This is a genomic window from Streptomyces sp. NPDC048506 (assembly GCF_040651315.1).
Classification (GTDB): domain Bacteria; phylum Actinomycetota; class Actinomycetes; order Streptomycetales; family Streptomycetaceae; genus Streptomyces.
This window is the reverse complement of the sequence record NZ_JBEZIX010000036.1, coordinates 1-57,671: the sequence shown is the minus strand read 5'-3', so window position 1 is coordinate 57,671 and position 57,671 is coordinate 1. Positions and strand designations below refer to the sequence as shown.

General features: G+C 68.1%; 45 protein-coding genes and 1 pseudogene. 28 read left to right on the top strand and 18 right to left on the bottom strand.

Features of this window, described 5'->3' with window-relative positions:
- Positions 1 to 204 precede the first annotated feature (204 nt).
- The 18 genes from AB0C96_RS27250 to AB0C96_RS27165 all read left to right on the top strand — a co-directional run bounded on the left by AB0C96_RS27250 (position 205) and on the right by AB0C96_RS27165 (position 22,094).
- A complete protein-coding gene (locus AB0C96_RS27250; protein ID WP_362920769.1) occupies positions 205 to 654 on the top strand; it encodes an ATP-binding protein in 450 nt (149 codons plus the stop codon).
- A gap of 87 nt (positions 655 to 741) precedes the next feature.
- Positions 742 to 2,160, top strand: a complete 1,419-nt coding sequence (locus AB0C96_RS27245) for an FAD-dependent oxidoreductase (RefSeq protein WP_362920767.1) — start codon at positions 742 to 744, stop codon at positions 2,158 to 2,160.
- A complete protein-coding gene (locus AB0C96_RS27240; RefSeq protein ID WP_362920766.1) occupies positions 2,157 to 3,245 on the top strand; it encodes a hypothetical protein in 1,089 nt (362 codons plus the stop codon). The genes AB0C96_RS27245 and AB0C96_RS27240 overlap by 4 nt, the downstream gene beginning before the upstream one ends.
- Positions 3,242 to 4,732, top strand: a complete 1,491-nt coding sequence (locus AB0C96_RS27235) for a glycosyltransferase (protein ID WP_362920764.1) — start codon at positions 3,242 to 3,244, stop codon at positions 4,730 to 4,732. The genes AB0C96_RS27240 and AB0C96_RS27235 overlap by 4 nt, the downstream gene beginning before the upstream one ends.
- Positions 4,729 to 6,321 carry a hypothetical protein gene (locus tag AB0C96_RS27230; protein ID WP_362920762.1) on the top strand — a complete coding sequence of 531 codons (1,593 nt, stop codon included), beginning with the start codon at positions 4,729 to 4,731 and terminating at the stop codon, positions 6,319 to 6,321. The genes AB0C96_RS27235 and AB0C96_RS27230 overlap by 4 nt, the downstream gene beginning before the upstream one ends.
- A gap of 42 nt (positions 6,322 to 6,363) precedes the next feature.
- Positions 6,364 to 6,846 carry an NUDIX domain-containing protein gene (locus tag AB0C96_RS27225; protein ID WP_362920761.1) on the top strand — a complete coding sequence of 161 codons (483 nt, stop codon included), beginning with the start codon at positions 6,364 to 6,366 and terminating at the stop codon, positions 6,844 to 6,846.
- On the top strand, positions 6,836 to 7,630 hold the full coding sequence (locus AB0C96_RS27220) for an aminoglycoside phosphotransferase family protein (protein ID WP_362920759.1): 795 nt from the start codon (positions 6,836 to 6,838) through the stop codon (positions 7,628 to 7,630). Before AB0C96_RS27225 ends, AB0C96_RS27220 begins: the two co-directional genes overlap by 11 nt.
- Before the next feature lie 239 nt (positions 7,631 to 7,869).
- On the top strand, positions 7,870 to 8,148 hold the full coding sequence (locus AB0C96_RS27215) for a hypothetical protein (RefSeq protein WP_362920758.1): 279 nt from the start codon (positions 7,870 to 7,872) through the stop codon (positions 8,146 to 8,148).
- Positions 8,149 to 8,309: 161 nt separating this feature from the next.
- Positions 8,310 to 9,665 (top strand): type VII secretion integral membrane protein EccD, encoded by a 1,356-nt coding sequence (gene eccD / locus AB0C96_RS27210; RefSeq protein WP_362920756.1) that lies wholly within the window; start codon positions 8,310 to 8,312, stop codon positions 9,663 to 9,665.
- Positions 9,666 to 9,727: 62 nt separating this feature from the next.
- Positions 9,728 to 10,954, top strand: a complete 1,227-nt coding sequence (locus tag AB0C96_RS27205) for a MinD/ParA family protein (protein ID WP_362920754.1) — start codon at positions 9,728 to 9,730, stop codon at positions 10,952 to 10,954.
- Between the two features lie 40 nt (positions 10,955 to 10,994).
- On the top strand, positions 10,995 to 14,966 hold the full coding sequence (gene eccCa, locus AB0C96_RS27200) for a type VII secretion protein EccCa (protein WP_362920753.1): 3,972 nt from the start codon (positions 10,995 to 10,997) through the stop codon (positions 14,964 to 14,966).
- Positions 14,967 to 15,052: 86 nt separating this feature from the next.
- Positions 15,053 to 16,471 carry a DUF6177 family protein gene (locus AB0C96_RS27195; RefSeq protein WP_362920829.1) on the top strand — a complete coding sequence of 473 codons (1,419 nt, stop codon included), beginning with the start codon at positions 15,053 to 15,055 and terminating at the stop codon, positions 16,469 to 16,471.
- A 197-nt stretch (positions 16,472 to 16,668) separates the two neighbouring features.
- Positions 16,669 to 17,001 carry a hypothetical protein gene (locus AB0C96_RS27190; RefSeq protein ID WP_030669632.1) on the top strand — a complete coding sequence of 111 codons (333 nt, stop codon included), beginning with the start codon at positions 16,669 to 16,671 and terminating at the stop codon, positions 16,999 to 17,001.
- A gap of 47 nt (positions 17,002 to 17,048) precedes the next feature.
- A complete protein-coding gene (locus tag AB0C96_RS27185; protein WP_189301330.1) occupies positions 17,049 to 17,360 on the top strand; it encodes a pore-forming ESAT-6 family protein in 312 nt (103 codons plus the stop codon).
- A gap of 125 nt (positions 17,361 to 17,485) precedes the next feature.
- On the top strand, positions 17,486 to 17,920 hold the full coding sequence (locus AB0C96_RS27180; protein WP_362920751.1) for a DUF6507 family protein: 435 nt from the start codon (positions 17,486 to 17,488) through the stop codon (positions 17,918 to 17,920).
- Positions 17,917 to 20,472: a hypothetical protein gene (locus tag AB0C96_RS27175; protein WP_362920749.1), complete on the top strand. Its 2,556-nt coding sequence runs from the start codon at positions 17,917 to 17,919 to the stop codon at positions 20,470 to 20,472. The genes AB0C96_RS27180 and AB0C96_RS27175 overlap by 4 nt, the downstream gene beginning before the upstream one ends.
- 20 nt (positions 20,473 to 20,492) lie before the next feature.
- Positions 20,493 to 21,224, top strand: coding sequence for a hypothetical protein (locus tag AB0C96_RS27170; RefSeq protein WP_362920747.1), 732 nt, complete (start codon positions 20,493 to 20,495; stop codon positions 21,222 to 21,224).
- A gap of 366 nt (positions 21,225 to 21,590) precedes the next feature.
- Positions 21,591 to 22,094, top strand: a complete 504-nt coding sequence (locus tag AB0C96_RS27165; protein WP_362920745.1) for a hypothetical protein — start codon at positions 21,591 to 21,593, stop codon at positions 22,092 to 22,094.
- 132 nt (positions 22,095 to 22,226) lie between these two features.
- On the opposite strand, the gene AB0C96_RS27160 is transcribed toward AB0C96_RS27165, so the two are convergent.
- Positions 22,227 to 22,943, bottom strand: coding sequence for a restriction endonuclease (locus AB0C96_RS27160; RefSeq protein ID WP_362920743.1), 717 nt, complete (start codon positions 22,941 to 22,943; stop codon positions 22,227 to 22,229).
- A 406-nt stretch (positions 22,944 to 23,349) separates the two neighbouring features.
- Between AB0C96_RS27160 and AB0C96_RS27155 the strand changes: the two genes are divergently transcribed.
- From AB0C96_RS27155 to AB0C96_RS27145, 3 genes are all read left to right on the top strand, one after another.
- Entirely contained in the window at positions 23,350 to 27,993 is a 4,644-nt protein-coding gene (locus AB0C96_RS27155; protein ID WP_362920828.1) for an AAA domain-containing protein, read from the top strand.
- On the top strand, positions 27,990 to 28,829 hold the full coding sequence (locus tag AB0C96_RS27150; protein ID WP_362920741.1) for a hypothetical protein: 840 nt from the start codon (positions 27,990 to 27,992) through the stop codon (positions 28,827 to 28,829). The genes AB0C96_RS27155 and AB0C96_RS27150 overlap by 4 nt, the downstream gene beginning before the upstream one ends.
- Positions 28,830 to 28,966: 137 nt before the next feature.
- The gene (locus AB0C96_RS27145) at positions 28,967 to 30,328 is read left to right on the top strand and encodes a hypothetical protein (RefSeq protein WP_362920739.1); all 1,362 of its coding nucleotides are present in this window, start codon (positions 28,967 to 28,969) and stop codon (positions 30,326 to 30,328) included.
- A gap of 311 nt (positions 30,329 to 30,639) precedes the next feature.
- Here the strand turns inward: AB0C96_RS27145 and AB0C96_RS27140 are convergent, their stop codons facing one another.
- Positions 30,640 to 31,311, bottom strand: a complete 672-nt coding sequence (locus tag AB0C96_RS27140; RefSeq protein WP_362920737.1) for a hypothetical protein — start codon at positions 31,309 to 31,311, stop codon at positions 30,640 to 30,642.
- Between the two features lie 159 nt (positions 31,312 to 31,470).
- On the opposite strand from AB0C96_RS27140, the gene AB0C96_RS27135 reads away from it, so the two are divergent.
- Positions 31,471 to 32,235, top strand: a complete 765-nt coding sequence (locus AB0C96_RS27135) for a hypothetical protein (RefSeq protein WP_362920735.1) — start codon at positions 31,471 to 31,473, stop codon at positions 32,233 to 32,235.
- Between the two features lie 9 nt (positions 32,236 to 32,244).
- Here the strand turns inward: AB0C96_RS27135 and AB0C96_RS27130 are convergent.
- The 8 genes and pseudogenes from AB0C96_RS27130 to AB0C96_RS27095 all read right to left on the bottom strand — a co-directional run.
- Positions 32,245 to 32,623: pseudogene (locus tag AB0C96_RS27130) on the bottom strand (hypothetical protein); the annotation flags it as partial.
- 191 nt (positions 32,624 to 32,814) lie between these two features.
- Positions 32,815 to 33,288, bottom strand: a complete 474-nt coding sequence (locus AB0C96_RS27125; RefSeq protein ID WP_362920733.1) for a GNAT family N-acetyltransferase — start codon at positions 33,286 to 33,288, stop codon at positions 32,815 to 32,817.
- 52 nt (positions 33,289 to 33,340) lie between these two features.
- Positions 33,341 to 34,215 (bottom strand): IS5 family transposase gene (locus AB0C96_RS27120; RefSeq protein WP_362920731.1). Its coding sequence is split into 2 segments (ribosomal slippage): positions 33,341 to 33,822 and positions 33,822 to 34,215, totalling 876 coding nucleotides; the frame shifts between segments, so codons are not numbered across the junction.
- 56 nt (positions 34,216 to 34,271) lie between these two features.
- Positions 34,272 to 35,405 carry a hypothetical protein gene (locus tag AB0C96_RS27115; RefSeq protein WP_362920729.1) on the bottom strand — a complete coding sequence of 378 codons (1,134 nt, stop codon included), beginning with the start codon at positions 35,403 to 35,405 and terminating at the stop codon, positions 34,272 to 34,274.
- Between the two features lie 156 nt (positions 35,406 to 35,561).
- Positions 35,562 to 37,598, bottom strand: a complete 2,037-nt coding sequence (locus tag AB0C96_RS27110; RefSeq protein WP_362920727.1) for a hypothetical protein — start codon at positions 37,596 to 37,598, stop codon at positions 35,562 to 35,564.
- A gap of 752 nt (positions 37,599 to 38,350) precedes the next feature.
- Positions 38,351 to 39,340 (bottom strand): C1 family peptidase, encoded by a 990-nt coding sequence (locus AB0C96_RS27105; protein WP_362920725.1) that lies wholly within the window; start codon positions 39,338 to 39,340, stop codon positions 38,351 to 38,353.
- 246 nt (positions 39,341 to 39,586) lie between these two features.
- Positions 39,587 to 41,257, bottom strand: coding sequence for a sigma-70 family RNA polymerase sigma factor (locus AB0C96_RS27100; RefSeq protein WP_362920723.1), 1,671 nt, complete (start codon positions 41,255 to 41,257; stop codon positions 39,587 to 39,589).
- A 143-nt stretch (positions 41,258 to 41,400) separates the two neighbouring features.
- Entirely contained in the window at positions 41,401 to 42,363 is a 963-nt protein-coding gene (locus AB0C96_RS27095) for an ABC transporter substrate-binding protein (RefSeq protein WP_362920721.1), read from the bottom strand.
- Positions 42,364 to 42,385: 22 nt separating this feature from the next.
- On the opposite strand from AB0C96_RS27095, the gene AB0C96_RS27090 reads away from it, so the two are divergent.
- Together AB0C96_RS27090 and AB0C96_RS27085 are read left to right on the top strand one after the other, a co-directional pair.
- The gene (locus tag AB0C96_RS27090; RefSeq protein WP_362920719.1) at positions 42,386 to 43,438 is read left to right on the top strand and encodes an iron chelate uptake ABC transporter family permease subunit; all 1,053 of its coding nucleotides are present in this window, start codon (positions 42,386 to 42,388) and stop codon (positions 43,436 to 43,438) included.
- A gap of 35 nt (positions 43,439 to 43,473) precedes the next feature.
- Positions 43,474 to 44,316 (top strand): ABC transporter ATP-binding protein, encoded by an 843-nt coding sequence (locus tag AB0C96_RS27085; RefSeq protein WP_362920716.1) that lies wholly within the window; start codon positions 43,474 to 43,476, stop codon positions 44,314 to 44,316.
- Here AB0C96_RS27085 and AB0C96_RS27080 read toward each other — a convergent pair.
- The 6 genes from AB0C96_RS27080 to AB0C96_RS27055 form a co-directional block, all read right to left on the bottom strand.
- Positions 44,303 to 45,337: a UDP-N-acetylmuramate dehydrogenase gene (locus AB0C96_RS27080; protein WP_362920714.1), complete on the bottom strand. Its 1,035-nt coding sequence runs from the start codon at positions 45,335 to 45,337 to the stop codon at positions 44,303 to 44,305. The genes AB0C96_RS27085 and AB0C96_RS27080 overlap by 14 nt on opposite strands.
- Positions 45,338 to 45,566: 229 nt before the next feature.
- Positions 45,567 to 46,931, bottom strand: a complete 1,365-nt coding sequence (locus AB0C96_RS27075; RefSeq protein WP_362920712.1) for a hypothetical protein — start codon at positions 46,929 to 46,931, stop codon at positions 45,567 to 45,569.
- Positions 46,932 to 47,128: 197 nt separating this feature from the next.
- On the bottom strand, positions 47,129 to 48,394 hold the full coding sequence (locus AB0C96_RS27070) for an MFS transporter (protein WP_362920710.1): 1,266 nt from the start codon (positions 48,392 to 48,394) through the stop codon (positions 47,129 to 47,131).
- Between the two features lie 106 nt (positions 48,395 to 48,500).
- Positions 48,501 to 49,094, bottom strand: coding sequence for a serine O-acetyltransferase EpsC (epsC, locus tag AB0C96_RS27065; protein WP_362920708.1), 594 nt, complete (start codon positions 49,092 to 49,094; stop codon positions 48,501 to 48,503).
- 90 nt (positions 49,095 to 49,184) lie between these two features.
- Positions 49,185 to 49,754 carry a pyridoxal-phosphate dependent enzyme gene (locus tag AB0C96_RS27060; protein WP_362920706.1) on the bottom strand — a complete coding sequence of 190 codons (570 nt, stop codon included), beginning with the start codon at positions 49,752 to 49,754 and terminating at the stop codon, positions 49,185 to 49,187.
- Positions 49,755 to 49,890: 136 nt separating this feature from the next.
- Positions 49,891 to 50,493, bottom strand: coding sequence for a TetR/AcrR family transcriptional regulator (locus tag AB0C96_RS27055; RefSeq protein WP_362920704.1), 603 nt, complete (start codon positions 50,491 to 50,493; stop codon positions 49,891 to 49,893).
- Positions 50,494 to 50,614: 121 nt separating this feature from the next.
- Here AB0C96_RS27055 and AB0C96_RS27050 point away from each other — a divergent pair, with 121 nt between their 5' ends.
- Positions 50,615 to 50,800 carry a DUF6243 family protein gene (locus tag AB0C96_RS27050; RefSeq protein ID WP_362920702.1) on the top strand — a complete coding sequence of 62 codons (186 nt, stop codon included), beginning with the start codon at positions 50,615 to 50,617 and terminating at the stop codon, positions 50,798 to 50,800.
- A gap of 138 nt (positions 50,801 to 50,938) precedes the next feature.
- Here the strand turns inward: AB0C96_RS27050 and erm are convergent, their stop codons facing one another.
- Positions 50,939 to 51,772 (bottom strand): 23S ribosomal RNA methyltransferase Erm, encoded by an 834-nt coding sequence (gene erm, locus AB0C96_RS27045; RefSeq protein ID WP_362920700.1) that lies wholly within the window; start codon positions 51,770 to 51,772, stop codon positions 50,939 to 50,941.
- Between the two features lie 482 nt (positions 51,773 to 52,254).
- Between erm and AB0C96_RS27040 the strand changes: the two genes are divergently transcribed.
- Positions 52,255 to 53,916, top strand: a complete 1,662-nt coding sequence (locus tag AB0C96_RS27040) for a TlrC/CarA/OleB/SrmB family ABC-F type ribosomal protection protein (protein ID WP_362920698.1) — start codon at positions 52,255 to 52,257, stop codon at positions 53,914 to 53,916.
- A 77-nt stretch (positions 53,917 to 53,993) separates the two neighbouring features.
- Here AB0C96_RS27040 and AB0C96_RS27035 read toward each other — a convergent pair whose 3' ends face one another.
- Complete coding sequence (locus AB0C96_RS27035) at positions 53,994 to 55,292, bottom strand: cytochrome P450 (RefSeq protein ID WP_362920696.1); 1,299 nt, start codon at positions 55,290 to 55,292, stop codon at positions 53,994 to 53,996.
- 280 nt (positions 55,293 to 55,572) lie between these two features.
- Here AB0C96_RS27035 and AB0C96_RS27030 point away from each other — a divergent pair, with 280 nt between their 5' ends.
- Both AB0C96_RS27030 and AB0C96_RS27025 read left to right on the top strand, forming a co-directional pair.
- Positions 55,573 to 56,739: an acyltransferase gene (locus tag AB0C96_RS27030; RefSeq protein ID WP_362920694.1), complete on the top strand. Its 1,167-nt coding sequence runs from the start codon at positions 55,573 to 55,575 to the stop codon at positions 56,737 to 56,739.
- A 49-nt stretch (positions 56,740 to 56,788) separates the two neighbouring features.
- Positions 56,789 to 57,454 carry a class I SAM-dependent methyltransferase gene (locus AB0C96_RS27025; protein ID WP_362920692.1) on the top strand — a complete coding sequence of 222 codons (666 nt, stop codon included), beginning with the start codon at positions 56,789 to 56,791 and terminating at the stop codon, positions 57,452 to 57,454.
- Positions 57,455 to 57,671 lie beyond the last annotated feature (217 nt).

Sequence of the window (57,671 nt, the reverse complement as noted above, 5' to 3'; positions counted from 1 at the left end):
ACGGTACCCATGTCGCCCGCCTCCTCAAGCACGCATCAGACGTCGGCACCCGCGTCGTGGTGATGCGTGCTGCTTCGCCGCCAGGCTCGGTGCCCGCCCTGGACATAAGCGATGAGGTGGTGATCCACCGTGCCAACAGCAGGAGACAAACAGACGCAGCATGAGATCGATTCCCGTACGGAGGCACACAGCACGGAGGCCGGCGTGAGCGGAACCGCTGTGCACTTGTGCCGGGAGCGGAGCTTCCCTCATCACGGCTCATCCGTCGGTGAGGCCCGGAAGTTCGCCGTCGAAGCCCTCTCCTCGTGGGGAGTGCGCAACCGGCTGGATGACGTGTGCCTGTGTCTGTCGGAAGTCGCCACCAACGCGCTCGTGCATGCGGTGCCACCCAGCGCAGGATTTCAGGCGCGGCTGAGTATCGATGCCACCGGGATACGACTGGAAGTCCACGACCAAGGCGCTGGCCGGCCCCATCGACGGAACCCGAGTCCCGATGATCCGCGCGGCCGTGGCCTTCTCCTGGTCGAGGAGCTCTCCGATGCCTGGGGAGTGGCCGACCACCGGATCGGCAAGACGGTCTGGCTCACCTTCAAGGTCGCCACCAGGGGCCCGCGCGTCCCAGCGCCTCCAGTCCTGACCAGCCCGCCCCTCTGAATGGCTTCGCCGGTCCGCAGCAGCTACACAGCCGGACGTCTCGCAGGACAAGCCGAGCACGAACTTCCCTCCCAGAAAGAGAAATTCATGCCCCAATCCCGACAGCCATTACAACCAGGCCGCATCGTCATTCTCGGTGCCGGCCCCTGTGGACTGGCCTGCGCGGATGAACTCGACCGGCTCGGCCACCGCAACTGGACCGTGCTGGAGGCAGCCCCCATCGTCGGAGGGCTGGCGTCCTCGGTGGTGGACCGGGCGGGCTTCACCTGGGACCTCGGCGGCCATGTGGTCTTCTCCCACTTCGGCGAATTCGACCGGCTGCTGGACGAACTCTTCGCCCCTCACGAACTGCTGCACCACGACCGGTCCTCATACATCCGATTCCGCGACGGCTGGGTGCCCTACCCGTTCCAGCAGCACCTCCACTGCCTCCCACACGCCGACGCCGAGGAGTGCCTGCGCACGCTGACCCACGCCTGCCGGCACCGCGAGCAGAGCCTTCCGAACGGCGCGGACTTCGCGACCTGGCTGCAAGCCCGGTACGGCAGCGGCCTCGTCGAGCGGTTCCTCGCCCCGTACAACACCAAGGTCTGGGCGATCTCCCCGGAGAAGATGAGCGCCAGCTGGGTCGCCGAGCGCGTGGCCCCGGTCGACCTCGACGAGATCCTGGGGGCCTTCTACGGCATCAAGGCGCCCACGCCCCGCTGGGGACCGAATGCCACCTTCGCCTTCCCCGCTCATGGTGGCACCGGGGAAATCTGGCGCCGTCTGGGCGCCCGCCTCGGCAACCGCGTCCGCACCTGCGCCCGTGCCGTCTCCATCAGCCCTGATGCCCGCCTCGTGCGGCTGGAGAGCGGCGAGGCGGTGCCGTACGACCAGCTCGTGGCGACCCTGCCGCTGGACCGTCTCACCACAATGACCAGCACGGCGCCACCCGACGTCCGTCAGGCGGCTCGCCAGCTACAGCACACCACCGTTGCCATGGTCGGCCTCGGCTACCGTGCCCCCACCCTGGACGAGCGTTCGTGGTTCTACTTCCCGCAAGATGACGTACCGTTCTACCGCGCCACCAACTTCAGCAAGTACGCCCCGGCCAACGTCCCCGGCGGTGACACCACCGCCTACAGCTCATGGATGACGGAAACCTCCGTGATGCCCGGCACCCGGGTCAACCAGCGCGACCTGGTGAACGCCAGTGACGCGGCTCTCCGGCGGCACTGTCTGGTCCCCGGACTGGCCGAACTGGCCAGCGCCCATGTGGAGACGATCCCGTACGCGTACCCCATTCCCACGCTCGACCGTGATGACGCCCTGGCGCTGACGGTGCCCTGGCTCGAAGCGCAACGGATCTACCCCCGTGGCCGGTTCGGGACCTGGCGGTACGAGATCGGCAACATGGACCACGCAGTAAAGATGGGAATCGACATCGCCCGGCGTCTGGCTACCGGGACAGCCGAGGAACTCCTCACAGGCCAGGACGCGGTACCGGCGGTGAGCCGCTCATGACCCGTGCCAGGACACTTGCGCCCGTTGCGTTCGCCGGCCACCACTTTGAAATCGAGGTGGACGAGGACTTCGCTGTCGAACAGTCCGCCCATCTGCACAGCTTCACTGCCGAACTCGATCCGGCCCAGCCCTGCGGCCAGTTCACCGACATCCGCGTCCGCCACAACCGAGAGCTGTTCGTAGACCGCGCCACCCGCCTTCAGACGGTATGGCGCGTGCGCGTCGAACCCTTCCGCGGGGAACCGTATCTGTGGTCTCACGTAGGAGACGTGGACTGGTGGCGTCCCGACCCCCGATCGCACCTGCCCCAGGACCATCTCTACGCCCTCGATGCCTCTGGTCGCGTGCACATCGTCCTGCGCCCAGACGCCCACCGCGGAGAGCGCTACCTGCTCCGTGTCATCCGGGAAGCGGTGCTGCGCTGCGGTGAGAGCAGAGGCTGGACCGCCTTCCACGCCGCGGCGGCCACCGTTGAAGGACACGGGGTACTCATCGCCGGCCCCACTACGGCGGGCAAGACCACCGTGCTCGCCGCCCTCGCCTGCCACCGACGCGCAGACCTGGTGGCCTCCGACCGCGCACTGATCACCCAGAACGCGACCGATGTCGTCGGCGTCCCACTGTCCATCCGCATCGCCGGCGGCACGCTCTCCGCCCTGACCCCGCGCGAGTCCATGCCGCCCCACCGGGTACTGCCGCGTGATTTCGGCACGGAGCAGAAAGCGAGCTGTACCCCGCAGCACTTTGCCTCCGCCTTCGCCGCCAAGGTTCGCGAGACGGCCCCGCTCCGGGCCGCCATCCTGCCCCAGCTCAGCGACGACGACACCGACCTCAGCATCCAGTGCCTCGACGCCCAAACCGCACGGGCAGAGCTGGCCTCGGCCTGCTGCACCCCCGATGACGAAGATTGGCTCCACCCATGGTTCGCCTACCGGACCCGGCCTGTGGAGAGTCTGTGCGCTCAAGCAGAGCAAGCCCTCGACGACCTGGTGGCCAAAGTCCCTGTCTTCAGGCTCGCCGCCGGCGTCCACATTCCCCACCTGCTGGAACGCCTCGCCGACACCATCGCCAGGAGGCTCCCGTGACGCCGAACCGCATCGCCCTGGTCGGTCCCGTGGCCTCTGGCAAGACCACTCTGGCTGCCGAGATCGCAACCCATACCGGACTGCCCCATCTGGACCTCGACGAACTGTTCTGGAGAACAAACTGGACTCCGGTCGAGACGGAAATCTTCCAGAGCCGGGTGAGAGACGCGCTCACCGCTGAGACCTGGATCGCCGACGGCAATTACAGCGGTCCCGTGGGCGAGATGCTGCTGGCCCGTGCCGAGCTGGCGATCTGGCTCGACCTCCCCTTGCGCACTTGCCTGCCCAGGCTCCTCAAGCGCTCGTTCCAGCGCGCCGCCCATGGCCAGGAACTGTTCGCCGGAAACCGGGAGACGTTCCGGCATCTGCTCGCCCGCGACTCGATCCTCTTCTGGGGCCCAGCCCATCACCGCAGGCACCGCCAGCGCTGGCAGCACTGTCTCGCCCCTGCCAGGGCCCACGGCTTGCCCGTACTGCGTCTCGTCCGACCCCGAGCCGTCGCACCATGCCTCCGTGACCGACTTCTCGACTACCTCCCCGAAGCCCACCGCATCACCGGGCCGCAGAGCAGCACCAGCCAGAAGATCGCCGCGGCAGCCCACCACCTCGTACGCCGCCGGTGCCCCCTGCCCTTTTACCCGGCGGAACACTTCGCCACAGACTGGCGTGTCCTCGCCCGCCGAGGCCCCGCCCATGTGCTCTACGGGGACGAGCAGTTCTGGCTCTCCCGCCGCCGATCAGGCCCTACCACCGTCACCTACCACCAGCCGCCCACGCACCTGGCCCGTTTCATGACGGCTGCGGGCTGGCGGAAACTCGCCCCACGCGCGAACCAGATCATCACCCTCGCCCCCGACCAGCAGGAATTCTTCTGCGACTACCTGCCCGCAGACCGCGTCCATCTCATCCCCCACGGCATCGACACCGACGCCTTCGCTCCCGCTGGCCTGCCGCAACCCTCCTCCCGCCCGCTGGTCCTGACCGTGGGCTGGTGGCTACGCGACTGGGGTGTCCTGGACACCGTCCACGACCAGCTCCATCGGCGATACGGCGACGATGTCGAACTTCTCGTCGTCACCCGCCAGGCCAATCAGCACACCTGGCACCCGGCCGCCCGCGTACTGGAAGGCATTTCTGAGCTCACCCTCACCCAGCTCTACCGCCGAGCCACGGCCGTCCTACTGCCGCTGACGGACGCCACCGCCAACAACGCCCTCCTCGAAGCCCTGGCCTGCGGCACCCCCGTTGTCGCCACCGACACCGGCGGCATCCCCCACTACGCCGGAGCCGGTCCGGCCGCCATCCTCACTCCGCCCGGCGACGGACTGGCCGCTACCGAGGCGGTCGACAAACTCCTCATCGAATTCAGCACCGCAGACCACGCCTTACGACGGGCCGCAGCCCGCGAACGCGCCGAACTCTTCTCCTGGCCACGCATCGCCGACCAGATCCGAGCCATCTACGACCTGCTGGAGGCCGAACAATGACCGCCGCCGGCCTCTGGCTCCACCTCGCCGTTCCAGCCCTGCTCACCCTGCTGCTGGCCCGCGCGCTATGGGCACTTGTCGCAACCGAACTATCCGCGCGCTGGCTGCTGACCAACTCCCACCGAGACCACACCACTGCGGGCCAGGAGGCGCCGTGGCTGGTCGTCCTGCTGCCCATGTTGCGCGAACAGACCGTCGCTGCCGAGACGATCAGCGCCTTCACATCCCTCGACTATCCGCCAGGCCGTACAGCCATCGTCGTCATCACCACGGAACGAGAAGAGAACGCCCGCCGCCGCGCCCGCGCTCGCCTCCCGGCCCTGGCCGCCGCGAGCCACCTCACCGAGGCACAGCTGCACGGACTGTTCCCCCGCGCCCGCTGCCGTGACGTCGCCCACGAGATCAACACCGCCCCCATCGACCAACGCCTCGCCACCCTCACCGAGCTGTACGACGCTGAACCCACTACCTGTCAGACCGTGACCGCCCTCGTCGAGCAGCGAGCGGCCGCCGGCCTGCGCGTGGTGCACCTACACCAGCCCGATAGCGGTGGCCGCAAAGCCGGACAGCTCAACCACGCCACCGAACACCTCGACGAGATCCTCGGCCCACTCGGCTGGCAGGACGAGACCGACGCGGACAACACCTACCTCTGCGTATACGACGCCGACGCGATCCCCGACGTCCGCACCCTCCACGCCTTCGCCGAGGCCGCCACCGCCCACCAGGCCCGCACAGGCCGACCGCCTGCGCTGATCCAGCAACAGCGACTACCCCTCCTGGCTCGCCGCCCCTTCCCACCCGGACCCACCGGCCTGCTCCTGGCAGAGGAATGGCTCTACCAGCTCCGCCGCTCACTCGGCATCGAGCTCGCCCGGATCCGCTTGAACCACTGGCTCTCTGCCGTCCAACTCCCGGCTGCAATGGGCGCTCTGCTGCGGCCGATGATCTACGGCGTCGGCTGCGGCATGGCCGTCCGCCTCCCCGCCCTGCGGGCTCTCAGCGGATTCCCCGAACCGATGGAAGACATCGGCACCGGCCACCGCCTCTCCCTCCTCGGCGCCAACATCGCGCCCTCCCCCGTAGCCGTCCTCGACGAGCCCTACACAGAGCCCTGCGGCCTGACCAACCTCCACGCTCTTGCCTTCCGCACATCAGCCCGCCCCCACCGCCACGCGAGAGCCGTCGCCCACCTCCCCAGCGCCCTCTCCCGCACTAGCAAAAGACTCCTGATACTCCGGGAATGGGCTGACGAGATCGCCTGGCTGGCAGGCGCCCCACTGATCACCGCCGCGATCGTCTCCTCCTGGTGGGCCGGGCACCTGTGGCTGGTCGTCGCCCTCGTAGGTGTCCTTCTACACGGCCCCGTCCTCACTACCCGCCTGCTCCAACTGAGCCCACTACTCCACACCGCAGTACTCCCCACCACCAGCCACATCGCGGCGGCACCGCAGCTCACCCCCAGCCGCCGCACCGCGCTGATCGCCGCCAGCCCCGTCCAGCCGTTCATCCGCCTCGCCGGCCCCTGGCGGATGATTCTCCGCCGCATCACACGACGCCCGACCACCTTCGGCAAGACTGAACGCTGAGACGCGATCACCCAAGCTGAAACAGGAAGTTGGACCAGCCCCGTGAGCACCCCCGTCACCCCCGAAATCCGCACTTCCGCCAAAGCTGTCGTCCTCCGCGACGACCACGTCCTCCTCATGCGGGCCACATGGAACGATCAGGAGTGCTACTTCCTCCCCGGGGGCGGCCAACACCCCGGCGAAAACCTCAGCGACGCCGTCCGCCGCGAAGTCGACGAGGAAACCGGCCTGACCATCACCGTCGACCGGCTGCTGTGGCTGCGCGAATACATCGGCGCCAACCACGACAACCCTGTACAGGAAGCCAAGACCCACCGCATCGAAGCGATCTTCCTGTGCACCCCCACCAGCGACCCTGACCAACTCGGCGGCCACAGCCAAGACGACGTGCAGACCGGCCTGGAATGGGTGCCGCTGCACAAAGTCCCGGACCTCAACCTGCTGCCGCACACCATCCGGCAGCCCGTCGCCGACCTCTCCAAGGCCCCCACGGCTCCCGATGCCTACCTCGGCGATGTCGCCTGACATCTCCATTCACGGCATAGACGGCCGCGTACCGCCCGGTGCCCGCGAATTCACCACCGGCCAGGCCAACCGTGTCTGGTCGGTGGACGCACCCACCCCGTACATCCTCAAGTACTACGGCGACCCCACCCGCGCCGCCAACGAAGCCGCCGCACTCCGCCTACTCGCCGAGCACGGCGTAGCCGGACCCCAGCTGCTCGCTGCCGAGGCGGAGGCCACACCGTCGTGGACCGCGCAGTCCCTGGTCATCGCACAGCCCATACCTGCCGACCAGTTCCTGGACGAACTCGCCGAGCCCCTGGCCTTGGTGCACCGCATCCCTGGCACACACATCGGCCGACTGGCAGGCGCCCGACGACACCGCAGATGGTCCGACTACCTCCACGACCGTCTGCGACGGTACACAGCGGTCGCACCAGATCTCGGCCCTGTGGCGCGGCACCTTCACGAGCGGATCGAGCTCGCCGACATGAACGTCCGGCCAGTGCTCCTGCACCACGATCTGCAGCCGGGCCACCTGCTTGACGAATCGGCAGGCGGCCGGCTCCTGATCGACTGGGAACTAGCCATCTACGGAGACAGTCGCTCCGACCTGGGTCGCTTAGCCGTACGCCTCGGCCTCGACGACCCCACACCCGTCCTCGCCATCGCCGAAGAGTCCGATCCCGCCGCCGAAGGACGGCTCCACCTCTACTGGCACATCCATCTCCTCGCCGATGCCGCGCTGAGCACCGACCCATCGGTACGAGAGCGCGCCGCAGCGAGGCTGTCGAAGGCCGCCTGAAGGCTCACCCTCCCCCGGGGCCGGACGCTCGCCAACGTGACGGATGTTGCACACGCTGTCGGACCGGAGCGGATGATGGTGTCTGTCGAGCGAATGCACGGCGGCTGACGCGGAAGAGTACGGAAGAGTGTCGTCATGCAGGGACCTCTCGGACTGACGGTCGGCACGTTTCCGGCGATGGTCGAGGAGTCACCGACAATGACTTGAAATGACGGACGACTGAGGCGACGGACAAGGAAATGGCGCGGGATTACGACAGCCAGCTACTGGAGTCGGTAGCAGTACGCCGGCGCAGGATGCGGGATGCCCTGCTGTTCGGCGCGCAGCGAGGGCGGCGTACGGCGGACGAGCGGCTTGGGAAGGTGTTCGCGGGGATCGCCATCACGGCCGTCCTATGCGCTGGGTGCGTGGGGTGGTCCTTTCTGCAGCACACGCTGGCACAGCAGAAGGCCGAGCAGGAGAAGCAGCAGCGTCAGGTGCAGCAGTACGAGCAGCCGACGAGGTCGGCGAAATCCTAGAAGTCCAGGGATCAGATTCGGACAGAGTTGCAGCATTCTTGGGAAATGCGCGAAGGGTTCCCTGAAGCGGAGCCGGGGTGGAAGTCAGTGGAAGTCAGCAGCACAGGCACGTCCAGTTTGGCCCGAGAGTTCGTCAACGCCGCGATGATAGGTTCCCGTAAGTGGTGAGCAGAGCAACAACTTCCCGGGCGCAGCTGAGTCGAGTGACGTTGGTCGGCGAGCGACGCCGGGCCGACATCGTCCTGCTCTCCGATACGCCCGTAGGGCAACTGATCCCGGAGATCCTGCAGCTGCTGGACGACCGGCCCGCATCGCGGCCGACGGCCCGGCAGTTGATTACGTCTGACGGCTCCGTGCTGCCGCACGACAGTACGTTGGCATCGGCCGGGATTGCCGACGGCACGGTGCTCCGGCTCGTCAGGACGCACTCTGCGCCGCCTGCCCCCGTAGTGCACGACGTCACCGACCAGGTGGCTGACGACCTCGACCTGCGGGCTTGGCGCTGGCGTCCCGCCGCGCGCCGAGCCAGCGCGGGCGTGGCGACCGTGGCCTTCGCGGTGATCGCCGCGCTGCTCGCCCGCCGTGAGTTCCCGCTTGGCGCCCTGGTCGGTGCACTCTCGGCCGTCACACTCGTCTTCCTGGTGGCCGGAGCGCTCGTCGCCAGGGTCGGACGGGGAAACCGGGGCCTGGCAACGGCGCTCCTGGTCGCCTCCGGTGGGCTTGGCGTTCTCACCGCGTGGACGGCCGCCGATGCGTACGGCTGGCCGGGCACGGCGCGGCTCGCAGCCGTCGCCGGCGCGCTGGTTCTGACGTTTGTGTCCCTCGGTTACTTTTCGCCGCTCGGCAAGGGTGGGCTGGTTGGTGCTGTCACCACGGCCACGATCGCGGCCGTGTGGGAGCCAGTGGCCGCTGTTCAGGGTGATCCGGCCCGGCTCGGTGCCGTCATGGCTGTGTTCTCTCTGGTGCTGCTCGGCGTGCTGCCGCGGCTTGCCCTGATGGCTTCGGGGCTCACCGCGCTCGATGATCGCCGCTCGGGTGGGGTCTCCGTCAGTCGGCATCAGGTGGGCACCGCGCTGGCGGCGACGCATCGTGGCCTTGCCCTGTCGACGACGGTCACGGCGGTCTCAGCGACCTCTGCCGGCTGGCTGCTCACCCTGGCGGAGGAGCCGACGGTGTGGAGCGTAGTGCTGGCGTCGCTCGTGGTCGTGGTGCTCGTGTCGAGGGCGCGGGCCTTCCCGCTGGTCGCTGAGGTTGTCGCGCTCTTCGCTGCCGCGGCCTGCCTTGTGGTGCGCCTGGTGATGGTGTGGATGGAGCATGTTGGGGGTGGCGGGCCGCTTGTCGTGCTGTGTGTGGCGGCAGTGCTGCCGCTGCTCGTTTTGGCGGTGCAGGTGCCCGAGCATGTGCAGGTGCGGCTGCGGCGCGTGGCGGATCTGATCGAGTCCGTTGGCATGGTGGGGCTCTTCCCGCTCGCCTTTGGTGTGTTCGGGGTATACGGGCAGTTGCTCAACCAGTTCTGACAGTTCTGAGTCGATGTGCAGGCGCTCCGGGTGGGGCAACAGGGTGGGGGTGAAGAGCAGGTATGTCGAACGGAGACGGCTGGCAGGGCGAGGTGCTGCGCGACCTGAGAGGCGGCGCGCAGGGTGCGCAAAGCCCTGGTGAGCAGGCGTACGGCAGCCGTGCGCCGGGCCCGGCTCTGCCTCCGCACAGCGCCCAGGCGCCGACCGCCGCCCATGAAGGTGGTGTGCCGCGGCAGGCTAGCTACCCGTACCCGGGACAGGAGCAGCAGGCGGGCCATCAGGTTGGCCGACCGCAGCAAGCGAGTTACCAGACACCAAAGCAGCAAGCCCCGGTCGTGTACCCGCCGGCATCCCAACCTCACGGCGCCCCCGGCTCGCGGCCCGTGGTGGACGAGGGTCTGGCCGGCGCGGTGCGAAGCAAGCCGCAGCATGGCGAATCCTTCACCATGCGTGCTGCACGCTCGCTGCGCCGTACGCTGTCATCGTCCGCGGCGCGTGAGGTTGCTGAGGTAACCCGGACTGCCGAGGTACTTCAGCAGCCGGTGACGACCGGTCGGCAGATTGCGGTGACGTCCATACGGGGTGGCGCGGGCAAGTCCACCGTCGCCGCGTTGCTTGGCACCACCTACGCGCACTACCGGCAGGACCCGTTCCTCTTCCTGGAGGCCGACCCGGCACTCGGCTCGCTGCCGCTTCGGCTGGGCGCTCAGACGCGGCGCTGGACTACGAGCGATATCGCGGACATCGTCAAGCCGGACATGTCGCTGCTCGACGTCACCGGCTATCTCGTCCAGCTCCCCAACAATGCCTGGCTGCTGCCAGCAAGCCAGGGCCAGATCGGCGTGAAGCTGGACAGCCGGGCCTATGAACGGGCCGTGGTCGCGTTGCGCCGCTACTTCGGCGTGATGGTCATCGACTGCGAGACGCTGCCCGCCGAAGTCGCCCGGGTCGCCCTCGCCTCCGCCCATGGCCGCGTGCTGACCACACCTGCCACACCGGAAGGCATCACCAGTACGTACTCCGTACTCCAGTGGATGCAGGGGCTCCCCCGCCATGTGATCGCCGGCACAGTCGTCGTGCTCACCGAATTGATGCCACGGCCGGGACTCGACCTTGAGGAGGCAGCCCAGAGGCTACGGTCCACCGGGGTCAGCGTTCAGACGCTGCCGTACGACCGGCATCTTGCGGCCGGCGGCCCGGTCCATACCGAACTGCTCGCTCACCCAACTAGGAAGGCCACCGCCCGCATTGCCGCGGACGTCTTCCACCTCTCCCAGAAGCGCCACTGACCTCCATGCTGTGCCCGATCGTGAATGACGGACGACGACGATGAGTACCCGACTGATCCACCGCCCGGCCAGGACCACCCGGCCTCCGGCCGCCGCTGAGGCGCGCATCATCGAGGCACCGCCCAACCTCCCCGAGGGGAAAGCGGGCAACATCGCGATGTCGCTGCTGCCAGTCGCCGGCGTCATGTCGTCGGTGGTGATGATGACGGTCGTACGCAACAGCCAGTTCGCCGCGCTGGGGGCGATCATCCTTGTCGTCACCGTCATAGGCTCGGTCGCACTCGTCTTCTCGCAGCGTGGCAAGGCCCAGCGCACCCGGCGCACCCAGCGGGAGGCGTATCTGGCCTATCTGGAGGACCTGCGTGAGGAGCTTGCTGCCACGGAGCGGGCACGGCGTGAGCATGCCGAGGTTCTCAATCCTCCGCCGGCTGCCCTGTACGACGTCGTGCGTGATCCGGCTCGTCTGTGGGAGCGCCGCCGTGTCGACAATGACTTCCTGCGGGTGCGGGTCGGCACCGGCGAGATGCCCGTGCGTGATCTGCAGATCGCCCAGCAGGGCTCATCGGTCCTCACCCCGCCCGACCGGTTCATGCTCAATGAGGCATCGGCGCTGAGGGCCCGCTTCCGCACCGGCACCGAACTCCCCCTCACCGTCCCGCTCGACCGCGTTGGCAATGTCAGCGTCATCGGCCCTCGCGAGGACTGTCTGCGCGTCGCGCGTGCCCTGCTCGTCCAGGCCGCCGCCCTGCACGCCCCCGACGACGTGGCGATGGCGCTGGCGGTGCCGGGAGATCGGCTCGCAGAGTGGGAGTGGGCGAAGTGGATACCGCACCTGCTCGATGCCGAGCAGTTCGACGGCCCGGTCGCCGCTCGCCGTATTGCCCCCTCCGCGGTTCAGCTGGCCCGGCAGCTCGGCCCGGAACTGCGCCGCCGTGCCTCCTACGCGGCGGAGGTGCGCCGTGGCCTGTCCGGAAAGGATGCTCTGTCGATGACGTCCCGGCTGCTGGTCGTCGCCGACGGCCACGGCGAGGACGCTGTCGACCTTCCGCGCCCCGATGAGGCGGTCGGCCTGCGCGAGATGGGCGTGACGGTCCTGCATCTGCTGGAGCAGCGGGTCCAGGAGCCAGGGCATGTCGGGGCCCGAATTACCGTCGAGGGTGATCAGGTGGTCATCGAGGACCTGCGCGGGCAGGAGCCGATCGGTGCCCACGGCACCGTGGACGAAGTCAGCATCCCGTTCGCCGAGGGCCTGGCCCGGATGCTGGCGCCGCTGCGCCTGTCCGCCGAGTCGCTCGCCGACGCCCCGTTGTCCGGCCCTGTCGACTTCGCCGACCTGCTCGGCATCGACGACGTGGCGCAACTGGACCTGTCCCACCTGTGGGCCCCTCGCGGCGAGCGAGCCTTCCTGCGCGTACCGATCGGCCTCAACGACTCCCACGAGCCGGTGCTACTGGACCTGAAGGAGTCCTCCGAGCTGGGCATGGGCCCGCACGGCCTGTGCGTGGGCGCCACCGGTTCGGGGAAGTCGGAGCTCCTGCGCACCGTCGTCCTCGCCCTGGCGGCCACGCACCCGCCGGAGGATCTCGCGCTGGTCCTGGTCGACTACAAGGGCGGTGCGACCTTCGCGCCGTTCGCGGACCTGCCGCATGTGGCCGGTGTCATCACCAACCTGGAGAACCAGGCCGGCCTGGTCGAACGCGTCCACGCCTCGCTCGCCGGCGAGGTCAAGCGCCGCCAGCAGGTCCTCAAGAATGCGGGCAACGTCGCTGACATCGGTCACTACGCCGCGCTGCGCGCCAGCAGCCGGCCCGACCTGGAGGCGCTGCCGCATCTGTTCGTTGTCATCGACGAGTTCGGTGAACTGCTCACCGCCAAGCCGGACTTCATCGACCTGTTTTTGTCCATAGGTCGTATCGGCCGCTCCATCGGTGTGCACCTGCTGCTGTCCAGCCAGCGCATCGAAGGCGGCCAGCTCAAGGGCCTGGACACCTACCTCTCCTACCGGCTCGGCCTGCGGACCTTCTCCGCCGACGAATCCCGCACGGTCCTGGACACCACGGACGCCTTCCACCTGCCGCCGCTGCCCGGATTCGGCTACCTCAAGGTCGACACCAGCCATTACGACCGCTTCAAGGCGAGCTACGTCTCGGGCGCGTACCGCGGCCCCGTACAACGCGCGGACGACGAGGACACCGGGCCCCTCGCCCTGCCCTACGAGACCTACAACAGCCTGTCTTCCGCGGAGGCTTCGGGCGCGCAGGAGCCTGCAATGCCGCGCCGCGAGACGGGACCGACCGAGCTGGGCGTCATGGTCGAGCAGCTGGCGCGCGCCGCCAGTCCGGTACGCCGAATCTGGCTGCCTCCACTGCCCGCCGCGATCACCGTGGACGCGATCGCCGGGCCGTTGGACGTCGGACCGCGTGGTGTGCAGCTGTCGAAGCGCCGCGGGCCGCTTGAGATACCGCTCGGTGTGCTCGACGATCCGGCCAGGCAGTGGCAGGGCCAGTGGTACCTGGATCTGACGGTGGCGGGTGGCCACGCCGCCGTCATCGGCGGCCCGCAGTCCGGCAAGACGACCCTCCTGCGTACCCTCGTCCTCTCCCTCGCGCTGACCCACACCCCGCAGGAGGTAGGCGTCTACGGCCTCGACCTGGTCGGCGGCGGCCTGGCGGCGCTCTCGGGCCTGCCGCACGTCGGCGGCATCGCGAGTCGTGCCGACCGCGAGCGCGCGGCCCGCACCGTCGACGAAGTACGCGGCATGCTCGCCGCCCGCGAGGACCTCTTCCGCGAGCATGGCATCGACTCCGTCTCACAGCTGCGCGACCTGCACGCTGCGGGTCGGCTGCCACAGCTGGCCTCGGCCGAGATCGTGCTCGTCATCGACGGTTTCGGCGCGCTGCGTGACGACTTCGAGGAGCTGGACGACGCCGTCGCCGACATCCTCAGGCGCGGTGGCGGTTACGGCATCCATGTCGTTGCGGGCATGCTGCGCTGGAACGACGTGCGCATCGCCGTCCAGTCGAACTTCGGCACCCGCGTCGAGCTGCGGCTGAACGACCCCGGCGAATCCAGCATCGACCACAACCTCGCCAAGACCCTCTCGCCTGATGAGCCCGGCCGCGTCCTGACCGACTGCAAGCTCTTCGCGCAGGTCGCGCTTCCCCGTACGGACGGAGTGGCCGACACCGCAGACACAGGCGCGGTACTGGAGCGAACGGTCCGGACGATCCGGGCTACCTGGAGCGGTGAGGTCGCCCAACCGGTGCGGGTGCTGCCGCACATCCTTCAGCCCCATCTCCTGCCGGGTCCGGTCGCCGAACCCACACGAGTGCCGATCGGCCTGGACCAGACAGCACTCCAGCCCATCCTGCTCGATCTGTTCCAGCACGACCAGCACCTGCTGATCATGGGCGACAGCGAGTGCGGCAAGACGAACCTGCTCAAGACCATCGCGAACGGCCTCATCGACCGCTACGGCGAAGAGGAGCTGGTCTTCGCCGTCATGGACCCCAGGCGCAGCCTACGAGGCGCGATCCCCGAGGAGTTCAACGGCGGCTACGCGTACAACGCCAAACTGTGCGCGGGCCTCGCCGCAGGCATCACCACCGTCTTGGAGAAACGGCTGCCCGATGACGGTGCGCGCCTTGAGGACCTTCAGCCAGGCAGCTGGGGCGGCGGCCCGCGCATCGTGGTCCTGGTCGACGACTACGACGTGCTCACCACCGCCGGCCAGGAACCGTTGGCGCCGTTCCTCCCCTACATCCCCTCGGCGGTGGACATCGGCCTGCACTTCGTCCTGACCCGCCGCGTCGCAGGCGCCTCACGCGGCATCTACGAGCCTCTCGTACAGGGCCTGCGCGAATCGGGAGCCTCGGCCCTCCTCATGGACGGGGACCGCAGCGAGGGCCAGTTGTTCCCCGGCGTCTACGCCTCCCAGCAGCCCGCAGGCCGCGGCGTGCTCATCCGCAGGGGCCAGCCCCACCGCCTGATCCAGACCGTGTATTCCCCCTAGTGAACACGCCGCAGAGCGCTCTCGTGCACGCGAGTCAGGCCACGTACGGCAACCCCGCCACGAACCGTGAAGGACCGGACGAGAACATGACCAAGGACGTCATCGCCCTCACCCAGCGCATGCCCGACCCATGGGCCATGCTGGCGGGCCTGCTCTCCGGAGGCCCCGACAAACTGGTCGACACAGCGGGCGAGGATGCCGTCATCCGACTCTGCGACGAGGAGGGCCGCCCCCTCGTCTCGGTCGAGGCACCGCTGCTCGTACAGGTCCCGGGCGAGGCCGAGCGGCTGCTCGGAGCCACGCCACCAGTGGTTCCTTACTGGTGGACGGAAGCGCGCGCCACCACGGGCGTTGAAGAAGCCGAACGGCTCGCGGGCACCTTCGCCGCTCGACTCGCTGCTCTGGCCGACGGCTCCGCCTGGCCACCGGAGGCCGCGCACTCCCTTGCCGTGGTGAAGACCGACGGAGTGAGCATCGCGCCCACGCCCGCCACCGCGCAGCCCACCGTCGACGTCCTCACCGACAAGGTCGCCGTCGTCATCCAGGACCGCCCGGTGATCGCCATGACCGCCTGGCTCTCCGACGCCTTCCGGACCGCCGCAGGCGCCGAGCTGGGCCTCCAGGTCGTCACCCCGCCGGGCACCACGCTCTCCCCGGCCGTACGCGCCAGCCTCAGCAACTGGCCCTCCCGCTGGGTCATACGCGACGAGCAGGACGGCTACTACGACGGCCTGTCCGGAGCGGTACTGCGCTGGCAGGACGGCATGTTCGCCCCAATAGAGGCAGCCGAGGCGACTGCCGACGACCCACGCACCCCTGTGGCCGCCTCCTACCAGGAGGTCGCGGCCACCAGCGAGCGTCAGCTGGCCGTCACGTTCCGCACCGTCCACCCTGCGGACGACCGTCTGGTCCTCGGCGGTGCGCTGGAGTCGATATGGCGCGAACTCACCGGCGAGCCCCCGGCCGGCTGGGGAACCGCCGAGCCCGCCAACCTCCCCTGGTCACCCCGCCAGATCACCGACCTCGCCTACGAACGCGCGCCAGAGCCGACCTGGTTCGTCGTGGTCGGCAGCCCGGACCGGCCCGGCCTGGCCACGGTGCGTGTGAGCCGTACGAAGGCGGGCGTGGAGGAGCACGTCACGCTCGCCTTCGGCTACGGATCCGACGAGGAGCCGCCGGTCGACGCCCTGCCCAGGGCCGCCGAGCTGCTCGCCACCCGCCACCACCTCCAGTCGATGCTCGTACAGCTCCGCAAAGCCCGCCGCGACCTGGCCATCCCGCCCCGCTTCGAGGGCCCCGGCGTCCCGCTCGCCTTCGTCCTCGGCGCGGAAGAGGTCCACCACATGCCCGACGACCGCGCCCGGAACACCCCACTGCCGCAGCAGCCTGTCCCCCTCGGCCCGAAGACCCGCCCCGCGATGTACTACCCGTTGCCGGGCGACCCGTCGGACTTGTCGGGCTGGCAGGACTTCGAAGCCCTGATGCGGCATCTGAAGGGCGCGTAACAGCCCCTGGCCGTGTACGGCCGAGACGTGACCTCCCGTGCCCAGCACACTGCGGGCACTGATGGGCGGTCACCTGGCAGCTTTGAGCCATTGTCACACCCTGGTCATAGCATGGGGATTGTGAATTGCACCGGTCATGCCGCGGTTGATAGGCATGACCGTACATACGATCGTTACGCATGGCAGGGGGGAGCCCGATGAAGTTCGACATGGGGGCGCAGACGCTCTCGACTCTGAGGTCCAAGTCGCAGGGGTCGAGTACGGAGCTGGGAACGCTGATCCACCAGCTCGTCCAGGCAGCCCAGCCGCTGGAGGGCAAGTTCAACGGATCCGGCAAGGCGGCCTTCGATTCGTTCAAGTCGCGCGCGGATGAGATCACGGCGGCGTTGAACAGTGCGCTGGCCGCGATCGTGGGCGGTCAGTCGGGCATGGAGTCGGCGTTCAGCTCGGGCGTCCAGGAGCAGGCTGACAACGCGCGGTCGCAGATGTCGGCGGCGAACTTCGACGCGGCCCGCTTCTCGGGCCGCTGACAGCCCGATCGCGGCAGAAGTACTCAGACCCAGGGGGAGTGATTGTGATGGCTGCTGGCATGGACCGTCGTTCGTACGACTCGGGCGCATCGGCGGAGGCTCAGGGCAACATCCAGGCGGTGATCGGACGCCTGGAGCAGGTGATCGCGGCGCGTGACGCGCAGGTCAAGGCGGCGATGGCGGACTTCGCGGCGGACGGTGTCGCGGAGGAGTACCACGGCAAGGAACTGCGCTGGAACCGCGCCTCGCAGGAGGTCAGGAGCATCATCCAGCTGCTGAAGACGACGCTGGAGAAGAACGACGCGACCGCGCACCAGACGCTCGCGCGCGCGAAGTCCGCGGTCGACAACATCGGCTGAACAGCCCAGCGGCTCGGAGGAGAAGCAGTCCTTCGAAGTGCGCCATGGTTTGTCGGCCATCGGGGGTGGCGGCGCCGCGCGGGTCGTGGTTGCCGCGCAACAGATTGGTATGCAGGGGGGCGTTCATGGCGTCGTGGGACATTCAGCCGCAGGGAGTGCGGGGCCAGTTGAAGGTCGTCGGCACGCATGCCGAGGACCTCGGGGACGTCCTCAACACGCTGCTCGCGGATATGAAAGAGGCGGCTCAGGCGGCGGGTACGGCCGTGCCGGGCTCTCAGGCCGCAGTGCCTCAGTACGGGCCGGTGGCGCCGCAGAAGGCTCCGTCGTGGTCGTCGCGGACGTCGACGGGGCCGGTCGCGGCGGCGCTGGGCGAGTACGTAAAGGACCGCAAGCCGCATCTCAAGGCGATGGCCGACCGTTGCCAGGCCGCCGTCCTGGGAGCGGTCAAGGCCACCAATGAGTACATCGAGGGCGATCTGGAGGCGGCCAAGAACGCCCAGATCGCCGCCCGGGATGTGCGGGTGGAGGCTCTGAGGGACTTCGGGGGGAAGAAAAGATGAGTAACGCGCCGGTCGATCCGGCCGAGGTACCGGTCTTCACCGGCGATCTGGACCTTCTCGAATCCAAGGTGAAGGCGCTCTCCAGCGGCGGGCCCAAGGTCGCCACCGCCGGCTCGGACGTCCACAAGTCCTTCGGCGGACTGTCCGCCTTCTACAAGGCGCCGGAGGCGGAGCAGCTGTTCGGCGTCACCAAACCGGTGGAGGACAAAGCACGCGACGTCAGTCGGGACGTGCGTGTCATCGCCAGGGCTCTGGGTACCTACGCCCGCGAGATCCGCCCGTTGGTCAAGCAGCTTGAGCAGCTCAAACAGGAAGCCGCCGACTTCCGCGCCAACGAGGCCGCCGACGCCGACTGGCGTGAGGACGGCGACCTGATCGAGGAGAACCTCGGCCGCCGCAACAAGATCGCCGAGGTCTGGGCCGCGTTCCAGGCAGCCGAACGCGACTGCCACGCCAAGATCATTGGCCTGGTCGCGGGCGGCAAGGCACTCCACGCGATCGACGCCTCTCACAAGACGGGGTACGGCTACGACGCCGAAGCCCTCAAACAGTCCAAGAGCCTGCCCTGGGGTGACGCGGTGGAGGAGTCCGTGCCGTGGTGGCAGGTGTGGGAGCACGCCTACGACTTCGGCAAGGGCGTCATCGTCGATGGCGCCTGGGGCACCATCAAGGGCCTGCGCACCCTGATCGGCGTCGACGGCTGGGACGCCGCCGGCGAAGCATGGACCGGCCTGGCCAAGCTCTCCACCGGCATCACAATCACCACCGCCCTGCCCTTCCTAGCCCCCGCCTACTTCATGACGCCCGGGCACATGCTTCCCTCCTGGCTGCGGGACTCACGCACCGCCATGAAGGAGACCGGCAAGGCGCTCGTGGCCTGGGACCAATGGGAATCGAACGGCTCACGGGCCGCAGGCGCAGTCACCTTCAACGTCCTGACCGCCATCGTCACCCGCGGCGGGGGCGCCGCCGTGTCGGGTGCAGGCAAGGCCAGCGCGGCAGCTAGGGCCCTGTCCATCGCCGGCAAGGCAGGCGAGGTCATCGACCCGATGACCTACGTCTTCAAGGGCGCAGGCGCAGGCGTGTCGAAAATCGGCGACGTAATGGCCCACCTCAAGAACGCCGGCCACATCGAGGCCCCGAAGATCTCCGATGGCGCCTACAGCCTGCCCGAGGGCTCCGTCACGATGCCGGACGGCACCGTGCACCTGCCCAAGGACACCCCTATTCCGGACGGGGCGACCAAGCTCCCAGACGGCAGCATCAAGCTGCCCGAGGACACGGTCACCTTCCCGCCCAACACGGTGAAGGATCCCAAAACCGGCAAGCTCATGTCCGGCGACGACGGCGCCCTCTACAACGAGGACGGCAGCCTCTTCCAACCCGCCAAAGACGTCCCCAAGGACAGACCCACCCCACCCGCCACGGACGCAGACAACCCGCGAATCGAGAACCCGGTCCGCCAGGACCAGCCTGTCCTGGCCGGCGTCGGCGGACGGGGCGACGACGCCACACGCGTCGGCTCGCGCATATCCGAACCGGTGCACGCCGGCGACAGCGCAGGCCACGGCGGCACCGGCCCGGGTGGCAACGCAGGCAACCACCCCATCGGGGGCAGGGCCGACAACATGCCCACCAACAACCACTCCCCAGGCAGTGACGGGAGCACCCCTCACACGCCGGGCGCCGGCGGGCTAGATAACTCCACGAACGGCGCCCGCCACACCGACGAAACGGGCGGCACGGGCAGCGGTGGCCACGGTGTCGGCGACGGCCCGTCCATCCCACACCAGGGCGAGGGCCCCATCAGCGCGGGAGGTGGACACGACCTACCCGGCACCGGAGGCGTGGACGACTTGGTCCATGCGGGCGACGACGGGCCCGTTCCGCACGAGCCCGAGAATCCGACCATCCCCGGTGGGTCCGAGCCCAGGCCGGACGGCGCCCGGTACGTCGAAGAACCGGACGAGACGGCCGCCGCGGCAGCGCGGTTCTACGACGCGATCCGCACCAACCCGGATTCCCTGGACATCCGGGCGATCTCCGGGAACACAGGTGTCAACCCGGATGTGCTGGCACGCGTCAGGGACCATTTCTTCCTCACCGAGCACGCGGTAGCCGAGGGCCCGGGTATCGTACGTCAGGCGTACTTCACCCCGCGAAAGGACCTCGCCGACATCTTGCAGGCGGCCTCCGATCGCCCACTGGTCGGCGATGAAGCGATCAAGTTCGAACGCTTCATCGCGCATGAATACGTCGAGAGCCACCTGATAGAGGCGGGAGTACCCTACGTCCGGGACCACCCGAATCTCTGGGAGCCTTACGCCAATGAGGGCGGCGAATCCGGGCATTTCCACCTCTGGCCCGAAAGGGCTGCGGATGCCGGCGCCCACGAACTGGCTGCGAGTGAGCGCCGCGGCGGGTTCAACCACTGGGCCGGAATGGGCTTCGATGTCCCTAAGGTGGAGCTGTCACCCAATCTCGCGAATATCGATGAAGTGATTGCGGCTCTCTTCGAGGAGCTGCGCTCGAAGGGAATTGAGCTGAAGTGACCGACTCACCGTCGTCCGTCATGTTGAACCGACTCCGCCGTGTGGAGTGGATCAGTGACTGGGACTACACGATGGGGCACATGATGTCGCGCCGTCTTCTGATGCGGGAGTACCTGAGGCGGGCAGCACTGTGGGCGCAAGCTTACTCCGCCGAGGATGAGTGGCCCTTCTTCGACGTCACGGAGCGCATCGATCCAGAGTTCCGGCTCTCTCCGGAAATCGCTGCGGAACTCGACGAATTCCTGGGCACCGTCCCGGAGTGGTTCCTGAGGAACACCTGTGCTGGCGCTGTGCGTATGGCGGAACTCCGCGTTCAGAACCAGGCAGGGCTTCCCGACCTCCCCGACCTCTACGAGCCGCTGGTGCTCTTCTACGAGCGGGGCGGCGAGTTCGTGTACGACAACGGCGGTGGCCTCGATCTGACTGGCGTGTCGTTCCGGCCCAAGAGCTTGCAGCACAACCTCGGCAGTGCTTCCCTCGTCGCGCTCCGCGATGACGTACTCGATGCCCTGGACGCCAAGGGGCGCATTACCTTCTACGCTACGGGCGATGGCCGGGGGCCCGTCCTCAGGCGCCGCGTTCTGCCAGGTGGCAAGCAGCACGACGAGGTGTTCGGCCAAGACCTGAGCTGGGAACCGACGGACCGGCTCCCAGCATCCGAGGAGGATACGAAGCAAGCCGGCTGGGTACGGATCGACGACAACGAGGCGGCCCAGCTCATCGAGGCGGCACTGGTTAGCAACCGCAGTTGAACGAACCCGAAGGGTCCAGGCCGTTAGACTTCGTGAGTGAAATTGCCCGTCCTGCCTTCACTCCCAACCTTCGATGGGAGTCGACGGAAATACCTCAGGCGGTACGGACTCGGCCACAACGAGGTCGATCACGCCGAGATCATCGAGATTGAGGCTGCCGCATTCATTGAAGTCATGTCGATGAAACTCGACTGTGCCTACTGAGCCGGGTTCCGCACAGAGGTGTGTTCTGGACCCCGAAGCCATGACGCTGGAGACCCGGGAGTCGTGGCTACTGACCATGCAGGTCCACTCGGCCGGGTTCTGCTGCCGCGACGGACGAGGAGACCGTCACTTGCCGGGCCCGCGCATCCGGAGGAACAAGCCATGACGACGGCTTCGGCGCTAGCTCTTGCAGAGAGGCTCGAACGAGTCGACTGGGTCGGCTCGTTCGATCGAACCCGTTCGCGTGTGGCACTCATGCGAGAGTTCATGCGGCGATCTGCTCTGTGGGCCCAGGAAACGAGGTGCGGCGAGTGGCCGTTCTTCGACATCGCCGGCCACGTCGATCCCGTAGCTCGGATCGATGCCGACATTGTGCGCGTTCTTGCCGACAAGATCGGCCTACAACAGCCGGTGGTCATTGAGACCATCGAGTGGGCCCTCAATTTTGCCGTGCTCTCGGACATCCACGCAGACCTTACGGACCTTTCATCACCTTTCGAGCCGCTTGTGCAGATGTATGAACGGGGTGGGACATTCAATTTGGATGCCGCTGGCCACATCGAGGTAGATACCGCCGTCATCCCCAAGGGCAATATCGAGCAGGCGCTGGAGCGGGTTCCGCTCGAACTGGACGAGGAGAGCCTGAATGCTCTAGATGAGAGTTGATCACGACTCTCTTCGAAGGGCTGCCCTCGAAGGCAATTGAGCTGAAGTGGTCAACGGGACGTCAGCCCCCATGTTGAATCGTCTTCGCGCGGTGGAGCAGATGGGGGGACCGGGATTACGCGTTCAGACATGTCATGTCTCGCCGCGTTTGCCGTAGGTCCGCTTCCATCGACGCAAATGCGTCGCATCGCCCTGGCCGGCACCATTGACGCTGATCAGTGCCTCAAGACAAGCACCGTTGTTCCAGAGGCCAAGGTGGTTGCGGTGGATTGCGAGTATGCCGTTGTTCACGGCGAAGTCCTCGGCCTGTCGACTGAACCGCGTGGTGGTCACAAAGATGGCGACGTCGGCGTCGAAGTGCGCTTGGGCGCCTCGTAGATCGCGCACCTCATGGCTGGCGATGGCGCGGCTGGGGGCGTAGCGCTTGCACTGGATCACCATCGTTCGCCCATCCGGCAGGCGACCTCGCACATCCGCGCCGTTGTCACCGGATCCGCCCACCCGCCGAATCTCCTTGCATCCGTCCCTCCTGCACAAAGCAGCCACCAACTCCTCGAACTCGGTCCCGGACATCACGTCCACCTCGGCAAGCGTCCGCCGGCCGGCCTTCACTTCCTCCCCATGCCGCCAGGCCCGATCCCTACTGCGGACCAGTCGGTCCGTACGCCACAGCCACCACGCCGAAGTACCCACGGCCCCCAGCACAACAACACCCAGCACGTAGGGCCAGATAGCCGACCAGAAGACCACGAGCAGAACGAGCAGCAGCGCGCCGCATCCAAAAGCCGCTTGCTGTAACGCCTGACGACGCCTGCGCGCCGCAGAACGGCGTCCCTTCCGAGTAGCCATGCCGCCCCCTGAGTCCCTCGGGATCAGTGTGGACAGCACACACGACGTCCGGAAGAGCGCCTGATGGGCGGCACGACTCGATCCGGGCGGTGACAGGCAGCTGCCGCACCAGCTACGGGCGACAAGAGCTGTATTCCCCTCCGTGACCTGCACTGGACGCGTTGGCCCTGTGCCTTCCCGCAGGTCCGGCGTGATCCCCCACGGTCGCGGTCCCATCGAGCTTGTGCACTACACGGACAGCATCCTCAGCGACGCCCACACCCACTGGCTGAGCGCCGTCGCGACATCGCGTTGAATCAGCCTGCGCAGGGCGCGTATCACGCCATTCTCCTGGGACACGTTGTCCTACCCGTCCGTCGCCCCCATCCTAAAACGTTCGTCACCAGCCGAGGGGAGACAGTTGAACGTGCCGCGACGCGCCGCGAACGACCCGGACGTCATTGGACAGACCACGGGTCTGATCGGCTTCCTCAAAGAGGTCGTGCAGAGCAGCCACAACCGTTTGCGCGACGACCGGCGCTCGCGGGAGCGCCTGTGGTTGGCCAACCTGCCTGCCTCCGTACGGCGCCCTTCGGACCGAGTGGATGGCCTACTGCTCACTCTCGACCATGTGCCGCAAGCGGCACCACCGCCCCTGCCAGATGTGCTGGATGGATGGGTGCCGGCAGAACGGTGCCAGGATGCGGATGGCGGTGATCCGCCGCTCGCGACCGAGGGACCGGGGCGAGAGCTGGTGCGAGCCGCAGACGGCCGCCAGCGGTGGGAGGAAGCGGAAGATCACACCGTTGCCCGCGAGAATGCGGCCGAAGTGCTACGGGCCTACGGTTCGTGGGTCGCTCGCTGGCGTCGATGGGCAGAGCGAGAGCGCGTGGAGCGAGCCCTTCGGGAACTGTACGAGCAGGTCTACCACTGGCACCAGAAGCTCACCCAGCAGGACGATCAGCTCGAACTCGTTCTGTGTGTTGGCCTGTTGACATGGAGCGATCCGCGCGGCGACGCCATCCACCGGCATGTGCTCACGCACCGGGTAGAGACCTCAGTGGACCGCAAGACTGCCCGGCTGACGGTCCGGCTCATGGCCGAGGGAGCCGTGCGGCTGGAGGACCAAGCGTTTCTCGACACCGATGAAGGCTGGGCTCCCGAGCGCTCGGCCGCACTCGCGGAGGAGATCGCCGCCCAGTCGCTGCACCTGCTCGGCACGGAAGCCCTGGAGCAACTGGCCCAGTGGCAGGAGCGAGTACTTCAGCGGCCGGTGGCGTTCAGCGCGGAGTGGCAGCCGCCACGTGAGCCGGAGGCAGGCGCGCGACTCACCTACGCGCCGGCGCTGGTGTTGCGTCCACGGGACCGCAATGCCCTGCTGAGCTTCTACGACCGGATCGCCGACAGCGTGTCGTCCGAGGCGCACGCGCCGCTGGGGCTCGCGCAGCTGGTACTGCCTCTGAGCCCCGAGGAGCGCGCGAACTGGGATGGTCGCGAGATCCCGCCTCTCTTCGGGGACGATCCGCTCTTCCCGGGGAAGACGAACGAACGGCAGCGCAGTGTGCTGCGGCGGCTGGAGCACGACACGGGGGTGGTGGTACAAGGCCCGCCTGGTACCGGCAAGACGCACACGATTGCCAACCTGGTATCTGCGCTGCTTGCCCAGGGGCAGCGGGTCCTGGTGACCAGCGCCCGCGATCAGGCTCTGACGGTCCTGAGGGAAAAACTTCCGCCTGCGGTCAGGGACTTGTGCGTCCTACTGCTCAGCTCCGCGCGGCAGGACGGGGCGGACGAACTGGAACGCACAATCAACGCCTTGACCGACCAGGTCGCTGCCAGCGACCCCGAGCAGCTACGGGATGAGATCCGTCGGCTGTCCGCGCGCCGGGAAGAGGTGCGGGGAAGGATCGGCACACTCACCGAGCAGGTGATCGCGTTACGGGAGGCAGAGGTCTACCGGCACCCGGAAATCGCCCCTGGATACGCCGGTACCCTCGGCGCAATTGTGCAGCGCGTCCACGAGAGCACCGAGCGTCACTCCTGGATCGGCCTGGTTCCGGAAGAGGGGCCGGCCCCTTCCGTTCCGCCGCTGTCCCCGGCACAGGCAGCGGAACTGCTGAGCTTGCTGCGCGACGGCGCGGCCGAGCCTCGCGCCGGTGGCACTCTGCCGGATCCGGACACCCTCCCCTCCGCCGAAGACCTGGCCCAGACCCTCGCGGCCACTCGCGTCACCGATGACGGCTTGTCCCCTGAGACAGCCGCCATCCGCGACGGCCTCGCCCGGCTCGACGCTTCCGCCGCCGAGGAACTGATCTCGCTCGCGGGTGACTGCCGCAGGGCTCTACACCATCTCGGTCTCCCGCCGTCGGCCAGGCAGTGGGATACCGATAAGTGGATCACCAAGGCACTCTCGGACCGGCTCTCTCGCGACGACCTCCCCCTGTGGCGCCGCGTGACGCAACTTGCTGATCAACTCGCTGTTGTCTCGGAACAGTTGGATGAGCAGGGAATGAAGCGCGTCACCGTGCCTGTGCAGCTCTCCGCCGAGCAGGCCGATGCCATGCTCACGACCGGCTCTGCGCTGCGCGACCATCTCGCCGCGGGTGGCAAGCTGCGCGTTCGCGGCAGCTTCCGTGTCGCGAAGGCACAGAAGGCGGCTCAGGAGCTCCTTGACACGTGCACCGTGAACGGTCACTCCCCCGAAAGGCTGGAGGATCTCGACACAGTCCTTGCCCACCTTCGTGCCTATTCCGCAGTTGCCACCCTCGCAGAGCGTTGGGACCAGGCCGGAGTCTCCATATCTGACGGGCCGGTGGAACTCCGCCTGGCCTCCCTCACCGAGGCATACACACGCCTGGAACACATCAACGCGTTCGGCGTAGCCCGCGAGCACATCGATGAACTGCTCGTACGTCATGGCCTGCACATCGCTCTCACCTCCCGCGAGGCGTGGCAGGACTTCACCGGCGCGCTGGCCACCCTCTCCGGTCGGCGGGCAGCGGACGAGGCCACAGCCCAGCTGGCCGCATGGGAGAAGCAGCTCCGTACACCGGTGGAGGGTCCCCACCCCGCCACCGAAGCGCTGGCAGCAGCCCAAGCCGTCCGAGAGCAGGACATCGATCGCTATGCCAAGGAGCTTGAGGCATTGCGGGAAGCACATCGGCGTGAGCACCGCAGGCGCCGATGCAGCGTGTTGCTGGACAGCGTACGCAGGGCGCACCCCTTGCTCGCCGACCAGCTGACGCAGGAGCCACACGATCCGACATGGGCGGAACGGCTGGACTCGCTGGCCGAGGCGTGGGCGTGGGCGGTGGCTGCCGCGTTCGTACGGCGCCAGCGCACACCGGGACGCGAGCGTCAGCTCGAAAGTGAGCTGGGTCAGTGCGAAAGGGATCTGGAAGCTCTGACGGGCGACCTCGCCGCTACCTCAGGTCGGTTGCACTGTTTGGAGCACATCACGCAGGAACAGCGATCTGCGCTCCAGGCATACCGCAACCACATGGCCTCGTACGGCAAGGGAAAGGGCCGCAACGCAGGCCGTTACCGTGCCGCGGCACACGACGCCATGAGGACGGCGCAAGGAGCGGTACCCGCGTGGGTCATGCCCATCTCTCAGGTGGCCGAGACGGTGCTGCCCAAGCGAGACGCATTTGACGTGGTCATCGTCGACGAGGCCAGTCAGGCGGGCATGGATGCGCTGTTTCTGCTGTGGCTCGCTCCTCGCGTGATCGTCGTCGGGGACGACAAGCAGTGCGCACCCTCTCTCAGTGGCATGGGCCGCCACCAGGCGATCCATGACCGGCTCATCTCCCACCTGCCGGACATGCCGCCGAGCCTTCGCACGCTCTATGGCCCCGCCACCAACCTCTACCAACTGCTGTCCACCTTCTTCCCGAAGGTGATCCGGCTGGAAGAACACTTCCGATGCATGCCGGAGATCATCGGCTGGTCCTCCCAGACCTTCTACAACAACAAGTTGCAGCCGCTGCGCCAGTACGGCGGTGAGCGTCTCGACCCCCTCGTAACGCAGTTCGTCGAGGGAGCCGTTGCCCAGGGACGCGACAGCCGACTCCGCAACCCGAAGGAAGCCGAGGCCATCGTCGACTGCCTGGCGCGGCTCGTGGAGGACCCCGCCTATCGGGACAAGACCATGGGCGTCATCACCCTCCAGGGCCCGATCGGCCAGGTCAAGCTGCTGGAACAGCTGATCAACGAGCGCATTCCCGCGCCGGTGCGTGCGCGTCATCAGATCCGTGTAGGCAGCCCCGCATCGTTCCAGGGGGACGAGCGGCACGTCATCCTGCTGTCGATGGTCGCCACCGACCCGCCGCGCATCGCGGGCGGTGCACGCAACGAACGGCAGGCATACAACGTCGCTGCGTCCCGAGCCCAGGACCAGATGTGGCTCTTCTACTCGGTGCCGCCGGACCGCCTCAAGGAGAAGGACCTGCGGCTCAACCTCCTTGCTTACATGGAGAACCCGCCGGCCGCGCTGGCAGAGTCCGACGACATCGGAGAGGTGTCGAGCGAGGTCCCGCAGAAGCCATTCGAATCGCTCTTCGAGCAGCAGGTTTACCTGCGTCTGAAAGCTCGCGGGTATCACGTCATTCCTCAGTGCCCGGCGGGAAGCAAGCGCATTGATCTCGTCGTCGTAGGGGCGCGCGGTCGGCTGGCCGTGGAGTGCGATGGCGACCGATACCACTCGACACCCGAGCAGATCCGGCACGACCAGCAGCGTGATCGCGAACTTCAGCGGGTGGGCTGGACGTTCTGGCGGATTCGCGAGAGCGAGTTCCGCTTCAACCCCGACGAGGCACTGGCCGGCCTGTGGGAAGAGCTGAACCGGCTGGGCATTCACCCAGCCAAGTTCGGTGCCGCCGGCGACCGGTCTGGCTCGGTCTCCGTAGCCGTCGGCGCCCAGTGGACCCCACTCGACCTCTCCTCCGACGACGAACTGGCCGAGGACCCGGCGGAGTCACCCGACAGTCCCGAAGCGAGCGATCCGGTCGCTGCCCTCGACATGGCCGAAGACGACGAAACTGACGACAACAGCACGGAAGGCGCGGCATGACCCCGCAGTCCCCACTCGGCGTCTTGGACGCCAACACCCTGGAGGAGCTGGCCCGCGTCATCTGCGGCGACGAGCACCTCTATTACCGCGCGGGCTTCGAGATCGCCCGCTTCTTGGAACACGCCGGTTTGCAGCGGCTGCCGGTGTACGACGGCGAGTACCGCAGGGAGTGGACCCTCGCCCGGCTCACCGAGCGTCGAGAGGACCCCACCGAGCTGGAAAAGGTCCTGCTCCGGCTGGCCGACCCCCGCGAGTACCTTGATGAACCCGAGCAGCTCCCTGCCGTCGTCTCCGCCGTCAACGCCTTCCTCATCCACGAAGGCGTTCGTCTGGAGAACCCTGGCGGGCACCCTCGCATAGTCGCTTGCGATCCGTCTCTCGCCCACCCCGGCAGCCAGGGTCCGGTCGAGCTGAAAGCGGTCATGACCGACCTCATCAGCGACCGGAAGATGGCAGCTCTCCTCCAGCACCGCTTGGACGAAGCACGCACCTGCTACGCCAACGGCGCCCACGTGGCCGCCATCATCATGCTCGGCAGCCTCCTCGAAGGCGTCTTGGTCCACGTGGTCCAGGAACGCAACGCGTCACTGCTGGGCAAGACATCACCGGACAGCGTGTACCTGGACACCCTGATCAAGATCTGCCATCGCGCGGGCTGGATCGGCGCTGACGTCCAGCGCTTCTGCCACGAGCTGCGCAAATACCGCAACTTCGTCCACCCGCGCGCCGAGATCCGCCAGGCGCACGCCCCGGACCGCGACACACTCGACATGTGCTGGCCCGTGGTCAACGCGGTCCTGAACGACCTCGCCGACTCCCAGCCGAAGGCGACCTGACCAATGGACTGTGGACAAGCTCCACGGTTCGCCTGGCACTCGACCATGCACTTCGGTGCTCACATTTGTACGACATCAATTTGAAGCCTGGGTTTCGGCATCACGTCGTGCCGAACACAACCGACGGTAGGGGGAGCATGGTGAAGAAGCCTGCAGCAGACGTTCTGAGAGACCTCTCTCAGCAGTCGAACGTCGCCGTCCACTCCAGTGCGGCACTGGTCGGCAGCGTGGACGCCGCAGCGGCGGACGACGACAAGGAACGCAAGGAGAAGGAGCTTGACGCCCTGCGGCGAAAGCCGGCTCTTCAGCCGCTACCCGCAGGGGTGACTGGCGGTTCCGTTCAGCTGACCCCATGGGACGTGCTGCACGCGCTGGGCCGCGCCATAGCGCTCTCGCGACGAGGTGCGGGGCGTGGCCTCGCCGAGCACTGGGGTGCGCTGAAGTACAACCAGGCTCTGACCGGTGGATCCGACTCCTTCATGAAGCTGTCCGCCGAGGGCCGGGACACGGCGGACTACTACAAGGCACTCCAGTCGGGCGAGCTCGGGATCGGCTTCGCTCTGGCACTCGCCCAGCACTTCTTATCGCGTCAATACCCGGATCACGTGGTCTCGATCGTGCCCGCGGACACGGCGCTACGGGCCGGCTGGGCCCTGACCAGTAAGGACAAGGGGCCACGGCTGGGCTACCGGTACCGTCCGCAGTTCTTCGCCGAGGTGTGGAAGCCGGGGGAGCCTTCCCGGGCCTTCCCGATCGCCTGCAAGGGCAACCACGGCAACGCCGCTACCTCCCATGGGCAGCTCGCGTCCGCGTCGGCGCACGTGGAGGCGGTGCACATCGGCGCCTGGGACGAGACCCCGTGCCTGGTCTTCAGCACGGAGCTGCCTCTCGACGGTCCGCTGACCGTGCACGCCCTCCATTCCAAGGGACGAGGTGGTTGGCTGAGTAGTGCGGAGCACTCGCCGATCCGAAGCCTGGACGCCCCGCTTGAGGAAGAAAACCACTTCCCCGGCATCCAGCCGCCCGCCGAAGGCGACAAGACACCGTCCCCGGAACCGGGCTTCCACGTCACGCCGGAGCGCTACGACTGGTTCCGGCATGTTCTCGCGCGGACAGCCGCTGCAGGGCTGACGGCCTTCGCCGGCGACGGTGAGGCAACCGCTCCCTACCTCTCCACGCGCCAAGGCCAGCGCCGCTTCAGCGGTATTGCACATGCCGCGACCGGCAGCGTCCAGGACGCACAGCACACCCTGCTCGACATCTCCTTCGTCGGCACCGACCACGTCTTCCGACTGAACAGGACCCGCGTGGAGGCGTTCTCCGGCGTGGACGCCACGCTCTTCGATCACCTCGCGCACGGACGAATGGAGCAGTACCGCACCGAGGTCTACGCCCGACGGTCCGCGTGGCCGCGGGCTAGATGGGACCGTAAATGGGGAGGCCCTGTCTCGATCCAGCCGGACGGATCCGTGCTCGCCATGCGTCTGCTCACGGGCTGAGCTCCCCTTGGAGCTGTTCGGGGAGCCGACCTGCTCCCCGAACCCCCGGAGACCGCTCCAGACTAACCAGCACCAGCGCGCTGACCTGCGTATATGACGGCTACGCAGGTGCCGATCCTGCCCGAACCTCGTTCGGGTGAAGAGGTTGTGGGCTCAAATCCCGTTACCGCACTGAAGGAAAACCAGGCCAATCCGGTACTGAGGGATCAGTACCGGACACCGGACCTGATTTGCTTCTCGGGCCCAATTTCGGGAGCCGACTTCGAGAGGTGCCTCCCAGCCGTCGGCAGTGTTCGAGCCCTCGGCCGGGTTCAGGAGCTGTCGGGGAGGTACGGCGCACCGCCTGCATCCCGAGCCAAGAGCCAGACGAATGCGTAGAGGGGCGCGAAGAATACAGCTAGAACAATGGCACTCACTGCCACCAGCACCTGCTCCGATCGGGCGCGTCGGCGACTGGTCTTCCAGACCACCCAGACTCCACAGGCAGCTAGAACCCCCATCGACAACAGCACAGAGCGTGCGTAGCCGCATTGCGCCAGAACCACGAACGACAGCACGACCGTCGACGGCGCACGCCACTCCAGCGTCTGCACCAGGTCCCATCCCATCTGCCTCAGCTTCGGCAGCGCCAACAGTCCGACGGAGAGCAAGAGCCCGGCCGCGGTGGCCACCAGGTTAGAGCGTTCGGCTATCCAGCTCGTAACAGGCTCCGTCCAACCTGACGGAATCGCCAACCGATCACACACGAAAGCAATTCCCGCGAGCGGCGTGCCCCCATGGCGAACCCCTGCCAGGGCTGCCAACGCTGTCAGCGACACCATGGTCCGATACAGCGTTGGCACGGCATTCAGCGCGCGGACCTCCTTGAACACGTTGTGCACCCTGTTGGAAGGGGCCGACAAGAAGCCGATGGAACCTGCCTGAACCACGGCACCGTCGACATGGCCGTCAAGGCTGTTGTTGACAAGTCGATGCTCTCTCATGCGTCAGAAGGTAGCCGCCACCGGTAGCCCTACGACCAGCAGCGAGTTGGCCATAAGTGATCTCTGACTGTCAGTCAACTAACCAACAATTCAAAAGAGTTGTCAGTGGGCGCCTCTATGGTGCGGGGCAGTGTCTTCGACTGGACGAGGAGGAAGGCCGTGGCCGAGCAGCTGCGCCGGAACTACAGCAATGCCACCGTCGCCGCACTAATGACCCTGGCCCGGGGCGGGTGCTACGCCCCGAGGTGCGGAGCACCGACCGTGCGCGTCATCGAAGGTAAGCCTGTGCTCAACCTGGACATCGCCCACATTCGCGCTCTCAAGCCGGAGGGGAAGCGGTACGACGCGTCGTGGAGCGTGGACGAACGGAACAGCTTCGCCAACCTGCTACTCCTGTGCAACGTGCACCACAAGCGGGTCGACGGCGAAGACGGCGAAAGGTACACCGTGGCGATCCTCGAAGGCTGGAAGCGCGCCCGTGAGGCCGACGGGCAGGACGCCCTGGCAGGACTCAGCGGATTAACCGAGGCGCGGCTAGCCAAGATGATCAACGAAGCTCAGGAGGCATACGTCGATCGGCTCGCCCCGCTATTGGGCGCGGTAGCGCAGCAGATGCCGGAGCTGGCATCCCTGGTGAGGGTCCTCAAGTCGGACCTTGAGGGACTGCGTGGCCGCCCAGCCGGCATGTCGGAAGACGTGGCCTGGATGGTGTACGAGGCCAGCAATAAGCTCCAGCATCTTCAGGACAACGCGCCTTGGCTGCTGGAAGCAGCCGACGATCTCAAGCACCTCCAGGACAACGCACCTCTATTGGCTTCCACCGCTCACAACCTGGGGCACCTGGCCGACCTGCCCACAGCGCTCGAACACGCGGCCACGAGCATCCTCCGTGCGGCTGCCGCCCTGGCTGACGCCAAGTACTGACCACCGAGCTCAAGGGCCGATCCCGAGGAACCGGCCCTTGAGCCTGCTGTGATGCATGAGGCGCTTGCGCATGCCGAGGTGACGTAGGCGTAGCGCGCCGAGCCCAAGTCGTCGAGGTGGCCCATGAGCTCGTCCATGAGCACCATTCTCGGTGGCCAGGTCCTCCATCATCGTCCGGTGAATATGACGCAGGCCGTGGGACGTGAAGCCCTTGGCTATCGGTTGCCAGCAGCCGTCGGCCCGGTCAGTGGCGCTGCCCTCATGCCGGGACAACAGGCCACGGCTCGCCGAGCAGGAACACGGACCGGGCCTCCTGGGGCGCCTTCTTCGGATACCAGCCGGAGACCGCCGGGGTGAACAGCCGGATCGCAAACCCGCGGCGGCGCCACTGTCGAGCGAGGACACGCCGCGGAACTCGGGGCGGGAACATCCTGCAGTTTGTACTTCCGACGCGCTGGTGAGGGACCTTACTGGCCCTCGTTCGGTTGAGTAGTCCATGCCCGTGAAGTTGGATTGAGGACTGCAGGCGACCGAGGTTGCTGCGCACACGCCTAGGCCGTGTATCGGAAGTGGATCTCGTCAGGTGTCGAGCGGTAGTTCCAACAGTTCTTCTGGGGGCTGGAAACCGGACCGCTGCCAGAGGGGGCTGCTGCGCTCCGACGGCCAGACGATCAAAGTGTCGAAGCCGACGCTGCGTGAGTGCTGCTTCAGCGCCTCAAGCAGCGCCGAGCCTGCTCCTTTGTTCCGTTGCGACGGCGTGACGTAGAAGTTCGTGACGTAGCCGACCGGGGTGTTGTCGCTGTACGGATCCGGCATCCTCTCCACAGGACAGAGGAAGACGTGACCGCAGATGTCACCTCCGGTCTCCGCGATCCACGCCAGCCATCGGCCATCGCTGATCCGGTCGCGAATCCAGTGCTCGGCCTCTTCCAGGGGCCGGGCTGGAGTCGGCGGCTGCCCTTCGAGATCCTCTTGCTTGAACGTCCAGCGCAGTTCGGCCAAGAGCCGCGAATCACCGGGCCGGGCCAGGCGCACCGTGAAGTCTGTGGTCATGGGGGTGAGTCTCGCGTCTGCACCGCGGCGAGGTGAATTGATTTCCGTCTGGTCACAGCCATTCGTTGATGGCCGCGACGAGGACGGTGGCTTCGTAACGGACGGCGAGTTTCTCAAAGCGGGTGGCCACTGCTCGGTTTCTCTTGAGGCGGTTGATGCCGCACTCCACCGCGTGGCGCTCGCGGTAGTCGGCCTTGTCGAACTTCGGTGGGCGGCCACCGCCGGCACCGAGCTTCTTACGGTTGCGGATGTGGTCGGTCTTGTCCGGAATGGTGCAGCGGATCCCGCGCTTGCGCAGGTAGGCGCGGTTCTTGCGGGAGGCGTACGCCTTGTCGGCCCGCACACGGTCGGGGCGGGTGCGGGGTCTGCCAGGCCCCAGGCGACGAACTTGGATCCGCTTCAGCACGGCCTCAAACTGTGGCGAGTCACCGCGCTGCCCGGCTGTGATCACGATCGACATCGGTTTCTGGCCCTGCTCGACGGCCAGGTGCAGCTTGGTGGTCAGGCCGCCGCGCGAGCGTCCAAGCCCGTGGTCGGCCGGCTCGGTGTCGATACCGCCGGGCGGCTCGACCTGCGCATCCCCCTTTTCCGCGCCCCGGCGGCGTGCTGGTGGGCCCGGCACACCGTGGAGTCGACGTTGATGTCCCACGTGATCAGACGCTTCGCGTCAGCCTGGGCCTGCAACTCGGCGAAGATGCGTTTCCAGGTTCCGTTCCGCTGCCAGCGGCGGAACAGGTCATACACCCGACCCCAGGGCCCATATCGTTCCGGCACATCCCGCCATGGTGCCCCAGTCCGTGTCCTCCACCGTATGCCGTCGACCAGCTGCCGGCGGGTCCATATCGGCGGCCGTCCCGGCTTCCTGCCGGTCGGCAACAACGGCTCCAGCCGGGCCCATTGCGTATCGGTCAGGTCTCCACGTGACACGAAGCGAGATCATCGCACCTGAAGATCCACTTCCGATACAGGCCCTAGCAGGCTGTTCAACTGTCTTCGGCAATGTTGCGTGACGTGATCAGCCGGTTGGTCAGCTCCACGGTGGCGAGGTACCACCAGAAGATCCAATCGAGGAAGGCTGCGTCGTAGTCTCCACGCTGGTCTGCCCGTCGATGGCGGAGGTCGTAGCGGTTGGCGATCTCAAAAAGGGCCCCTTCGTCGGGCTTTCCGACCTCAACCTTGATCAGGGCGCGGCGTTCCTCAAGGATCCCCGCGAGGGTGACGATCGCCGACCGTTTGCTCTCAGAGGAGGTGTCGCGCCCGCGGAAGAGCGCGATCGCGTGACGGATGCGTGTGGTGATGTCGGGGGCACTTTCGTTAAGCACCCGGTGCACCAGATGGCCTCGGGCATCGTCGACCGCAGCCACCAGACGCCCCAGATCCTCGCCTTCCGCAGCCAGCTCGTACTCGATCCCAACGGAGTGCAGCAGCTCATTGACCTTCCAGCGGTACAGGATGCGCGCCGGGCCATTGTGAAACTCCGAGTGGTGCCAACCGCAGCTGCCGTAGGAGTGAAAACTCCGCACGCGAGGGCGGCTGACCAAGTCGTGGAAGACCTCAACCAGCCCATAGAAAGTGTCCTCGTCCCAGGTTTCCGGCGCTAGCGGCCACAGGTTGGGGATACCGAGGCGCCTCTCGATCACTTCGGAAGCATCGGGTAGCTCATCCGGGTCGTCGACACAAACCTCGCCGAACCTCTCGACCAGGTAGCCGTTGTCCGCGAAGTCATGGATGAGTCGCACGAAGTCCCGGCGGCCGTCTCGCACGGTGCTGCTGTCATGGGAAAGCCCCCGACCCTGGCGTTGCGGCCAGTACGGTCTCGGAGCGGTCGCGTGCCGTAGTTCGGACGCGCGGTTGATAAGTTCCAAGAACCAGTCGTACTTGCTCTTCACCGCATGTTCGGCGCCCCGCCCGCTGACGGTGCTTGCCCAAGGGTCGGCGCTATGCCCCGGCATGTCCTGGAAGTCCGCGACGGCGGTAGTGCCTGCCAGCGCCTCGGTCATAAGCCAGGCGGCACGGTTCTCCCAGGAGGCCCCTGCCAGCCCAAGGATGCGCTCGCCCTCGGAGACGAACAGCGATGTGGGCCACAGAAGTTCATAGTTGCTCAGGTCCAGACTCACCACGCCATCATCACCCATTCGCGCGCTGCCTATACCTAAGCGAGAGCATCGCGGCATCGCCCTGTACGAAGCCTGCCCCCTTCCGCCCACGTGAGGACCGGCCAGCCTGCCCCGGCTCATGCCATTCACAAAGCTAGTCAATCCGCAATTTCCGGATCACCAGCTGAAGCTCAGCGCCCGCATCCGATTCCCGATCGTCTGCCGATCGGCAACGAGCCGGAACTCATCGTGGCGGCGCTCAACCGCGGCGATGCGCGGATGCCTCAATAGGTCGAGGCACTGGCTGATCAGTGCCCCAGAGTCGGGCAGTTCCAACCTGCGCAGGTAGCGCTCCAGCTCGCGCTGGGTCATCCAGCCGCCCTCCGAGGAGTGTTCCGCCTCCTCCAGGAGCGTCGTGACAACAGCGCATTCGACATCAATGCGGCGGAGCTGCTCCTGCCGCCTGCTTGAGATCATCTCTTCGCGTGTGTTGGCGTCGAGGCGGGGGTCGACCAGAATGTCCAGCTGATCCATGTCCAGGGGCGTGGCCTCGTTCCCACGTACCAGCTCAGCCAGGAAGCCGGTGTGAAGTACGGCCACCGACTGGTCCTTACTGGCGGACTTGTGCACGCGGTCATGGAACTGGGTGCCGATGAGGAGAGTGACGTCCGCGCCGAGCTTCTCCCGGTGCTCAGAGAGCCCTTCGAAATCCACACGCTGTGATGGCACTGAACCCGCAGCAGCGGTCTTGGCCTCCACCGCGACGGTTCTGCGCTGGGAACCGATGCCCAGCTGTACGGCGCCGTCGGTGTGACGACTGCCTCCGATGTGTCTGCCAGGCAACCCCAGGGCGTCAAGGGCCGCGATCACGGCGTGCTCCAGCCGCTCCGGATGAGCGCTATCTCGTGCCGCCGACTCCAGCTCCTGCGCGATGCAGACGGTCGAAGTCGCCACGGCGCCTTCCTCAGCTGCGACGGACTGCTGCTCGCCGCCGTCGTCGTGTGCGACAGCGGACGCCAGGGGCAGGGCGGCCAGGAAGACGCGGCCACCAGGTGTGGCTTGGTATGTCGTGGCCGTGCGCTTCTCCGCAAGCCCGCATGCGGCAAGCAGTTGCAGGCGCGCGTTGACGGAAGCGACCCGCAACACACCTCCGTCTAGGTATGCCCTGCTGAGCCGGGCGAGTTCAGCTGTCGTGCTCGCTGTGCCATCGGCCAGGTGGGACAGCAGCTCGCCAAAGTAGGCGACATGGGCGTGGATGATGCCGGCGAGGTCGAGAGGATCACCGCTGTCGAGCCAAGCGCGTGCCGCAGGTGTGGGCTCCCAAGCATCCTCCGCCACGCGCTGCAGCAAGCCCAAGGTGGTAACCGTCTCCAGCACCCTGGCGACAGACTTCGGCGGTACCGCACGGCCGACTAGCCGGGCGCATAGATCAGCGAAGGCATGACGGCTGATGACGGGCAAGGCACTTTCGGTCAGCGCACGGAGAATCCGGAGTCGGCCGCCGTTCGCCTGGCTACCAAGGACATACAGGCTGGCGCCGGCACTGCGCATCCGTCGATCCGACATAGTCAGCTCCTGGAGGAGCATGCTGACTTCGACGGACGCAGGAGCCAGCCGTGCCTCCTCCGACGGGGGCGTGGCACGAGGACCAGGCAGCACCAAGCGGGCCGTCAGCTCGCGACCACGTTTGGTGAGCCGCGCGCCACCCTCGAAATAGTTGATCATCCCAGTGGCACGCAGCCAGTTAGTCCGCTGGCGGACCGGGGTGACCGTCTTCCACTGAAAGCCATACTCAGCGCGGCCAAGCATGAGGAGCGCTTCAAGGCCGACGGGCTCGTCCGCGTCGGCCAGGGCCGCCATGAGTTCGCCGATGAACGCCACATGGCGGTGGAAGATTTCCACGAGGAGGCCGTCGTCACCCCCTGCGCACCACGCGAGCGCCGCGGCTGTAGGGACGACCCGGTCGCTCTCTCTACGGACCAGTCCGATCCGGCCGAGCCTACGGACGGCGTCCCTCACCGTCGTACGCTCCTGATCATTCGGCCACGCCAGCTCTGCGGTGAGTTCCCTCCCTCCCCTCAGCTGCTCCAGCAAGCGCCGCAGCACAGCGATCTGCTGATCGTTCCCGCCTGGCAACATGGGCAGTCCATCCGCCCGCACATCAAGCGGATACACCAACTCAGTTGCGTCGCCGGGATATTCGCGTGCCGTCATTCCACAATCGTACCGATCGCCGGAATGACTCGGGAAAGCACATGCATGAAGCCGTACAGGATGAGAACCAAGGAACGCAGTGCGGCGTGCCCCCGGCTCCCAGCTCGTCGGCACATGCCAAGCAGGGGTTGCGGCGGATCAGCTCGTCGCCGATGGCCGTCTCCATTGGTACGGACAGGGACGGTCTACGATGGCCTCGTCATCCGGTGCGCCACAGTCGAGGAGCGCACCCGCATCCTCGCGTACACCGGCAAGTCCCCGCCACTCTCGCTGACCGTCAGCAGGCCACGGTCGCGCAGGGCACAGGCCGAGCGCCATTCCTCCGGCGCCCAGGCTCCAAGTTTCTCATCGGCCGCGAGTCACTCTAGAAGTGCGCGCTGCCGTTCGCTCAAGGCGACCACCGATGCACGAGCCCCAGCCCACACCGCACCCTCTCACCCTACATAGAGCCGAAAGCGTGGCCGCGGGCAGTGGGGCTTCCCTGGGACTTTTCTGGGACTTCCGCCCGCATCAACGGGCATGACCGTGAAACAGCCGAAAGGCCATCAGCGCAGGTCAGCGCCCCAAAGCCACCCATCGCAGCAGGTCACAGCACCCCCTGGTCTCTTCCGGGACATCTGAGAACTCCGCGAAAGGGTGCCGCCGCATCCTGTCTGACCTGCACGAATGTGGGTATGGACGGGGTGTACTGCACCGCGACCGGGCCGGGCCCCGGAGAGGGCCCGGCCTTGGGCAGTCGTCGGCTCGCGGGCTCAGCGCTTGATGAGCTTGCCGACCGCGTTGGCCTCCCATGCCTGGTCGGTCAGGAACTTCCAGGACAGGTTGATGAATCCGTGGTCCCCCCAGCCGGAGCCCCAGGAGTTCTCCACCCGCACTCCCTTGCTGTTGTAGCCGACTATGGCCATCGCGTGACCGCCTGCCATGGGGTCAGCGGCCGACGGGTAGTAGCTGTAGGAGGCGGCCTCTCGGGGAGTGACGCCGAAGAAGCTGTTGTGTACCGGCATCGCGACGGCGACCGGCAAACCCTTGGCGAGCGCGGCCTTCACCTCGGCCTTGATCCGGCTTCCGGTGTGCAGAGGGGTGTACCCGGACAGCTTCCACTTCGCCGCGTTTCTCGTTTCGCCGGCAGTCGGCTGGGTTGTGTAGTCGAAGTCCCCCTGCCAGTAGTGGGACTTGGCGTCGATGCCCTGCTTCATCGCGATCCTGAGGTGATCGGCCAAGGAGGTCCCGCGCTCCTGCCCCTTGACGACCTGCGCGTAACTGAACATGGGTGCCTGCGGCCCACCGGAGATCTTCTGCTCGTGCTCCAGGACGCCGTAGGCCGTGTAGTCGACGGCCCATGCGGCGCAGGAGCCGACCTGGCCCTGGTTGCCGGGGGCGGGGGCGTACTTACTCAGGTCGACGCTTTCAGGAAGGCTGGTCTGCGTCGTCGCAGGCTTCGCTCCGACCGCGATGCCGGGCGTGAGCGCCGCCAGCCTGGGCTTGAGGGCCTTGCCGAGTACTGTCGTCCGCCAGTTCTCCCGCGACCGCACCGCGCCGGTGGCGAAGCGTTTCGACTTCCCGGCCGCCGTGTGCGGTATCTGCGACGCCTGGGCGCTTGTCGCTTGGTGACCGCCGGTCATCAGGGTGGCCGCCGAGGACACGCCGACGGTGACGGCGCCTACCACGCCTGCTGAGGCGAGCGCGAGCACCGCGCGTGACCTGCCGCTCATCGCCTTCCACCGGTGCGAACCGTGACTCATCGATGTCCTCATTCCTAGGGAGAGAGAAAGAACTGTCAGGGACCTGACAGTTGGAGGGGTATGGGAGCCCGACGTGGGCCGGGCCACCGGGTTCGGCGCCTTCGCTCCGCAACGCCCTCGTTCGCGAAGCCCTTATGGCGCCTCCACCTTGGGAGATCTCTCGGGCCGCGACGGATAACAGGAATCCGGCGGTGGCCGCTGAGCGCCGACCGCTGAAGGCGTCTGGTGGACCGTTGGTCGCAGCACTCAGTCGGAGAAGTCCTGAGTGAGCCAGACGGTGCCCTTGGCATCCCGGTGGACGCCTATGCCGACGTGACGGAACGCCGTGCTGAGAATGTTGCGCCGGTGCCCGTCGTTGGGCGGCTGCTCGTTCAGCATGGACTGCGTCAGGCCGACGGCAGCGGCAGCGATCTGCTGGGGATCCGGCCCCGCCGACGCCTGCCCGATGTTCTCTCCGGCCGCTCCCCAGCGCACGCCCTGAGCCGTCTCCCGTTCCCCCAGAGCCGCTTCACCCGGGCACTGGTGGGACAGACCACATCCGTCGTCCATCACGGTGTTGTGGGCCTGTGCACTGCGGGTGAGCCCCGAAGCGAGGGTGTAGGGCGGCAGACCGTTGTCGGCGCGCGCCTTGTTGATCAGGGCGAGGACCTGCTGGGCGGCGTCGACCGTGGGGCTCGGCCGGGGCGTCTGCACCGGGGATGCGGTCAGCGGCGGGCGGGAAGGTCGTTCGTCCCGGCTCGCCGCGGTGGTCTCCTTGCGGCTTGGTGTCGTCGTGGGCCGCGAGGAAGGCGTACTGCTGGAACGGCGGGCCAAGGGTGTCGGGCTGGGTGAGCTCACCGACGTCGCCGGCGTGTGCCGGGGCGCGGCAGCCGCACTCGTGGTGTCGTGGCCGCTACCCGAGGGGACGAGAGCGAGGGACAACGCGGCTGCGGCAGCGGTAGCGGTCGCGGCGGCGCCTCCGGCGACCACGCCCGCGCCCCGGGGGCGGGCGTGCAGGATCCGGCGGACGCCCCCGCCGCTCGGCTTGGGCGCGCGATGTGCACCCCGCCGCACCGCCGTCCTGACCACCCGCTCGCCGCCGCGGCCGGACATTCCCTGCTGGAAGGCCACGTTGACGACGGACGCGCCGTGGCTGCCGGACACCAGCCAGAGCAGGCCGGCCGCCGGCGGCACCAGGCCGAGACCGACGAGCAGCCCTTCCGCCGGCACCAGGCCGATCCAGTACCCCGAACACGCCGCGCAGCCACGCGCGTGCCGGGCTATTCGCTTACGCCACAGCGCGGAGGGGACGCCGTCCCAGTGGGCCACCATCGCCAGCAGTTCCTGGCAGCGCGGCTCTGCCGACAGCGCACGCACGACGACCCTGGCCGTTTCCAACTGGATCTTCATCCGCTGCACCCGTACCGCCGTGTGTTGCTGGGGCAGTTCCAGGGCTGCGGCCACCTCTTCACGGGTGAGCTCGCCCGCGGCCTCCAGCCACCACAGCGACAGCAGTGCGCGGTCGTCCTCGTCCAGCCACCGGGTGGCCTCGGCGACCTCCCTGCGCTGGCCGGCGAGGCCCAGGCGGATGATGGTCAGATCGACGAAGTCGGTAGCGGGATCGGCGAGGTCGGTGACGTCGTCCACCCTGGTATCGGCCGGCGACGCCTGCCTGCTGCGCCAGTGCCGGCGTATCTCGTTCATCGTCACGGCCACCAGCCACGAGCGGAACCGGTCGGGATCGCGCAGCCCGTCGAGCCCCTGCAACATGCGGAGCATGGCCTCCTGCACCACGTCGTCGACATCGGCATGTCCGCGAAGTGCACGGCCCACGATGTTGTAGACCAACGGCAGAAAGCCGGCCACAAGCTCGTCCTGCGCCTGCTGATCCCCAGCACGCGCGGCCACCACAGTCGCTGCTCCAGGATGTGGGTTCACGTTCCGGCTTCCTTCCTCACTGTGCAGTCGGTCGTTCTATGGCTGGGGATCCTTCCGCCGTGGCCGGATAACAGAAAACCGTGGCGCATTTTCATGAGGCCGACGTCACACGCGACCGAAACGGGCGAGAGCGCTCATCAGCGCTAAATGCGTAAACTCACGGAGAAATTGCTGCACAATCGCGTCCGCTCGGGGTTCCAGGGGCCGAGTTGGCCGGCGCGGACGGCGGGGAGGCTTCGCCACAGGCCGTTGCTGCTCAGGTCCGCCGGCTGAAGACTGCTGGAGCGCACGTCGAGGAGGATGAGATCGGCCGGATAGCGGTCGACGACTTCCCAGGAGAGTCTTTCCATGTAGCGGTTGCCGCCGGTGGGTTTGACGACGTCGAGGCCCAGGCTCTCGAAATCGCCGAGGGAGGGGCATCCCGCCTTGCTGATCCGGATGCCGTCCTGGTCGGCGGAGGCGAACAGGACCCGCAGTCCGGGCTTGCCTTTGATGGCCCGGCGCGCCCGGTCGCGAGCGGCGGCGTAGGCCGCTTGCCCGCGCCGCAGCTCCGGTGCGGTGAAATCCGCTCCGAGGGCGGCGGCCAAGTCGGCGTAACGCCGCGCGGCGGTGTCGACCTTGGCTCCGTACACCTCTATGGACACCAGGGGAGCCAGCTCTTCGACGAGCTCCAGGCTGCTCCGGTCGATCTGCGGCGCGCCGTACTGGAGAGGGTCGACGACGAGGTCCGGGTGCAGCTTGCCCATCCGCTCGACGCTGATACGGCCCCAGGTGCCCCCGACCACGGCCACCCGGCTGAGGTTCACCTCGCCGACCACGGTGACGTCCTTGCCACCGCCCTGCTTCCGTAAGGCGCCGTACACACCGACCGGGCGGATTCCGTAGTCCCACAGGGCCGCGGCCGCGGTGGTGTACGCCACGATACGTCGCGGGCGCCTGTCCCGTCGGACCGTGCGCCCGGCGTCGTCGGTGAAGCTCCAGACGGTCCGGCCGAGGACGGCTCGTCCACGACCGGCCTCCGGGGGTGAGCAGCCCGCCGCGCCGAGCGCGAAGAGCCCGAGGGCACCGGTGGTCAGAAACCGTCGACGGCCGGGCAGGGGCACCATACAACTCCTCGGGTACACAGGGGTGTTCAAGGCTGCGAAAGCCGCACGGCAGATCGTGGCGGCGGCACGCCGCCGCGGCAGAAGGCGCACCTGGGCCGCGACCGCTGCCCTGGTACTCGTCGTGCTCGGGGCGTTCATCGCCACGCTGACGCTGGGCGAGTTCGACCTGCCGCTGCCGGAGGTGATCGGGTCGCTCACCGGACGGTTCTTCGGCAGTGCCTCCTGGGAAAGCGACTTCTTCGTCCTTGACGTCCGGCTGCCGCGGGTGCTGACGGCCATGCTGGCCGGAGCGGCGTTCGGTCTGTCCGGCGCGCTCTTCCAGAGTCTGATCCGCAACCCGCTGGCCAGCCCGGACGTCATCGGCATCACCTCGGGCGCGAGCGCCGCGGCCGTCGTGTGCGTGCTGGTCCTCGGGGTGGGCGGAATGACGGTCTCGTTCGGGGCGTTGGCGGGTGCGCTGGTCACGGCCGCCCTCATCTACCTGCTCGCGTGGCGGAACGGGGTGAGCGGGTACCGCCTCGTCCTCGTCGGCATCGGGATCGCGGCGGTGCTGTCCAGTCTGATCTCCTACCTGATGGCCACCGCACAGGTCAGCGATGCCCAGCGGGCACTGGAGTGGCTGACCGGGAGCCTGGACGGCCGCAGCTGGCCGCACGCCGGGACGCTCGCGCTGTGCCTGGCCCCGCTGCTGCCCGCCACGGCGATGCTGGCGCGCTCGCTGACGGTGCTCCAGTTCGGCGACGACACCGCGACCGGGCTCGGGGTGCGGGTGGCCTCCCGCCGGCTCGCGCTGCTGGCGGTGGCGCTGGCCGCGGTGGCGACCGCGGCGGTCGGCCCGGTCCCGTTCGTGGCCCTGGTCAGCGCGCCGATCGCGCGCGGGCTGCTGCGCGGGAGCAGACCCCCGTTGACGGCAGCGACGCTGGCCGGCGCGGTGCTGATGCCGGTGTCCGACTTCGTCGGTCAGCATCTGTTCGGCTCGACGGAGCTACCGGTGGGTGTGGTGACCGGTGCCGTGGGAGCCCCGTATCTGCTTCTCGTGCTGGCCGGCACCAACCGCTCGGGACGCGGCGGATGACCATGACCGGACGAAGGGACGGAGGACGGGGTCGGATGACCGAACCGCATGTGCTGCGCGCGGAGGAGGTCCGGCTGGGCTACGACGGGCGGGAGGTCCTCAGACGTCTGTCGTTCGACGTCCCCCCGGGCGAGGTCACGGTGATCGTGGGCCCGAACGGCTGCGGCAAGTCCACCTTGCTGCGGGCGCTGGCGCGGCTCCAGCGCCCGGCTTCGGGCGCGGTGTGTCTGGACGGCCGGAACATCCACACGATGTCGACGCGGCAGGTCGCCGCCGTGCTCGGCATCCTGCCGCAGGCGCCCGTCGCGCCGCCCGGGATCCGCGTCGGCGAGCTGGTGGGACAGGGCCGTCATCCGCACCAAGGGTGGCTGCGGCGATGGAGCGCCGAGGACGAGGACGCGGTGGCGCAGGCGCTGCTCGCCACCGGCACTCTGGAGCTCGCCGAGCGCCTGGTGGACGAGCTCTCCGGCGGGCAGCGGCAGCGGGTGTGGATCGCGATGGCGCGCGCCCAGCGCACCGGACTGCTCCTGCTCGACGAGCCGACGACCTATCTCGACGTGCCGCACCAGATCGAGGTGCTGGACCTGCTGACCGACCTCAACGGCAGGGACGGCACCACCGTCGTCGCGGTGCTGCACGACCTCAACCTCGCCTGCCGCTACGCCGACCGCATCGTGGTGATGGCCGACGGCACGATCGTCGTCGAGGGTCCGCCCTCGCAGATCGTGACCGAGGACCTGATGCGGACGGTCTTCGGTATGGACTGCCGGATCATCCCCGACCCGGTCTCGGGCACTCCGCTGATCGTGCCCATCGGGCGCCACCACTGCACGACTGCGAGCACCGGGCCGGCCACCGGCGCGGTCAGTCCCCGATGAAGTCGATCTCCGGTGTGAGCAGGACGCCGGTGCGGTCGAGCACCTGCCGCAACACCATGTCGACGGCTTCGCGGAAGCCCGCCGCGCTGGCCCCGTCGTCGGCGACGAGGGTGTAGTGCACGGAGGAGATCCGGACGCCGGGTGTGAGGGGGTGGTTCAGAGCGAAGCCCGCCTGCCGGATGAGCCAGCTCGCACTCACCCGCGTGGAGCCGTCGGGAAAGCGGGACACCGGCGCGCCCAGGTCCCGCAGCTCCGCGGCTCTCGCACCGCCGACCTCCGGGCTGAAGAAGACGCTGCCGATGGAACGCCGGTCCTTCTCGCAGGAGTCCAGCACCATGCCCTTCCTGCGGCGCACCGCCAGGACCGCTTGGGCTGCCTGATCCGGGGGCACGCTGCTGCCCAGCGGTACGTCCAACTCCTCGGCCACGCTGCGGTACGTCACCGGGCAGCTCAACTCGGCCCGGCGCAGGGCGAAGAGCAGGGACAGCACGGTCCAGCGCCGGGTCCTCTTGAACATGCTGCTGCGGTGGCCCAGTGCGCACTCGGACGCGTTCAGGCTGACCCGGCGGCCCCGTTCCCAGTCCCACGCCTCCACGCTGCGCAGGGTGTCGGACACTTCCTGCCCGTACGCTCCGACGTTCTGCACGGGCGTCGCGCCGACGGTGCCGGGAATGCCCGCCAGCATCTCCATCCCGACCAGCCCCTCGGCAATCAGCGTCTCCACGAGATCCCACAGCGGGTGCCCGGCCTGCACCTCCACCAGCACCCGGTTGTGGTCGTCCGTTCCCACCACCCGTAAGCCCCGAGTGGCGATCCGCAGGACCGGGAGGGTGGACCCCTGGTCGCCGACGAGGACGTTGCTGCCCTCTCCGAGGCATACGGGTGGGGCGGGGCAGTGGCGCACCTCCTCGACGAAGTCGGGGAATTCGGCGAGTTCGTGGAGTTCCACCAGGGACGTGGCCGGTCCGCCGATACCGAGGGTCGTCAACGGGGCGAGTGGCGTCCCGTAACTGACGCGCATAGTGGGCTCCTTATAAACGCGTACCAGGAATCACAAAAGTGGGTGAGTTTGCTTGAGAGAGCCCGTTTCCATTCATATGACAGCAGACTCCCGGCGTCGCAGACAGTATCGTCTGCCTACTCATTGTTCAGCGACTGAACGGGGACGGTTCTCCCGGCCCGTGCCCCGAAGGCTGCGCCCGCCCGGTCCGTTCAGGCGCCGGGCCATACCGCACCGCCCCGGCCGCAGCTCACAGGCGAGTACAGCCCAGTACGTCGTCGGTCCGCTGGACGATCCGACGGACGTCGGCCGCGTCATGGCGCTGGAGTTGCCGGCGGAGACCGGTCAGACGGGTACGGCCGCGCGCCGAGGCGACCTGACCGGCGAGGTCCAGTGCCGCCCCGGCGGCCTGGGCCGCACCGTCGAGCTCGCCCAGTAGCAGCCGCGCCTCGGCCAGCGAGGTCTGGTGCAGCAGGCGGTTGCGCGGCTGGCTGCCGTCGAACAGTTCCAGGCCACGGGCCAGCTCGAAGGCGGCGCGGCCGGGCCTACCGACCTCCAGCCAGGCTCGACCGGCGTCGCCGACCAGCACGGCGCGGGTGACCCAGTAGGCCCAAGGCTCCTGGCCCCGGGGCTCGGTCATCCCCTGTTCGTCACCCATGGCCTCGTAGATGGCGGCGGTCTCCTCCAGCGCACGTGCGCAGCCGTCCCGGTCTCCGAGGCTGGCGTGGGCCCTGGCCTGACGGCTGACCAGCAGTGCCTGTCCGGGGCTGGGGGCCTGGCCGGCGGTGCCCTTTCGCGCGATCCGGATCAACCGCAGCGCCTCCTCGCCACGGCCGTGCCACATGGCCAGGTAGCTGAGGCAGGAGAGGACGTGCGCAGCCAGAGCGCGATCACCCGCCAGGCGTGCGGAACGCAGGGCTTGGAGCAAGTAGTGCCTGCCGTGGGCTTCGTCACCGAGGTCGGCGGCCACCCAGCCGACGATGTGGGCGAGTTCGGCCACGAGCCGGTGCAGCCGGATGCCGGTCTCCTGGTCGTACGAGCAGGTGTCGACGAGGGACATGGCCCACCGTAGGTCCTGGACCGCCCAGTCCAGGAGCAGCCTGCCCCCGCGGTCGTCGTCGAGCAGGCGGAACTGGCTGATGCGCTCGCCGATCAGGCTCAGCACCGCGGCATCGACCCCCTCGACGCCCCGCTGTCCACGGGGCGGGGTATCGGTGTTGAGGAGCCAGTCCACGGCCGCAATGGCCAGGCCCTGTTGGCCCGTCGCGGTGGTGGAGGGGGACAGGCACCGCTGTGCCGGCGGAACCCGGCATACGGAGTGGCACGGCTCCGGTGGTGTGCCCGGTAGTCGGTCCGGACCGGAATCCGGTTCCGTGGGCGGGAATTTGTCGGGCCACAGCGAGTGGAGCGGTACCGGCTCCCCCAGCCGTTCGGCGAGGATCTCGGAGACCACGCGGGGCAGGCCGTGACGCGGACACGACCCCTTGAGCCAGTTGTACGGCGCCTTGGCGCTGATGGTGCCCGCACCACAGACCCTGTTGATCTCCCGGGCCAGCCGGTCCGGGGACCAGGACAGCCGGCGCAGGCACGCGGCCAATATCGAGGTGTTGTTCATCCGCTTACGACGCCCCATCTCGCTTTGAACAGCCTTCGATGCTAAGGAACTCCGACCTATCGTCGCATCGAGCGGACCGATACCCAAACGCAATAGGACGGGGCCGCATTGCCGAAGTGGCGCGAGATACACCTCGGTCCGGCAGGAAGACCTCAAAGCGTTTCGACGGCCAGTTGACCGATATTCGTCGCAGCTTTTCAGTTGAATGCTTTCGCCGATTCGGCAGTGACGGCAGGGGGTGCACGATCCGCCCGCAGCGCCGGCCAGTAGAGCAAGCCACCGACGACCAGCACCACGACGGCGAACGCAAGAGGCGCATCGAAGGACCCGGTGATTTCGGCCAACCAACCGGTCAGCAGCACCCCACCGGTGGTGGCCAACGTATTGGCGAAATTCATCAGCCCGCCGACCGCACCCACCGCATCCGGTGGGGCCAGGAGCCCCGGCAGGCTCCACGCCACGGGCGCGGCCACCGCGAGCCCGCCGAGGGAGAGGGACATCCAGAAGACCGCGCCGAGGGGCGAGTCGGCCCACCCCGCGCAGCCGATGGTCGCGCCCAGCGCCAGCCCGCCCAGCAGCACCGGCCGGCGGCCGGCCACGGCGTCCCCGCCACCGCGCACCATGCGGTCGACCAGCCATCCTCCGCAGACGAGCTCGGCCACGGTCGCCACCAGCCACGGCACCATGGAGTACAGGCCCGCGGAGCCCAGTGCCACGCCGAACTCCCGCTGGAAGTACACCGGCATCCAGGTGAGCACCACATTGATGGTGTAGCCGTAGCAGGCGAAGCCCAGTGAGATCGCCCAGATCCGCCGGGAACCCAGTACGCCGCGCAGTCCGCCCGTCGTGCCACCTCGCCCGCGGGCGTGCTCCGCACCAGGAGGCCGGGGGTGCTCGGCCGGGTCGCGATAGCCCCACCACCATGCCAGGGCGAACAGCAGGCTGAGCACGGTGGTGAACAGGAACCCGGCTCGCCAGCCGTACCTGCTGATCACCCACGCCAGCACCGGGAAGGCCAGTACGTTGGCGAACTTCGTCGCACCGTCGAACAGCGCGGTGGCCCGGCCCCGCTCAGCGGTGGGGAACCACGCCGCGGTCGCCTTCGAGGCGCCGACCATCGAGGGCCCCTCGGCCACGCCCAGCAGCACCCGGGCCAGGACGACGAGCCCCAGACCGGAGGCCACGGCCGTCAGCAGACTCGCCGCGGCCCATAACGGGACGGCGATGCGGTTCAGCCACTTCACGCCGATCCGGTCGACCAACAGGCCGGAGGGCAGCTGGACCAGGCAGTAGGACCAGCTGAACGCGGCAAGTACCACGCCGAGTTCGCCAAGGCTCAACCCGAATTCGGCGGCAAGTGGCGTACTGGCCACGGAAAAGACCGTACGGTCAAAGAAGTTTACGAGGATGCCGCCGGCCAGAAGCGAGCCGATGGCCCAGCGGGAGCGGCCAGGGGGTGTCATGGAACGTGGTCGATCCTTCATCGGGGACGCGGATTTCACGGTGTTATCCGGTGACTCCAACAAAGATCCACACTAACCACACCCGGCCGCACCCGCCGTGGACGGGCTATTTATCGGCCAACCGCCGGCCGGATCCGGCGGGCGGATATTCCTCAGGCGCTGTCGGACCGGGATCCGACTTCTTCCGGGGCCGGGCGACGGTGGGCTCGCCCATGATGCGGTGCCCGGGCGCCACATCATCGAGCACCAGGGCGTGTGCACCGGTGAGGGCGTCGTCGCCGATGGCCAGCGGCCCGAGGACGGTCGCGTTCACACCGAGCGTGACACGGTCGCCGACTTTCGGGTGCCGCCGGTCGCCGCTCGGCCGCAGCGTGTCCCGCCACCACCCCACAGCGCCCAGTGTCACCTGCTGGTAGATGGTGACGTCGTCCCCCGGCACGGCGGTCTCGCCGATGACCACGCCGGTGCCGTGGTCGATGAACAGCCGGCGGCCGACCCGTGCCCCCGGGTGGATCTCGATTCCGGTCAGAACCCGTGCACAGCTGGTCAGCACGCGGGCGGCTGTCCGGTGCCGCCGACCGTACAGGTGGTGCGCAACGCGGTGGATCCACACCGCGGGCAGCGCGGAGTGGAACACCGCCTCCGCCCAGGAGGCGATCGAGGGGTCGCGGGCCAGTGTCGTGTCGATGTCTTCGAGCATCCAGGACAGTGGGCCGTTCCCGGTGCGCCGGCGGCCGAACGGAACGGCGGCCGCTTTCGGATTCCGGTCGGGCTGTGACGGAGGCACGGCTCAGTTCCCCATGCCTTCTGCCTTCTCCCAGTCCTCCTTGGAACCGGAGTCCGCGAAGACCGTGACAACGGTGTTGTCGGGACCGAGGTTCTTTGCCTTCTCGCGCGCGATCAGCCAGCTCGCGCCGGCCGAGGAACCGATCCTGGTACCGGTCTCCTTCCAGAAGTCGTACATCGCCGTGAGCGCTTCGCGATGCCCGACCTGGGCGCTCTCGAACTCCGGGAGCAGCTTCTCCACGAAGGGCTGGCGCATCCCGTAGGTCAACCCGCCGGCACCGGCGAACTTCGGTTGTGCATTGGGCGGTTCGGGCGTGCCGTAGGGAAGCTCATCGGGGGTCACGCCGATGACGGAGAGCCCGGGGGCGATGCCCCGCAGCGCCCGGGCCACGCCGGCGAGCATGCCGCCGCTGCCCACCGCCGCCACCACGGCACTGGGGCGGACACCGTCGAGCTGGCCCACGATCTCCCGGCCCGTGAAGAACTGGTGCGCGGCGACATTCGCCATGTTCCGGTGCTGCGCCAGCAGCGTCCAGCCGGGGTCCTCCTCGGCGATCTCCGAAGCGCGCCGCATGATGGCGAGCGGAAACTCCGAGGCCGGCACCAGGTCGACGGCGGTTCCCCCTCGGACAGATGGGTCAGCAGACTCTGCGGTACGGAATCCGGCATCACGGCCCGTGCGGGGATTCCGGTGAGCTTGTTGAGTCCCGTCAGCGCGGCGTCAGGCCGCGGAGCGTGAGGTCGACGAGGGCGTCGGTGTACTCGTGGGTGAGGGGCGCGTCGCCCAGCAGCCAGCGATGGGCGATGGGGCCCGCCAGCATCTCCACGGCGATCCGCGGATCGACGTCCGGCGCGATCTGGCCGGCTCGCCGGGCGGAGCCCAAGCGTTCGAGGCAGAGCCGTAATTGGGGCTCCACCAGGCGCGTCACCAGCTCCTCCCCGAGCTCCGGGTCGGCGATGCCGGCGGCGGCGAGGGCGCGGGCGGGTACGTCGTACCCCGGGTCGCTCATGATGTCGATCGTGGACCGCAGAACGGCCTTGAGGTCGGCCTCCAGATCGCCGGTGTCGCGGATCGCCGTCCCGGTCCGCGCGATGTCCTCGGTCAGGGAGACGACCGCGTCACGGAGTATGGCCGCCTTGGAGGGCCACCAGCGGTAGATGGTCTGCTTGCCGACGCCGGCCCGGGCGGCGACGCCTTCGATGGTCACCTTCGGATAGCCGACCTCGTGGACGAGTTCCAGCGTGGCGCCCAGGATCGCGCTGTGGGTGCGGCGACGGCGGTGGGCGGCTTCGGGTGCGCGGTTGGAGGGCATGACGCATAGCGTAGGGCATGACGAGGCGATACGTCTCGTCTTGACAAGACGCAACGTATCGTCCAGACTCATTTGCGTACCGAGACGGAACGCCTCGGCTCACCGACGGAAGGAGAAGCCCATGGCCAAGGGAGCAGGAAACATGCTGGGCCTCGGCGGCACCCGCTCCAACCTGTCCCGCAGTGCGATGCGCGGCGGAAAGCAGGGCGGAGTGCGCGGTGGTGGCGTCAGTCCCCAGGACCAGAAGCGTGAGCTGCTGCGAAAGCTCAAGGAAGCGCGGTCCTCCGACGAATCCCCCGCGTCGTGAGGACCCCTCCCTGAGAGAGCCGGCTGCGCACGGGCTACCGTGCGCAGCCGGTTCACCCCCCGGGACCCGGAAGTGCGGGCCCCGGAAGCGCGGGGCGCGGAAGGCGTCGGCAGTCGACCGACTACGAGTGGGCGCCGACTACGAGTGGGCGCGGAACAGTGCGGTCCAGTCCCGGACCGAGAGGTCCTTGACCCGATCGTCGGTCCGCACCCCGGCGCCACGCACGAACTGGGCGTGGCCGCGGCGCAGCACCTTTCGCGCGGCCTCACCGATCGTCAACTGACCGGTGTCGAAGAACTGTTGGGTGAACCGCTGATAGGCGGTGCGCTCACGCCACGGTACGGGCGGTCGGCGGCGCGGTGTCACCACCAGCGTCTGGGTGTCGGTGCGCGGCACGGGGCTGAAGTCCTGGCGGGAGAAGGCCAGTCCGCCCTCGAACGTGTACCACGGCTCCCACTGGGCGTTGAAAAGGTTGCCGCCCCAGGCGCCGGTCCGCTTGCCCACATACTCACGCTGTAGCAGGAATACGCCCTGGCGCATCTGGTCCGGCCCCAGCTCCAGGCAGCGTCTCAGAATCTTGGTGCCGGAGACAAAGGGCAGATTGCCAATCAAACGGACCGGCTGCCGGGGCAGCCGTAAGGTCAGAAAGTCCTCGTTCAACACCGTGACATCGGGCAGTGATTCGGCGGCCAGTCGACCCGCCCAGTGGCGGTCGATCTCCACCGCGAGTAAGGGGCGTCCGGCCGACGCCAGCGCCTTGGTCACCCTTCCGGAGCCCGCGCCTATCTCGACGATTAAAGGGACGGTCGGGGAACCGGGCGAGGCGGCATAAGAACATTCCAGCTGGTCGGAAAACCGGCCGGCGGCGGCCGCCGACCGGAAGAAATTCTGGCCCCATTCCCTGCGTGCGGCGCTGCGCGACGCGGCGGGAGCGGAGGCAGATTTCGGCGGCAGGAGAGGCTTCGTTTTCACCTACATCAATTTACCTATTCATGACCCGAAGGTCCATCAATTGCCCGTACGCCCAACGGAATTCAGCCACCCTGAGGCGCGATCGCGTCGGTCGACGAGCCGTTCGCTGATCGGCGGTGGTCACCGCGTGAACCAGCATTGCCGGCGAATTGTCGGGACGATCCGCGAGGTCCCGGGCGTTCGATCGCGGTCCGGTGCTTTACGTCCCGATGGCCGTCGGGATCTCTTCGCAGGCGACGCCATTGACCCGCTTGCCGCGGCCATCATTGATCACATAGAGTGGACAGCATGGGTTCTCTGTAAAAGTCGAGGATGTCGCCGCGTCGAGCTCCGCTCCGCCGCATCCATCCGCGCACTCCTGAAATACGCCGTCCCGCCGCCATCGGCCCCTTCGGCGTTCACTGTTGGGCCAGAGCGCCCGGACGGTCTTTCACCTGCGCGGATTCCCCACCCATCCTCGACCGTGAACAGGAGGACCTCACGTGCTTACCGCGCAACTGGCCCTGCATGACATCACCAAGCGCTACCAGGACCGCGTCGTACTCGACCGGGTCGGCTTCACCATCAAGCCGGGCGAGAAGGTCGGCATCATCGGCGACAACGGCTCCGGCAAGTCCACCCTGCTCAAGTTGATCGTCGGGCGGGAGCGGGCCGACAACGGCGCCGTCACCGTGGTCGCCCCCGGCGGCACCGGCTATCTGGCGCAGACGCTGGAACTGCCCCCCGAGGCCACCGTGCAGGACGCCATCGACCTCGCCATGGCCGAGCTGCTGGAGCTCGAGGCGGGGATGCGGCGGGCCGAGGCCGAGCTCGCCGAACGGCCCTATCAGACGGGCCCGGACCGGGAACTGGCCGCCCTGCTGGAGTCCTACGCCGGCCTGGTCGAGCAGTACCAGGCTCGCGGCGGCTACGAAGCCGACGCCCGGGTGGACATCGCACTGCACGGGCTGGGCCTGCCCAGCCTGGACCGCGACCGCCGGCTGGGCACCCTCTCCGGGGGCGAACGCTCACGGCTGGCCCTGGCCGCGACGCTGGCGTCGGCACCCGAACTGCTGGCGCTGGACGAGCCGACCAACGACCTGGACGACCGGGCGGTGAGCTGGCTGGAGAACCATCTGCGGGCACACCGCGGCACCGTGATCGCGGTGACCCACGACCGGGTGTTCCTGGAGCGGCTCACCACCACCATCCTGGAGGTGGACGCCGGCAAGGTGTCCCGCTACGGGAACGGCTACGACGGCTACCTCTCCGCCAAGGCCGCGGAGCGCGAGCGGCGGCTGCGCGAGTACGAGGAGTGGCGCGCCGAGTTGGACCGCAACCGGGAGCTGGTCACCTCCAACGTGGCGCGGCTGGACAACATTCCGCGCAAGGTGCCGTTCGCCGTCTTCGGCCATGGCGCCTTCCGGTCGCGTGGCCGTGGACACGGCGCGATGGGCCGCATCCGCAACGCCAAGGAGCGGGTGGCCCGCCTGACGGAGAACCCCGTCGCCCCGCCGGCCGACCCGCTGACCTTCACGGCCCGGATCTCCACCGCGGGCCCGGAGGAGGCGGCGCAGGCCCCGGTGGCGGAGCTCACCGACGTGTGCGTCGGGGACCGGCTGGACGTGGCGTCGGTGTCGGTACGCCCCGGCGAGCGGCTGCTGATCACCGGGCCCAACGGGGCGGGCAAGACCACGCTGTTGCGGGTGCTGGCCGGGGAGTTGGCACCGGACAGCGGGACGGTGCGGGTGCCCGGACGCGTGGGGCACCTGCGGCAGGAGCAGGCGCCCTGGCCGGCCGGGCTGACCGTGCCGGAGGCCTTCGCGCACGGGCGCCCCGGCCATCTCGACGACCACACCGAGGCGTTGCTGTCGCTGGGCCTGTTCAGCCCGGCGGACCTGGCACAGCGGGTGGGCGACCTCTCGTACGGGCAGCGGCGGCGGATCGAGCTCGCGCGGCTGGTGAGCGATCCGGTGGACCTGCTGTTGCTGGACGAGCCCACCAACCACCTCTCCCCCGTGCTGGTGGAGGAGTTGGAGCAGGCGCTCACGGACTACCAGGGCGCCGTGGTGGTCGTCACGCACGACCGCCGGATGCGGTCGCGGTTCAGCGGCTCGCACCTGTCGCTGAGCGAGGGCCGGATCGCCGCGTTCGTCACGGCGTGAGCCCGGTGCGGCGCACACCACCGGGCGGTACTCGACGAGGTCCGAGTACCGCCCGGTGGCGCGTCGGGGCGAGGGCGTCAGAGCCGCAGCGGCAGGGCGCGCAGCCGCCAGGAACCGGGGAAGAGCTGGCGCTCCAGGTCGGACGGCGGCACGGCCAGGGCGAGGCCGGGAAAGCGGTGCAGCAGTGCATCGATCGCCACCTCGGCCTCCTGGAGGGCGAGCGCCGCGCCCAGGCAGTAGTGCGGGCCGAACCCGAAGCCGACGTGGGTCTCGCGGCGGGCGCCGGGCGTCCGGGTGATGTCGAACCGCTCGGGATCGGGGAAGACCTCCGGGTCGTATCCGGCGGCGGCTATGACGGCCATCACCTGCTCGCCCTTGCGCACCGGCATACCGCCGACCCGGAGGTCGCGGACGGCGTAGCGCGGCTGGGTGATCTGCACCGGGCCGCACCAGCGCATGATCTCCTGGACCGCTTGCGGCAGCAGCTCGCGCTCGGAGCGGAGCAGCGCGAGCTGGTCGGGGTGGGTGAGCAGGGCGGCGACGCCATTGCCGATGAACTGGGCGGTGACCTCGTTCCCGGCGGTGATGAAGGTGAGGACGAGGGTGACGATCTCCAGGTCGGTGAGCCGCTCCCCGTGGTCGCCCTCGGCCTGGACCAGGCCGGTGAGCAGGTCGTCCATGGGCTCGGCACGGCGCCGTTCGATCGCGGTGTGGAGGTGGTCGGCCATACCGCGCACCGCGGGCTCCAGAAGAGCGAAGTCCAAGGTGTAGAACGCCGATCCCCAGTCGCGCCACTGCTGCCGCTCGGCCTCGGGGACGCCGGCGATCTCGCAGATGGTGGCGATGGACAGCGGATAGGCGACGTGCTCCAGGAGGTCCACCGAGCCGTCCCGGGCATGCTCCGGCAGCGTCCGGAGCAGCCTGTCGACCATCGCCTCCATGGTGGGCCGCAGTTGGGCGACGCGACGCGCGGTGAAGGCCCGCGCGGACACCTTCCGCAGCCGCGCGTGGTCGTGGCCGTCCTGGTAGAGGATGCTGTCGAGCAGATAACGGGCGTACTGCGGGGGGAAGTCGGCCTCGTCGAGGACCTGCGCGGTGACGTGCGGCAGGTCCATTCCCGGCACGCTACGGGGGTTGTTCACCAGGTCCGGATCGGAGAGCACCGCCTTGACGTCGGCGTGGCGCGTCGCCATCCAGAAGGGCTCGCCCCAGGGGTACCGGCCGCGCACCAGCGGCGCCTTTTCCCTGATCCGGGCGAAGGTGCCGAACGGATCGTTGAGGACCTGCGGGTCCATCAGCTCGACGGCCTCTTCGGTGGCCTCTTCGACGGGCACTTCGACGGGCGCGGGGGCGGAATCTTCGGTCGGTGTTCTCATCACTGCCTTCCGAATGGTGGGGGTGGGCGGCTCGGGTGTTTTTTGGGGGGAGCCGTGACAGTGGGGGACTGCGACGGCCAATGCTAGGAACCGACCCCATAACCGGCAAGATCGACTTTGTCAGGTTCGACCGATGTCGGGCGGGCGGCACCGTCGGCCGGTGACTGTGTCACCTCCGCATTGTCGGTCGAATTCATCGCACCGCAGACTGCCCCGACCCGTTCTCTGTGGTCTCCACGGCCTCACTTTCCCCCCATCTCCGAAGGAGAGCCAGAAACCGATGCTCCATCGCGTCAGCCGTCTGCCGTCGCTCACCGGCCTCCGCTGGTTGGCGGCGTTCGCGGTATTCGCCTGTCATATCGCCCAGCGGGGATTCTTCGCCGACCAGCAGGTCGCAGCCGCACTGATGCACCTCACCACGCTCGGCACGATCGCGGTCTCGGTCTTCTTCATACTGAGCGGATTCGTCCTGACGTGGTCGGCCCGCGACGGGGATTCCGTCTCGGCTTTTTGGCGGCGTCGATTCACGAAGATCTATCCTCTGCATTTCGTCACTTTCGTCGTGGCGGCCGTCATCATCCTCTCCCTCTCGGAGCCGGTGCTTCCCGGTGGTTCCGTTTGGGACGGTCTGGTGCCCAATCTTCTGCTGGTCCAGTCCTGGCTTCCGGAACCCAGCATCGTGGCCGGGTTCAATACCCCGAGTTGGTCGCTCTCCTGTGAATTCGCTTTCTATCTGACGTTCCCGCTGTGGTACCGGCTGGTGCGGAGGATTCCGGTACGGCGGCTGTGGTGGTGCGCCGCCGCTCTCGCCGCGGCCGTGATCTGTGTGCCGTTCGTGACGAGCCAGTTGCCGGCGAGTGCGGAGACCGCCCCCGGGATGCCGCTGAACGAGCTGTGGTTCGCGTCCTGGCTGCCGCCGGTGCGGATGCTGGAGTTCGTCCTCGGCATCGTGATGGCGCTGATCCTGCGCGCGGGCGTGTGGCGGGGCCCCGGGGTGGGGATCTGTGCGCTGCTGTTCGGCGCGGGCTACGGCCTCTCCCAGGTGGTGCCGCCGATGTTCACCATCGCCGCGTGCTCGGTCGTACCCGCCGCCCTGCTGATCGCCGCCCTGGCCGACGCGGATGTCAACGGCCGGCGCACGGGGCTGCGCTCGGCGGTGCTGGTACGGCTGGGCGAGTGGTCGTTCGCCTTCTATCTCGTCCACTTCATGGTCATCCGCTACGGACAGCGGCTGATGGGCGGCGAGTTGGGATACGCGCGCCAGTGGGGCACCGGGGGCGCGGTCGCGGTGACCCTGGCGATGCTGGCGGTCGCGATCCTGGCCGGTGGGCTGCTGCACACCGTCGTCGAGCGCCCCTGCATGCGCCTGCTCGGCGGCCGCCGCCCGGCAACCGCCGCCGCACCGGAGTCCACCACCGAGACGGACCCGAAGCTCATCCGCGTCTGACGTCGTGAATCTGATGTCGTGAACAAGCCCTTCCGAAAGGACCATGAGCGTGGCAGACCAGACCGCTCTCAGCCCCGCGCTGCTGGACTACGCCCGGAGCGTCGCCCTGCGCGACGACGACCTGCTGCGTGAACTGCACGAGATGACCGCGCAGCTCCCCGGGGGCCGGGCCATGCAGATCATGCCCGAGGAGGCGCAGTTCCTCGCCCTGCTGATCCGGCTCGTCGGCGCCCGGCGGGTGCTGGAGATCGGGACGTTCACCGGCTACAGCACGCTGTGCATGGCGCGGGCGCTGCCGGCCGACGGCCGGATCGTCACCTGCGACATCAGCGACAAGTGGCCCGATGTGGGCGCCCCGTTCTGGCAGCGCGCCGGGGTGGCCGACCGGATCGACCTGCGCATCGGCGACGCCGCCGAGACCCTCGCCGAGCTGCGGGAGCGCGAGGGGGACGGCGCGTTCGACCTGGTCTTCGTCGACGCCGACAAGACCGGGTATCCGCACTACTACGAGCAGGCGCTGGCGCTGGTCCGCCCCGGCGGGCTGGTGGCGATCGACAACACGCTGTTCTTCGGCTGGGTGGCCGATCCGGCCGTCGACGACCCCGACACCGTGGCCGTGCGCAAGCTCAACGACCTGCTGCGCGACGACGAGCGCGTGGACATCGCGCTGCTGACCGTCGCCGACGGGATCACCCTGGCCCGCCGCCGGGAGTGAGGTCTCACCGCCGCGTGCGGACCCCGTATCCGCCGCCACGACCACAAGGCCGAGCACTTCCGCTGCGAACGCGAGGGAGTGCTCGGCCTTGTGGTCGTGGCGGCGGTGCGGACGTGGGGCCCCCGGCGCCGCGGCCCGGCGGGGGGCGGGGCCCGCCCCGGCCCCCCGGGCGGGGGCGGGCGCCCGGGTCTAGCAGGTGGGGGGGCGCGGGCGGCGC

Bases quoted from the DNA above. Each gene is read 5' to 3' on its own strand.
- AB0C96_RS27245 (WP_362920767.1), top strand. From the start codon at position 742: ATGCCCCAATCCCGACAGCCATTACAACCAGGCCGCATCGTCATTCTC.
- AB0C96_RS27240 (WP_362920766.1), top strand. From the start codon at position 2,157: ATGACCCGTGCCAGGACACTTGCGCCCGTTGCGTTCGCCGGCCACCAC.
- AB0C96_RS27230 (WP_362920762.1), top strand. From the start codon at position 4,729: ATGACCGCCGCCGGCCTCTGGCTCCACCTCGCCGTTCCAGCCCTGCTC.
- AB0C96_RS27220 (WP_362920759.1), top strand. From the start codon at position 6,836: ATGTCGCCTGACATCTCCATTCACGGCATAGACGGCCGCGTACCGCCC.
- AB0C96_RS27215 (WP_362920758.1), top strand. From the start codon at position 7,870: ATGGCGCGGGATTACGACAGCCAGCTACTGGAGTCGGTAGCAGTACGC.
- AB0C96_RS27205 (WP_362920754.1), top strand. From the start codon at position 9,728: ATGTCGAACGGAGACGGCTGGCAGGGCGAGGTGCTGCGCGACCTGAGA.
- eccCa (WP_362920753.1), top strand. From the start codon at position 10,995: ATGAGTACCCGACTGATCCACCGCCCGGCCAGGACCACCCGGCCTCCG.
- AB0C96_RS27195 (WP_362920829.1), top strand. From the start codon at position 15,053: ATGACCAAGGACGTCATCGCCCTCACCCAGCGCATGCCCGACCCATGG.
- AB0C96_RS27190 (WP_030669632.1), top strand. From the start codon at position 16,669: ATGAAGTTCGACATGGGGGCGCAGACGCTCTCGACTCTGAGGTCCAAG.
- AB0C96_RS27185 (WP_189301330.1), top strand. From the start codon at position 17,049: ATGGCTGCTGGCATGGACCGTCGTTCGTACGACTCGGGCGCATCGGCG.
- AB0C96_RS27180 (WP_362920751.1), top strand. From the start codon at position 17,486: ATGGCGTCGTGGGACATTCAGCCGCAGGGAGTGCGGGGCCAGTTGAAG.
- AB0C96_RS27175 (WP_362920749.1), top strand. From the start codon at position 17,917: ATGAGTAACGCGCCGGTCGATCCGGCCGAGGTACCGGTCTTCACCGGC.
- AB0C96_RS27170 (WP_362920747.1), top strand. From the start codon at position 20,493: ATGTTGAACCGACTCCGCCGTGTGGAGTGGATCAGTGACTGGGACTAC.
- AB0C96_RS27165 (WP_362920745.1), top strand. From the start codon at position 21,591: ATGACGACGGCTTCGGCGCTAGCTCTTGCAGAGAGGCTCGAACGAGTC.
- AB0C96_RS27160 (WP_362920743.1), bottom strand. From the start codon at position 22,943: ATGGCTACTCGGAAGGGACGCCGTTCTGCGGCGCGCAGGCGTCGTCAG.
- AB0C96_RS27150 (WP_362920741.1), top strand. From the start codon at position 27,990: ATGACCCCGCAGTCCCCACTCGGCGTCTTGGACGCCAACACCCTGGAG.
- AB0C96_RS27145 (WP_362920739.1), top strand. From the start codon at position 28,967: ATGGTGAAGAAGCCTGCAGCAGACGTTCTGAGAGACCTCTCTCAGCAG.
- AB0C96_RS27140 (WP_362920737.1), bottom strand. From the start codon at position 31,311: ATGAGAGAGCATCGACTTGTCAACAACAGCCTTGACGGCCATGTCGAC.
- AB0C96_RS27125 (WP_362920733.1), bottom strand. From the start codon at position 33,288: ATGACCACAGACTTCACGGTGCGCCTGGCCCGGCCCGGTGATTCGCGG.
- AB0C96_RS27110 (WP_362920727.1), bottom strand. From the start codon at position 37,598: ATGACGGCACGCGAATATCCCGGCGACGCAACTGAGTTGGTGTATCCG.
- AB0C96_RS27105 (WP_362920725.1), bottom strand. From the start codon at position 39,340: ATGAGTCACGGTTCGCACCGGTGGAAGGCGATGAGCGGCAGGTCACGC.
- AB0C96_RS27095 (WP_362920721.1), bottom strand. From the start codon at position 42,363: ATGGTGCCCCTGCCCGGCCGTCGACGGTTTCTGACCACCGGTGCCCTC.
- AB0C96_RS27085 (WP_362920716.1), top strand. From the start codon at position 43,474: ATGACCGAACCGCATGTGCTGCGCGCGGAGGAGGTCCGGCTGGGCTAC.
- AB0C96_RS27080 (WP_362920714.1), bottom strand. From the start codon at position 45,337: ATGCGCGTCAGTTACGGGACGCCACTCGCCCCGTTGACGACCCTCGGT.
- AB0C96_RS27075 (WP_362920712.1), bottom strand. From the start codon at position 46,931: ATGAACAACACCTCGATATTGGCCGCGTGCCTGCGCCGGCTGTCCTGG.
- AB0C96_RS27070 (WP_362920710.1), bottom strand. From the start codon at position 48,394: ATGACACCCCCTGGCCGCTCCCGCTGGGCCATCGGCTCGCTTCTGGCC.
- epsC (WP_362920708.1), bottom strand. From the start codon at position 49,094: ATGCTCGAAGACATCGACACGACACTGGCCCGCGACCCCTCGATCGCC.
- AB0C96_RS27060 (WP_362920706.1), bottom strand. From the start codon at position 49,754: ATGCGGCGCGCTTCGGAGATCGCCGAGGAGGACCCCGGCTGGACGCTG.
- AB0C96_RS27055 (WP_362920704.1), bottom strand. From the start codon at position 50,493: ATGCCCTCCAACCGCGCACCCGAAGCCGCCCACCGCCGTCGCCGCACC.
- AB0C96_RS27050 (WP_362920702.1), top strand. From the start codon at position 50,615: ATGGCCAAGGGAGCAGGAAACATGCTGGGCCTCGGCGGCACCCGCTCC.
- AB0C96_RS27035 (WP_362920696.1), bottom strand. From the start codon at position 55,292: ATGAGAACACCGACCGAAGATTCCGCCCCCGCGCCCGTCGAAGTGCCC.
- AB0C96_RS27030 (WP_362920694.1), top strand. From the start codon at position 55,573: ATGCTCCATCGCGTCAGCCGTCTGCCGTCGCTCACCGGCCTCCGCTGG.